Origin of the sequence: Pseudalkalibacillus sp. Hm43, assembly GCF_051842935.1 — a bacterium.
In the GTDB taxonomy this organism is placed as follows: domain Bacteria; phylum Bacillota; class Bacilli; order Bacillales; family Fictibacillaceae; genus Pseudalkalibacillus.
The window spans coordinates 2004200-2061870 of record NZ_JBPXRR010000001.1 but is presented as its reverse complement, the minus strand read 5'-3'; the positions used below and the strand labels follow the sequence as shown (position 1 = coordinate 2061870).

52 protein-coding genes, 2 tRNA genes, 2 pseudogenes and 1 other annotated feature (1 of these 57 cut by a window edge) are annotated in these 57671 nt (G+C 42.1%); of the genes and pseudogenes, 51 read left to right on the top strand and 5 right to left on the bottom strand.

Annotated features, from left to right (window positions below; translation table 11 throughout):
* Positions 1–31 precede the first annotated feature (31 nt).
* Positions 32–316, top strand: coding sequence for a hypothetical protein (locus tag ACSVDE_RS10960; protein ID WP_439300927.1), 285 nt, complete (start codon positions 32–34; stop codon positions 314–316).
* 350 nt (positions 317–666) lie between these two features.
* Here the strand turns inward: ACSVDE_RS10960 and ACSVDE_RS10955 are convergent, their stop codons facing one another.
* Positions 667–1071: a helix-turn-helix domain-containing protein gene (locus tag ACSVDE_RS10955; RefSeq protein ID WP_439300926.1), complete on the bottom strand. Its 405-nt coding sequence runs from the start codon at positions 1069–1071 to the stop codon at positions 667–669.
* Positions 1072–1455: 384 nt separating this feature from the next.
* Here ACSVDE_RS10955 and ACSVDE_RS10950 point away from each other — a divergent pair, with 384 nt between their 5' ends.
* From ACSVDE_RS10950 to ACSVDE_RS10840, 23 genes and pseudogenes are all read left to right on the top strand, one after another.
* Complete coding sequence (locus ACSVDE_RS10950) at positions 1456–3018, top strand: recombinase family protein (protein WP_439300925.1); 1563 nt, start codon at positions 1456–1458, stop codon at positions 3016–3018.
* Between the two features lie 20 nt (positions 3019–3038).
* Positions 3039–3125, top strand: a pseudogene (locus ACSVDE_RS10945) (helix-turn-helix transcriptional regulator); the annotation flags it as partial.
* A gap of 141 nt (positions 3126–3266) precedes the next feature.
* Entirely contained in the window at positions 3267–4106 is an 840-nt protein-coding gene (gene glcT, locus ACSVDE_RS10940) for a glucose PTS transporter transcription antiterminator GlcT (RefSeq protein ID WP_439300924.1), read from the top strand.
* A 209-nt stretch (positions 4107–4315) separates the two neighbouring features.
* Positions 4316–6394, top strand: a complete 2079-nt coding sequence (ptsG, locus tag ACSVDE_RS10935; protein WP_439300923.1) for a glucose-specific PTS transporter subunit IIBC — start codon at positions 4316–4318, stop codon at positions 6392–6394.
* A gap of 15 nt (positions 6395–6409) precedes the next feature.
* A complete protein-coding gene (locus ACSVDE_RS10930) occupies positions 6410–6679 on the top strand; it encodes a phosphocarrier protein HPr (protein ID WP_439300922.1) in 270 nt (89 codons plus the stop codon).
* The gene (gene ptsP, locus ACSVDE_RS10925; RefSeq protein WP_439300921.1) at positions 6679–8397 is read left to right on the top strand and encodes a phosphoenolpyruvate--protein phosphotransferase; all 1719 of its coding nucleotides are present in this window, start codon (positions 6679–6681) and stop codon (positions 8395–8397) included. Before ACSVDE_RS10930 ends, ptsP begins: the two co-directional genes overlap by 1 nt.
* Positions 8398–8771: 374 nt before the next feature.
* Complete coding sequence (locus ACSVDE_RS10920; protein WP_439301980.1) at positions 8772–9188, top strand: MarR family winged helix-turn-helix transcriptional regulator; 417 nt, start codon at positions 8772–8774, stop codon at positions 9186–9188.
* A gap of 26 nt (positions 9189–9214) precedes the next feature.
* The gene (racE, locus tag ACSVDE_RS10915; RefSeq protein ID WP_439300920.1) at positions 9215–10009 is read left to right on the top strand and encodes a glutamate racemase; all 795 of its coding nucleotides are present in this window, start codon (positions 9215–9217) and stop codon (positions 10007–10009) included.
* 125 nt (positions 10010–10134) lie between these two features.
* Positions 10135–11217, top strand: coding sequence for a GerMN domain-containing protein (locus ACSVDE_RS10910; RefSeq protein WP_439300919.1), 1083 nt, complete (start codon positions 10135–10137; stop codon positions 11215–11217).
* Positions 11218–11360: 143 nt separating this feature from the next.
* Positions 11361–12110 (top strand): ribonuclease PH, encoded by a 750-nt coding sequence (gene rph / locus ACSVDE_RS10905; protein WP_439300918.1) that lies wholly within the window; start codon positions 11361–11363, stop codon positions 12108–12110.
* Positions 12107–12700 (top strand): XTP/dITP diphosphatase, encoded by a 594-nt coding sequence (locus ACSVDE_RS10900; protein ID WP_439300917.1) that lies wholly within the window; start codon positions 12107–12109, stop codon positions 12698–12700. The genes rph and ACSVDE_RS10900 overlap by 4 nt, the downstream gene beginning before the upstream one ends.
* 274 nt (positions 12701–12974) lie before the next feature.
* Entirely contained in the window at positions 12975–13490 is a 516-nt protein-coding gene (locus tag ACSVDE_RS10895; RefSeq protein ID WP_439300916.1) for a metallophosphoesterase family protein, read from the top strand.
* A gap of 85 nt (positions 13491–13575) precedes the next feature.
* A tRNA-Gly gene (locus tag ACSVDE_RS10890) sits at positions 13576–13649 on the top strand.
* A gap of 187 nt (positions 13650–13836) precedes the next feature.
* A tRNA-Arg gene (locus ACSVDE_RS10885) sits at positions 13837–13913 on the top strand.
* Positions 13914–14082: 169 nt separating this feature from the next.
* Entirely contained in the window at positions 14083–15153 is a 1071-nt protein-coding gene (locus ACSVDE_RS10880) for a hypothetical protein (RefSeq protein WP_439300915.1), read from the top strand.
* Between the two features lie 94 nt (positions 15154–15247).
* The gene (gene tig / locus ACSVDE_RS10875) at positions 15248–16543 is read left to right on the top strand and encodes a trigger factor (RefSeq protein ID WP_439300914.1); all 1296 of its coding nucleotides are present in this window, start codon (positions 15248–15250) and stop codon (positions 16541–16543) included.
* A 333-nt stretch (positions 16544–16876) separates the two neighbouring features.
* Positions 16877–18154 (top strand): ATP-dependent protease ATP-binding subunit ClpX, encoded by a 1278-nt coding sequence (clpX, locus tag ACSVDE_RS10870; protein ID WP_439300913.1) that lies wholly within the window; start codon positions 16877–16879, stop codon positions 18152–18154.
* 213 nt (positions 18155–18367) lie between these two features.
* Positions 18368–20035 (top strand): ATP-dependent protease LonB, encoded by a 1668-nt coding sequence (lonB, locus tag ACSVDE_RS10865; protein WP_439300912.1) that lies wholly within the window; start codon positions 18368–18370, stop codon positions 20033–20035.
* A 215-nt stretch (positions 20036–20250) separates the two neighbouring features.
* Positions 20251–22569, top strand: coding sequence for an endopeptidase La (gene lon / locus ACSVDE_RS10860; protein ID WP_439300911.1), 2319 nt, complete (start codon positions 20251–20253; stop codon positions 22567–22569).
* Positions 22566–23153 (top strand): ribosome biogenesis GTP-binding protein YihA/YsxC, encoded by a 588-nt coding sequence (yihA, locus tag ACSVDE_RS10855; RefSeq protein WP_439300910.1) that lies wholly within the window; start codon positions 22566–22568, stop codon positions 23151–23153. Before lon ends, yihA begins: the two co-directional genes overlap by 4 nt.
* Positions 23154–23477: 324 nt before the next feature.
* Positions 23478–24287, top strand: a complete 810-nt coding sequence (locus ACSVDE_RS10850) for a transporter substrate-binding domain-containing protein (RefSeq protein ID WP_439300909.1) — start codon at positions 23478–23480, stop codon at positions 24285–24287.
* A 123-nt stretch (positions 24288–24410) separates the two neighbouring features.
* Positions 24411–25070, top strand: a complete 660-nt coding sequence (locus ACSVDE_RS10845; protein WP_439300908.1) for an amino acid ABC transporter permease — start codon at positions 24411–24413, stop codon at positions 25068–25070.
* An 8-nt stretch (positions 25071–25078) separates the two neighbouring features.
* A complete protein-coding gene (locus ACSVDE_RS10840; protein ID WP_439300907.1) occupies positions 25079–25825 on the top strand; it encodes an amino acid ABC transporter ATP-binding protein in 747 nt (248 codons plus the stop codon).
* 245 nt (positions 25826–26070) lie between these two features.
* On the opposite strand, the gene ACSVDE_RS10835 is transcribed toward ACSVDE_RS10840, so the two are convergent.
* Positions 26071–26532, bottom strand: coding sequence for a hypothetical protein (locus ACSVDE_RS10835; RefSeq protein WP_439300906.1), 462 nt, complete (start codon positions 26530–26532; stop codon positions 26071–26073).
* 297 nt (positions 26533–26829) lie between these two features.
* Between ACSVDE_RS10835 and hemA the strand changes: the two genes are divergently transcribed.
* The 9 genes from hemA to ACSVDE_RS10790 all read left to right on the top strand — a co-directional run bounded on the left by hemA (position 26830) and on the right by ACSVDE_RS10790 (position 36323).
* Positions 26830–28200 (top strand): glutamyl-tRNA reductase, encoded by a 1371-nt coding sequence (gene hemA, locus ACSVDE_RS10830; RefSeq protein ID WP_439300905.1) that lies wholly within the window; start codon positions 26830–26832, stop codon positions 28198–28200.
* Between the two features lie 27 nt (positions 28201–28227).
* The gene (locus ACSVDE_RS10825; RefSeq protein ID WP_439300904.1) at positions 28228–29055 is read left to right on the top strand and encodes a cytochrome C assembly family protein; all 828 of its coding nucleotides are present in this window, start codon (positions 28228–28230) and stop codon (positions 29053–29055) included.
* A gap of 42 nt (positions 29056–29097) precedes the next feature.
* The gene (gene hemC, locus ACSVDE_RS10820) at positions 29098–30033 is read left to right on the top strand and encodes a hydroxymethylbilane synthase (protein WP_439300903.1); all 936 of its coding nucleotides are present in this window, start codon (positions 29098–29100) and stop codon (positions 30031–30033) included.
* Positions 30030–30821 carry a uroporphyrinogen-III synthase gene (locus tag ACSVDE_RS10815; protein WP_439300902.1) on the top strand — a complete coding sequence of 264 codons (792 nt, stop codon included), beginning with the start codon at positions 30030–30032 and terminating at the stop codon, positions 30819–30821. Before hemC ends, ACSVDE_RS10815 begins: the two co-directional genes overlap by 4 nt.
* Positions 30818–31795 (top strand): porphobilinogen synthase, encoded by a 978-nt coding sequence (hemB, locus tag ACSVDE_RS10810; protein WP_439300901.1) that lies wholly within the window; start codon positions 30818–30820, stop codon positions 31793–31795. The genes ACSVDE_RS10815 and hemB overlap by 4 nt, the downstream gene beginning before the upstream one ends.
* 22 nt (positions 31796–31817) lie before the next feature.
* The gene (gene hemL, locus ACSVDE_RS10805; protein WP_439300900.1) at positions 31818–33125 is read left to right on the top strand and encodes a glutamate-1-semialdehyde 2,1-aminomutase; all 1308 of its coding nucleotides are present in this window, start codon (positions 31818–31820) and stop codon (positions 33123–33125) included.
* A 109-nt stretch (positions 33126–33234) separates the two neighbouring features.
* Positions 33235–34386: a stage VI sporulation protein D gene (spoVID, locus tag ACSVDE_RS10800; RefSeq protein ID WP_439300899.1), complete on the top strand. Its 1152-nt coding sequence runs from the start codon at positions 33235–33237 to the stop codon at positions 34384–34386.
* 12 nt (positions 34387–34398) lie between these two features.
* The gene (locus tag ACSVDE_RS10795) at positions 34399–35313 is read left to right on the top strand and encodes a hypothetical protein (protein ID WP_439300898.1); all 915 of its coding nucleotides are present in this window, start codon (positions 34399–34401) and stop codon (positions 35311–35313) included.
* A complete protein-coding gene (locus tag ACSVDE_RS10790; RefSeq protein WP_439300897.1) occupies positions 35310–36323 on the top strand; it encodes a spore coat protein YsxE in 1014 nt (337 codons plus the stop codon). Before ACSVDE_RS10795 ends, ACSVDE_RS10790 begins: the two co-directional genes overlap by 4 nt.
* A 150-nt stretch (positions 36324–36473) precedes the next feature.
* Here the strand turns inward: ACSVDE_RS10790 and ACSVDE_RS10785 are convergent, their stop codons facing one another.
* A complete protein-coding gene (locus ACSVDE_RS10785) occupies positions 36474–36671 on the bottom strand; it encodes a hypothetical protein (RefSeq protein WP_439300896.1) in 198 nt (65 codons plus the stop codon).
* 169 nt (positions 36672–36840) lie between these two features.
* Positions 36841–37075 (top strand) — a binding site (T-box leader).
* A 152-nt stretch (positions 37076–37227) separates the two neighbouring features.
* Between ACSVDE_RS10785 and ACSVDE_RS10780 the strand changes: the two genes are divergently transcribed.
* The 4 genes from ACSVDE_RS10780 to ACSVDE_RS10765 all read left to right on the top strand — a co-directional run bounded on the left by ACSVDE_RS10780 (position 37228) and on the right by ACSVDE_RS10765 (position 44412).
* The gene (locus ACSVDE_RS10780; RefSeq protein ID WP_439300895.1) at positions 37228–39873 is read left to right on the top strand and encodes a valine--tRNA ligase; all 2646 of its coding nucleotides are present in this window, start codon (positions 37228–37230) and stop codon (positions 39871–39873) included.
* A gap of 63 nt (positions 39874–39936) precedes the next feature.
* Positions 39937–41235: a bifunctional folylpolyglutamate synthase/dihydrofolate synthase gene (locus ACSVDE_RS10775; RefSeq protein ID WP_439300894.1), complete on the top strand. Its 1299-nt coding sequence runs from the start codon at positions 39937–39939 to the stop codon at positions 41233–41235.
* 106 nt (positions 41236–41341) lie between these two features.
* Complete coding sequence (locus ACSVDE_RS10770) at positions 41342–43039, top strand: sensor domain-containing diguanylate cyclase (protein WP_439300893.1); 1698 nt, start codon at positions 41342–41344, stop codon at positions 43037–43039.
* Between the two features lie 155 nt (positions 43040–43194).
* A complete protein-coding gene (locus ACSVDE_RS10765) occupies positions 43195–44412 on the top strand; it encodes a hypothetical protein (protein WP_439300892.1) in 1218 nt (405 codons plus the stop codon).
* Positions 44413–44416: 4 nt separating this feature from the next.
* On the opposite strand, the gene ACSVDE_RS10760 is transcribed toward ACSVDE_RS10765, so the two are convergent.
* On the bottom strand, positions 44417–44911 hold the full coding sequence (locus ACSVDE_RS10760) for a PulJ/GspJ family protein (protein ID WP_439300891.1): 495 nt from the start codon (positions 44909–44911) through the stop codon (positions 44417–44419).
* A gap of 2 nt (positions 44912–44913) precedes the next feature.
* Positions 44914–45282, bottom strand: a complete 369-nt coding sequence (locus ACSVDE_RS10755; protein ID WP_439300890.1) for a type IV pilus modification PilV family protein — start codon at positions 45280–45282, stop codon at positions 44914–44916.
* A gap of 101 nt (positions 45283–45383) precedes the next feature.
* On the opposite strand from ACSVDE_RS10755, the gene ACSVDE_RS10750 reads away from it, so the two are divergent.
* The 14 genes and pseudogenes from ACSVDE_RS10750 to mreD all read left to right on the top strand — a co-directional run.
* A complete protein-coding gene (locus ACSVDE_RS10750; RefSeq protein WP_439300889.1) occupies positions 45384–47021 on the top strand; it encodes a GspE/PulE family protein in 1638 nt (545 codons plus the stop codon).
* Between the two features lie 24 nt (positions 47022–47045).
* Positions 47046–48086, top strand: coding sequence for a type IV pilus twitching motility protein PilT (locus ACSVDE_RS10745; protein ID WP_439301979.1), 1041 nt, complete (start codon positions 47046–47048; stop codon positions 48084–48086).
* Positions 48087–49298, top strand: coding sequence for a type II secretion system F family protein (locus ACSVDE_RS10740; RefSeq protein ID WP_439300888.1), 1212 nt, complete (start codon positions 48087–48089; stop codon positions 49296–49298).
* Between the two features lie 19 nt (positions 49299–49317).
* Positions 49318–49725, top strand: a complete 408-nt coding sequence (locus tag ACSVDE_RS10735; protein ID WP_439300887.1) for a type II secretion system protein — start codon at positions 49318–49320, stop codon at positions 49723–49725.
* Between the two features lie 70 nt (positions 49726–49795).
* Entirely contained in the window at positions 49796–50533 is a 738-nt protein-coding gene (locus tag ACSVDE_RS10730; protein WP_439300886.1) for a prepilin peptidase, read from the top strand.
* Positions 50534–50548: 15 nt separating this feature from the next.
* Positions 50549–51505, top strand: a complete 957-nt coding sequence (pilM, locus tag ACSVDE_RS10725; protein ID WP_439300885.1) for a type IV pilus biogenesis protein PilM — start codon at positions 50549–50551, stop codon at positions 51503–51505.
* A 2-nt stretch (positions 51506–51507) separates the two neighbouring features.
* Positions 51508–52077, top strand: coding sequence for a PilN domain-containing protein (locus ACSVDE_RS10720; protein WP_439300884.1), 570 nt, complete (start codon positions 51508–51510; stop codon positions 52075–52077).
* Positions 52077–52628 (top strand): hypothetical protein, encoded by a 552-nt coding sequence (locus tag ACSVDE_RS10715; RefSeq protein ID WP_439300883.1) that lies wholly within the window; start codon positions 52077–52079, stop codon positions 52626–52628. The genes ACSVDE_RS10720 and ACSVDE_RS10715 overlap by 1 nt, the downstream gene beginning before the upstream one ends.
* 163 nt (positions 52629–52791) lie before the next feature.
* Positions 52792–53820, top strand: coding sequence for a hypothetical protein (locus ACSVDE_RS10710; RefSeq protein ID WP_439300882.1), 1029 nt, complete (start codon positions 52792–52794; stop codon positions 53818–53820).
* Between the two features lie 207 nt (positions 53821–54027).
* Complete coding sequence (locus tag ACSVDE_RS10705) at positions 54028–54618, top strand: Maf family protein (RefSeq protein ID WP_439300881.1); 591 nt, start codon at positions 54028–54030, stop codon at positions 54616–54618.
* A gap of 80 nt (positions 54619–54698) precedes the next feature.
* Positions 54699–55328, top strand: a pseudogene (gene radC / locus ACSVDE_RS10700) (RadC family protein).
* 74 nt (positions 55329–55402) lie between these two features.
* The gene (locus ACSVDE_RS10695; protein ID WP_226546643.1) at positions 55403–56446 is read left to right on the top strand and encodes a rod shape-determining protein; all 1044 of its coding nucleotides are present in this window, start codon (positions 55403–55405) and stop codon (positions 56444–56446) included.
* Between the two features lie 12 nt (positions 56447–56458).
* Positions 56459–57352 carry a rod shape-determining protein MreC gene (gene mreC, locus ACSVDE_RS10690; protein ID WP_439300880.1) on the top strand — a complete coding sequence of 298 codons (894 nt, stop codon included), beginning with the start codon at positions 56459–56461 and terminating at the stop codon, positions 57350–57352.
* On the top strand, positions 57349–57671 hold the 5' portion of the coding sequence (mreD, locus tag ACSVDE_RS10685) for a rod shape-determining protein MreD (RefSeq protein WP_439300879.1). Its footprint extends 196 nt past the window's final position; 323 of the gene's 519 nt are visible here — the first part of the coding sequence; its start codon is at positions 57349–57351; its stop codon lies off the right edge, out of view. Before mreC ends, mreD begins: the two co-directional genes overlap by 4 nt.

Here is a 57671-nt window from a genome sequence, read left to right as displayed (position 1 = left end):
TATAATTATCACATATTTTTGGAGGTTAGACATGCCTGAATATGAATACGATGATTTAATAAGTGAGCACGGAAACAAATTTTTATACAACTGCATCATAAAGTCAATACAGGGTCCAATATTTAATATTTGTGTGGTTTATAACTGTGATGATGGGAAAATTCTTAATGTTAGTATTGGAAGTCACTGTGGAGCAAAGGAATCTGTTGAGCTTTTTGATAATGATAATTTAGAAGTAGTGCTCATTAAGGAGTACGCACTTAAAAGATTTAGATCTTGGTTTAAAATTAATAAGGTAAAAATGATTATTAAGTAAAAGTGGGGTGTTATAAATAAATAGATGTACGTATTGTGGAAAGTGTTATGGAGAGAGCTTAGAAAAGCCACCTTATTACTGTGGTTATTGTACTCTAATATATAAACGGAATGGCATAAATGTTGGTACACGAGTGAGATTGAAAAACGCAGAGAAAACCTATGCTCCTAAGAAAGTGAATGGGTTATGGGTTACAATTGTTGAAATAGATGGTTACAATAATCCGATTTACTGGTGTCCTAGTCAAAATATAAAAAGGAAATTATTATTAAATCAAGTTGATAAGAAAATAATTCCGTAGTTATTAAAAACGAGCTAGGTAATACTAGCTCGTTTTTTGTTGGAAAAGATTATTTTTCACGTTCCAACAAAAATTTCACAAATCTTCTTACCGTTGTTATCTCATTCTTTTCTAATGAAGCTATGTCAAAAAGTAAGTCTCTATTTTCAAAAATGACTTTATGCATTTTCTTAATATCTTTCCGATCCATATATTTAAATGATTCGGTTAAATCTGTTATTAAGACTGATTGTGTATAAAGGTCTTCTTTATGTGTCTCATCACATAATAGTTTTTCTAAATTTATCTCTAGTATATCTGCGATTTTCTCAAGGTAGCCTTTATTTGGGTACTTTATTAAACCTCTTTCAACCTGAGAAATAAATGAAGGGCTTGCTTTAATCATTGTCGAAAGTTCTCTGGTTGAATATCCCCTTTTTAACCTTTCATTTTTTATTAACTGACCAATTGACAATTTACTCACCTCTAAGAAAGTTTTTTTAAAATTTTTCTGTTTACCTCTTACATTCTTAATGAACTTGTTGTATAACATGACCATATAAAAATAACGCACAACACACAATACATATAACACAAAATCGTGTTTTAAGACAAGTAATTCTCTTCATAGATATAGAATGTACGGGGGAGATGTAAATTGAAAAAGAAAGCGAAGTTTATATTCGTTTACAGAAGACCTGAAAATCAAAACCAATCTCCAGATGAAATCATTAAAGAACTTGTTGACTCCACAGTAAAAAAAGCTATTGCTAAGTAAGATGATACTCATTAGAATATTAGTAACAACAAAGCCCTAGACATAATGACTAGGGCTTTGTCAATGTTAAAGGAGATGCTTATGAAAAACGACATTACCGCAAGTTATGTTCGTGTATCAACATTAAAAGCAACACAAAAAGATTCGCCAGAACATCAAAGAATGGTATGTGAAGAAAAAGCTATTAAAGAGAACCTTAATATTATATACACATATGAAGATCGATCATCTGGTACAAATATTTTAGGACGTTCAGAAATTCAACGAATGATTAAAGATGCAGAAAATAAAAAGTTTAATACATTGATTTTTGCTTCTATTTCTCGTTTTTCCCGTGATCAACTTGATGCATTGAACTTAAAGCGTAAACTCGTCGATGCACTTGGTATCAGACTGATATCAATAGAAGAAAATTATGACTCAAAAATCGACCAAGGGGAAATGAAATTCACTTTATTTTCTATGATGGCCCAACAACAAGCAGAACAAATTTCCTTATCAACTCGAAGAGGCAAACGACAATCAGCAAAACGAGGAAACTTTACTGGTTCTTTTGCTCCATATGGATACACAAAAAAGAAAACGGATTCTAGCAAAACATTAGTTATAAATGAAAAGGCAGAGATTGTACAAAGAATATTTCATTTATATGTTCACCAAAATATGGGTGAAAAGAGTATTGTAAAATGCCTAAACAATGAAGGAATTCCCTCACCTAAAGATGGACTTTGGGGTATCAGCTCTATAAACAGAATACTTACCAATGAAGCGTATACAGGAAGAAACGTTTATAACAAATTTGCAGTTGTTAAGGTTTATGATGATTTAAGTAATATGACCAATAGAAAAAAAGTACAAAAACTTAATTCTAAAGAGTTATGGAATCGTAACGAAGAGAAGAATTGGGATCCAATAATTGATGATCAGTTATTTGAAGCTGCACAAGAAATTCGAAGGAGACGTAGTGGAGGAAAAAGAGGAGGTCCAAGACAAAAAGTCAATGTTTTTGGCGGATTTATTTTTTGTGGTAGTTGTAATTCGAGTATGGTCACAATGAAGAGCAAAAATGGAAAAAATCTGAAAGATGGTAAGGAATACCGTTATTTAATTTGTTCTAAGCGGAGAAGGCTAGGGGAAAAGGGTTGTGATAATAACAATTATATTCCTTACTATGATTTTAGAGATTCTGTAATTGAAGAGGTTGCACAAAAATTAAAATCCAGAATTGACATTGATAAAGAATTGGAGAAGACTAAAATACAACAAGGTGAAGCAAATCACATCCTTAATAATAAGGAAAAAACTCGTATAGAAAGTTCATTGGAAGAGAATAGGATGTTCCTGTTTGAGTTGAGAAAGCAAAGGATGAAAAATGAACTTGATGAAAAACAATATCAGTTTGAAAAAAAACATTATGAAAGAGAAATCTCTAACCTAAATAAAAAGATGGAAAGTATTGAAGATAAACTTTCTAGAAGAGAAGACCATGAGCAGTACAAGCAAAATATTAGAGATGCACTTGTAGAGTTACAAACTTTATCATATGAGAGCTTTGATGATCTTCACTTAACGTTAAAACGGCTGATAGAAAAGTTAGTCATAATGCCTGATCAAAGTGTGGAAATTTACACTTTCTTGGATTAGTTTGTTGTGTTTCAAAATACATCATGAATACGATGCAGAAGTTAGGTGTCAAGGGGCGCTCCCAGGCTGTCGTCGAGCTACTGCGGCTTGGCGAGTTGGAAATTTAGAGGTTTGCGGCTTTCATAAAGGTGAAAGCCGCTCTTTTTTTGTTGTTGTAAGGTTTTAGCATAAAAGTTGACGTTACCGGTTGGATTCGGTATGATGTTGACGTTTCATAAGGTTGTTTTGTTTGAAAGGAATGGCATGACATGGTTGCCCATTATACAATACTTAAAGTACTCAATAATAATGTGGTCATCGCGCAGAGTCCAGATGAACAAGAAGCTGTGTTGATTGGAAAAGGAATCGGTTTTTCCAAAAAAGCGGGCGATCAGCTGGAATCCTCTGATGCGGACAAGCTCTATGTGATGAAGGATGAGGAGAAACAACATCAGTATAAGCAGCTCGTCGCACAAGTTGATGAATCCATCATTCTAGTCATGAACGACATCATCCAATACAGCGAGCAAAAATTGGGTGTCAAGTTCGATGAACACATCCATATCGCATTGACGGATCACATAGCCTTTGCCATAAAAAGAGTTCAGCAAGGGCTGGACATCGTCAATCCGTTCCTGAAAGAGACGCAATTGATGTATCCGAAGGAATATTCGGCTGCGGAAGAGGTTGTCAAAATGATCGAAGCGCACCTGGATGTGCACTTACCTGATGGCGAAATAGGTTTCATCGCCCTTCACCTACACAGTGCAGCAACCAACCGTTCTCTTTCCGAGATCAACAGGTACTCCCAATTGATGAATACGCTGATTCAAATGATCGAGCAACAATTAGAGATTTCGATTGATAAAAGCAGCATCAATTACATGCGGTTGATCCAACATCTCCGTCGGGGCATCAACAGAATCGAATCAGGAGAACAAGTCGGGAATCAAGATCGATTAGCAAAAGTCTTGAAAGAAGAATACCCGGTGTGCTACAATACTGCTTGGAAACTAATGAAAGTATTGCAACGTCAGTTAGGTAAGACGGTTTCAGATGCTGAAGCAGTTTATCTAACAATGCATTTGCAAAGGCTTTCATCTCAATAAAAAAGAATACACGAACTTTACGTGTTACTGATTCGATCAGGCATGAGTGAAGAAGGTTGAAATACAGAAAATGGGGGAACCTATTTTTTAGCTGTGTTTCGTTCTTTACTCATGCCTTTTTTATTTTTCTTAACACCTGCTAGCACAATGATGTAAACGTATTCTTTTTTATTGTGAAACTATAAAAACTGTCAATGGAGGTAAAGAGAATGCAAAAAGCGTTTGGTACGTTACAAAAAGTCGGTAAAGCATTGATGCTTCCGGTTGCGATCTTACCAGCAGCAGGACTGCTCCTTGCGTTTGGTAATGCATTGCAAAACCCAACGTTACTTAAAATGGCGCCATTCTTAGAGAATGACGTGATGGTACTGATTGCTTCAGTCATGGAATCGGCTGGTGGAATCATATTCGGAAACTTGGCTTTACTCTTCGCTGTTGGGGTGGCCATCGGATTAGCCGGTGGTGATGGAGTAGCAGGTCTTGCTGCAACTGTAGGATTCTTGATCATGAATGTCACGATGAGCGTGATTGAAGGTCTGGAAATTGCAGATGTGACGGGGGAAAATGTCGATCCGGCTTTTGCACTTGTCCTAGGGATCCCCACATTACAGACTGGGGTATTCGGCGGTATCATACTCGGTATCGTAGCCGCTTATATGTACAACAAATTTTACAATATTGAATTGCCTTCTTACTTAGGATTTTTCGCTGGGAAACGTTTTGTTCCGATCGCAACTGCAGCAAGTGCAGTCATACTCGGAATCATCATGACATTCATTTGGCCACCAGTGCAGGATGGCTTGAACGCGTTCTCACAAAACATGGTTCATGCGAACTTGACCCTTTCCGCTTTCGTATTCGGTGTGATTGAGCGTGCGTTGATTCCATTCGGACTGCACCACATTTTCTACGCACCGTTCTGGTTTGAATTTGGCTCTTACACGAATGAAGCTGGGGAGCTCGTACGTGGTGACCAACGTATTTTCTTCGAACAAATTAAAGATGGTGTTGAAAACTTGACTGCAGGAACATTCATGACAGGTAAATTCCCATTCATGATGTTCGGATTACCAGCTGCAGCACTTGCGATCTATCATGAAGCACGACCAGAACGTAAGAAAGTCGTAGCAGGGATCATGGCTTCTGCAGCATTGACTTCTTTCTTGACTGGTATTACTGAACCAATTGAATTCTCATTCCTATTCGTAGCACCCGTATTGTTCGGTATCCATACGATCTTTGCTGGTTTGTCATTCATGACGATGCACTTGTTAGATGTCAAAATCGGTATGACATTCTCAGGTGGTTTGATTGACTTCATCCTGTTCGGTGTCATCAACCCGCAAACCAACTGGTGGCTAGTCATTCCGGTAGGATTGGTCTTTGCGGTCATCTACTACTTCGGATTCCGATTTGCGATTCGTAAGTTCAACTTGATGACGCCTGGACGCGAAGATGTTGAAGAAGACGATGAAGATGGCTCACCAGTTGGTGAAGCTGATGATCTTCCATATAACATCCTTGAAGGACTTGGTGGACAAGAGAACATCTCTCACTTGGATGCTTGTATCACGCGTCTACGTGTTTCCGTCAACGATGTGAAGCAAGTCGATAAGAACCGATTGAAAAAATTAGGTGCATCTGGAGTATTGGAAGTAGGGAACAATATTCAAGCAATCTTTGGTCCTCGATCCGACTCCATCAAATCGCAAATGCAAGACATCATGAAGGGTAAACGCCCGCGTAAAGTGGAAACGAACCCTGAAGAAGAAGTTCAAGAGCAGATTGAAGACGTAAGTCCAGAAGCACTTGCAACAGATATCGATGCGAAAAAAGCTTCGATTGTAGCTCCGATCAAAGGGGAGCTCCTTCCGATCACTGAAGTACCAGATGAAGTGTTCTCTGGAAAAATGATGGGTGACGGATTCGCGATCAAGCCATCAGATGGCAAAGTCGTTTCGCCAGCTGATGCGAAGGTCATGAACGTATTCCCAACCAAGCACGCGATTGGATTGGAAACGACCGATGGAAGAGAAATCCTGATCCATTTCGGTATTGATACGGTCAACCTCAAGGGAGAAGGATTCGAAGTAATGGTTGAGCAAGGTGATGAAGTGAAGCAAGGTCAAGAGCTGATGAAAGCAGATATTGACTACATTGCTGAACATGCAAAATCAACAATTACACCGATCGTGTTTACAAATCTTCAAGATGGAGAAAAAGTAACAATAGAGAAGTCTGGATCTGTAGACCACGGTGAAGAAGACATCATCTCAATTGAAAAATAGAAAGGAAGATGCATTATGGCAGCAGAAAAAACATTCACAGTAACAAGTGAGTCAGGAATTCACGCAAGACCAGCAACTACATTGGTCAATAAAGCAGGGCAGTTCAGTTCAGAAATCGAATTGGTCCATAAAGAAAAAGCAGTAAACTTGAAGTCGATCATGGGTGTCATGTCCCTGGGTATTCAGCAAGGTTCTGAAATCACAATCAAGGCAGACGGAAATGATGAAGAAGACGCATTGTCTGCACTCAGCAATCTTTTGAAGGAAGAAGGACTGGCTGAGTAATGAGTCAACGCATTACAGGTATCGGCGCATCAGCTGGGATTGCGATCGCAAAAGCATTCAGACTTGAAAATCCAGCTCTTGACGTCGAGAAAAAAGTGGTTGAAAATCCAGCTCAAGAGGTCGAACGGTTTCAAGAGTCGATTGAAAAATCGAAGAATGAACTTGAAGCGATCAAAGACCATGCTGAAAAAGAACTTGGAGAAGATAAGGCAGCAATCTTTGCTGCCCATCTTCTTGTCTTGCAAGACCCAGAACTGATCGATAATGTGAAAAAGAAAATCAACGAAAAGAACGTCAACGCAGAATTCGCTCTTGATGAAGTCACAGGTATGTTCATCTCCATGTTTGAAAATATGGACAACGAATATATGAAGGAAAGAGCAGCAGACATCCGTGATGTTCGAAAGCGTATTTTAGCTCATCTTATGGGAGTTGAATTCAATACGCCAAGTATGATTACGGACGAAGTGATCATCATTTCCGATGACTTGACGCCTTCTGATACAGCACAATTGAACCGCCAATTCGTCAAAGGATTTGCAACAGATATCGGAGGACGTACTTCCCACTCCGCAATCATGGCGCGCTCCATGGAAATTCCGTCTGTTGTCGGAACCAAAACGATCACCGACTCTGTCGAGAATGGAACGATCGTCATCATTGATGGTATTGATGGTGAGGTCATCATCGATCCTACCGAAGAAGAGCGATCCACTTATGAAGAGAAACGGAACCAATTTCTCGAGCAGAAAAAGGAATGGGCGAAGCTCGTCAACGAGCGTACGGTCACTTCTGATGATGTACACGTGGAGTTGGCAGCCAATATCGGGACACCGAAGGATCTTCCTGGTGTGTTGAATAACGGTGCAGAAGGAATCGGTCTATACCGCACAGAGTTCCTTTACATGAACCGTGACCAATTGCCGACAGAAGAAGAGCAATTCGAAGCTTATAAAGAGGTCCTTTCACAAATGGAAGGGAAGCCAGTTGTCATCCGAACACTGGATGTAGGAGGAGATAAAGAGCTTCCTTACTTGAACCTTCCGAAGGAACTGAACCCATTCCTCGGTTACCGAGCGATTCGGTTGTGCCTTGATCAGCAAGATATTTTCCGTACTCAATTGCGCGCGCTGCTTAGAGCAAGTACGTTAGGAAACTTGAAAGTCATGTTCCCGATGATTGCTACATTGGACGAATTCCGCCAAGCAAAAGCAATTTTGATGGAAGAGAAAGAAAAGCTTCAATCGGAAAATGTGGAAGTTTCTGATGCGATTGAGATTGGTATGATGGTCGAAATTCCTTCTACTGCAGTCATGGCTGACATTTTTGCCAAAGAAGTGGATTTCTTCAGTATCGGAACGAACGATCTCATCCAATACACGATGGCTGCTGACCGGATGAATGAGCAGGTTTCCTACCTTTATCAACCATACAACCCGGCGATTTTACGTCTTGTTAAAAGTGTCATTGAAGCGGCACACAAGGAAGGCAAATGGGCTGGTATGTGTGGTGAAATGGCTGGAGACGAAATCGCGATTCCGATTTTACTCGGACTTGGACTGGATGAATTCAGCATGAGTGCGACATCCATCCTGCCAGCACGTTCACAGCTTCTAAAGTTGAGCAAAGAGACGATCGCTTCTCATATTGAAGCCATCCTTGAAATGGATTCTGATCAAAAAGTAAAAGAATACGTACAAGAGCATTTTTTGAAATAAAGAAAGCCGCCTGACTCTAAAGTAGGAGTCAGGCGTTTTTTTGTACCGTCATATTGTGATTTTGGAGATTAGGCGAATCGTAAAGCCTTGAATCTATCCCCCAAATGGAGGTTTCCCTGAAATGGAGGACAGAAAGTGACTGATTCTATCCCTCAAATAGAGGTTTCCCTGAAATGAAGGATAGAAAGCGGCTGAATCTATCCCTCAAATGGAGATATTACTAAAATGAAGGACTGAAAGCCTTTGATTCTCCACGATAGTTGCAAGGACAAAATAATAAAAGTTGAAAAATACGACTAAACCAATCAAAATAGATGTAACAGTATGTTCAGGAGGTTACGTCTTTGGATTTAAAACAAGAAAAAATCAATGAAATGGAAAAAGCATTAAGAATGATTTCAGCACATATTAAACAAAAAGGGAGAGAAATCCTCAACGATTTCTCAATTACCCCACCACAATTCGTTGCATTACAATGGTTGTTTGAACAAAATGAAATGACAATCGGTGATTTATCCAATAAAATGTACCTCGCCTACAGTACAACGACGGATCTGATCGACCGTATGGAAAAGAACGGTCTCGTACAAAGGATTCGGGACCCGAAAGACCGTCGCGTCGTCCGCATACAGAAACTCGATAAAGGGTACGAAATAATAGAAGAGGTCATCAAGCGAAGACAGAATTATTTAAAAGAGTTGACCGAACAGTTTTCGGATCAAGAGATCGAAAACCTCCATCAAAGTCTGCATCTGCTGTATGACAAGATGGATATGTATCATCCGAACTAGACATACATAGAAATTGAGGGGTTTACTTGAAAAGACCGATTGGAATTATTGATTCTGGCGTAGGTGGTATGACGGTCGCTCGAGAAGTGATGCGGCAGCTGCCCAAAGAGAAAATCTATTATTTAGGTGATACGATCCGCTGTCCATACGGACCGCGTCCATTAGAAGAAGTGCGGACTTTTACATGGAATATGATTGATTATTTATTGGAGAAGGATATCAAGCTGTTGATCATTGCTTGCAATACAGCGACTGCAGCTGTATTGGAAGAAGCCCAACAATCCTTAGAGATTCCCGTGGTCGGTGTCATCCATCCTGGCGCACGAGCTGCTATCAAAGTTACGATGAACCGGGAAATCGGGGTCATTGGCACAGAGGGAACCATCCATAGTAAAGCCTATGTGCAAGCGTTGCATAACATAGATAGTAAGGTGAACGTCCATAGTTTGGCGTGTCCTGAATTCGTACCATTAGTCGAAAGCGGGATGCTTCATGAAGAAAATACGAAACGAGTCGTTTATGAACGGCTTGCACCGCTTATGAAACTGCCGATCGATACCCTCATATTAGGCTGTACACATTATCCGATCTTGATGCCAGTGATTAAAGACGTCATGGGTGTCGACGTAACGATCATATCATCTGGTGCGGAAACCGCTCGGGAGGTAAGTACGATTTTGTATTATAACGATTTGCTGAATACAGATGATCAAATGCCTGAACACCGGTTTTTTACGACTGGATCTAGTGAGATTTTCAATAGACTTTCGAGAGAGTGGTTTGACCAAAGCGTCAAGTACATTGAACATATCGAATTGTAGTAGAGCATTCCCTTTGTGGGATGCTCTTTTTTTTTACATTCCATTTTCTAAAATAATACAAGTTGGTCTAATCGGGCGAATAGCTCGTATATATAGTAGTACAAACCACTGTGGGAGGGAAAGGAATGAGAAAAAAGCAGAGAAGAATCGTATTCATCTCTCTTTTAACAGGCCTATTAATCGGAACTTCAGGATGTGGACTGTTAACGGAAAAAACAAATAATGAAATCGATCCACCTCAAGAAGTGAATTACCTTGAAGATGGGGAGTCACTTGATGAGAATGGGGAAGACAAGGATGCAATGGCTCATGGAAAAGATGCACCAGCAGGAGCGACAGACGCTCAACAATTGCAAGTATACTTAATTGATGAAAATGGGCTGGTTGTCCCTCAGACGATGAACTTGCCATTATCACAAGAACCGGCAAAAGAGGTTGTCGAGCATCTCGTCAAAGATGGTAAAGTATCGAACATGATCCCGAATGGCATGAGAGCCGTTTTACCAGCGGGAACTGAAGTGTTGGATGTGAACATTGATCAAGGCATTGCAGTCGTCGATTTTTCAGAGGAGTTCAAAGAGTATGCTCCAGAAGATGAGCAGAAGATCCTCCAATCCTTAACGTACACGCTTACTCAATTTGATAATGTATCAGCAGTAAAAATTCGTATCAATGGTATCGACCAAAAAGTGATGCCGGTCAACCAAACACCGATCGGGGATAGCGTCAGTCGGTCAGACGGAATCAACATTGAGACAAATGGCGTTGTCGATGTCACAGGTAGTCAGACAGTCACGGTCTATTTCATCGGTCAGAATGGTAAGGAGTATTATTATGTGCCTGTCACAAGAGTCGTTTCTGGAAAAGACAATCTAGTGAAAACAACCGTTGACGAGTTGTTGAACGGGCCAGCGCTTCAATCCGGCCTACTCACAGACTTCCGAAACACGGTTGAACTAGTCAGTGCTCCAGTCGAAGAGGATGGAGTCGTGACGTTGAATTTCAATGAAGCGATCTTGAGTGAACAGAGTAACACAGCGATCTCGGATGCGGTCTTGAATTCTCTCGTCTTGTCACTCACTGAGATTGCAGGTGTCGATAAAGTCTTAGTGAAAGTGGATGGAAAAAGTGAAGTAATGAACGAGGAAGGCAAGAAACTGACAGAACCTGTCTCAAGACCTGTTAATGTGAATAAAGTAGAATTTTAAAATATAAATATGTTACCATAAGTAAGAACTGAGGCGGTTATTATAGCCGCCTTTTTCCTATGTAAAGGATGAAGTTCTCGAAAATTTTAGTTGAAGTTGGTCATACTAACCGATAGTGTTCGAAACATAGAGGAGGAAGCGATATGCGTACGGATGGACGATCAAACGATCAATTGAGAAACATACATATAGAAACCGAATACGTCAAACACCCAGAAGGATCGGTCTTAATTTCAGTAGGGGATACGAAGGTGATTTGTAACGCGAGTATCGAGGAACGCGTACCGCCATTCATGAGAAATCAAGGAAAGGGCTGGATTGCAGCCGAATACTCCATGCTACCAAGAGCGACAGAGCAGCGGAACATCAGAGAATCCAGTAAAGGCAAGGTTTCAGGACGGACAATGGAAATCCAACGATTGATTGGACGTGCACTGCGATCAGTGGTTGACTTGGATGCAGTGGGAGAACGTACTTGTTGGATCGATTGTGACGTCATCCAGGCAGACGGTGGTACACGAACAGCAAGTATTACAGGAGCATTTGTTGCGATGGCGATTGCTTTTAATGGTCTCGTTGAGCAAGGTGTAATCAAGAAAATGCCGATCAAAGAATTCATCGCCGCAACTTCTGTAGGTGTAGCATCTGAATTGGGCGAAATTCTGGACCTTTGTTATGAAGAGGATTCCAAGGCACTTGTGGACATGAACGTCATCATGACGGGAGCGAAGGAATTCGTTGAATTACAGGGTACGGGGGAAGAAGCGACTTTCTCTTATAAGCAGCTTCAAACATTACTTGAACTAGCAGACAAAGGAATTACAGAACTAATTGATATCCAGAAAGAAGCACTTGGTGACATTCAGCATTCGATTGGTGATCCGCAATCATGAAGGAAATCATTATAGCTTCCCATAATGAAGGAAAAGTAAAAGAGTTTCGCTCGATGTTCGAGGAGTTCAACGTGTCCGTCGTTTCATTACGTGACCTTGATTTTCACGATGAGATCGAAGAAACCGGTACAACGTTTGAAGAAAACGCGACGATCAAAGCTGAAGCCATCGCTGAACGTTTCAATCAGCCTGTGATCGCTGATGATTCTGGTCTGGTCATTGATGCTTTAGATGGAAGACCAGGAGTATACTCCGCGCGATATGCGGGAGAAGAGAAAGACGATCAAGCAAATATGGATAAAGTGCTTTATGAATTGAAGTCAGTTCATGAGTCTGAACGTACAGCGCGCTTTGTTTCAGTTTTAGCGATCGCCCAACCAGGGAAAGAGACAAGTATCGTGAAAGGCACTTGTGAAGGTGTCATTACTGAAGAGAAAATAGGGGAGCATGGTTTCGGATATGATCCGATCTTTTATGTCCCTTCTTTAAATAAGACGATGGCTCAGCTCGAACCTGGAGAAAAGAACAAAATCAGTCACCGATCCAATGCTTTGAAAAAGCTACGTAATCAGTGGGATGATATCTTCTAATTTATATTGATTATAATTTAACGTTGGTATTTTTATTAAGGCTCTCTTCTAAAAGATTGTTGCTTTTAATAATCACCTAGTGCAAGTTGATTGGAGAGCAAGGTGCGAGACTCCTGCGGGATCAGCGGGACAGGTGAGACCAATCAATGTCGTAAAGCGACGAGTGGGCTCACCGCACGCCCCGCGGAAAGCGAGCATCCTGGATCGGAAATCAACGACTTTCAAGGTAACAAAGACTGCAAAAACAACGTTTTTTAAAAAGGAGGACCTTAAAATGAATGTCTTAGTCGTAAGTGACAGTCATGGACTATCAAAAGAACTTAAGGAAATCCAGGAGTTACACAAAAATCAGGTAGATGTGATGATTCATTGTGGTGATTCAGAGTTGGAATCAGACCATGAACATCTTCGTCATTTCCATAATGTACAGGGCAACATGGATCTTGGTCATGATGATTTTCCAAACGAGATACTCGTGGAGGAACAGGGATTCCGACTCTTTGTCACACATGGTCATCTGTACAATGTCAAAATGTCGTATATGAATCTGGCTTATAAGGCAGAGGAATATGACGCAGACCTTGCTTTCTTCGGTCATTCCCATGTGGCAGAATCATTTGAGAAGAATGGCACCGTCTTCGTCAATCCCGGCAGCATCCGTTTACCTCGTGGTCGAAGGGAAAAGACGTATGCGATTTGTGAATGCAAAGATCGAAGTCATATCAAAGTTCGTTTCTTTGAATTCAATGGAAATGAGTTGACCGAACTCTCAAAAGAGTATCATTTATAAATGGATTGGGCCCCCCACGACCCTAAAAAAGTCTTTGACATTTTGGTTGATATGCGATATATTAATTATTGTCGCTGATTGATGCGCGGGTGTAGTTTAGTGGTAAAACAAGAGCCTTCCAAGCTCTGGTCGTGGGTTCGATTCCCATCACCCGCTCCATTTATACAACTAGATCAAGTCCTTTTTTATTTGAAACAAGTTTTATATCTTATTATTAAGTCCCAGTAGCTCAGCAACGAGCGAAGCATCGAGTATTCACAACGAGTTGTCCCGACGGATAGACTACAAATGAGATACTTGTAGAGGAAGGGACAGGATTTGAATTTAGTTTTATATCTTTTATTAAGTCCCAGTAGCTCAGCAGGATAGAGCAACAGCCTTCTAAGCTGTCGGTCGGGCGTTCGAATCGCTCCTGGGACGCCATCTCATACATATTGACGCTTTCTTCTTCATAGAAAAGAAGGGAAGCGTTTTTTTGTACGACATTTTATATGTAAAGACACATGGTAATACTAGGGGAAAGGTTACATTTGTTTTTACAAGATTAAACTGCTAAACTTGCTTTAAGCGATTGAAAAGCGGGGAGATTGAATTGGAAAAACACCGTAAAGGGCCGCGTGACAGCAAAATCGTTTACTTCCCAAACCTTACTGCTAAGCTTGTGAATAAAGGAATGTCAGCCCTTAAACAAAAAAAGTTCAAAGAATCGCTGGATTACTTCCAGCAATTGATTGAGATGGAACCTGATCATCCGCAAGGAAACATAGGTGTTGTCTTAAGTTTGGTCGAATTAGGTCATTTGCAAGAGGCCAAGATCAAGTGTGATGAGATATTGAAAAAGGATATCGGGGAATATTACGATGTTCTACAAATATACATATCGATTCTGATCCAACTTGCAGATTATGAAGAAGTGGTCGACATATTGGAAGCAGTCATACAGGAGAATAGCTTGCCACCTCAAATGGCTGAAAACTTCTACCAATTACTCTATTTCAGTAGAAAAATGGCTGAAGAGGATTCCAATAACGATGAGACATATGAGAGCATGCCGAAGTCCATTTCCCAAAACGAGTTGGAGCGACTGGCAGAGCAGCTGAAGTCCGAGGATTCCAAACAACAATGGCAAGCCGTCCAGTCCATTGAGGATCCAAACCACCCGACCATACGAACAGAATTGAAGAAATACCTTACATATCCTGATGCAAATCCTTCATTGAAAACGATCGTCTTACAGATGTTGAAGGATGGCGAAGCAAATGAAACGGTCCACATACATAAATTCGGAAAAACAATGGATGTTAAACCGAGTGAACTTCATGACATACCGGACGGACAATTTTACCGTCTAGTCAAAAAGATCATCGTTCACGAATTAGAACAGAACAATCCTACGTTAATGGAGATGGCTGTACAAATTTGGGACCATTACTTATTTATGATCTACCCATTCCAACCCGAGCCTTTGAACGAACAACTATGGGCAGTTGGTGTGTTGGAAGTTGCACATCGAATGAATGGCATCGAGTTTGATAGTGATGAGCTACAGGTAGCCTTTTCTTTGAAAGAAGCATCTGTTGAACAAGTGGTTGAAAAAATCCTTGAAATAGAGCGTATTTCGATGAAAGACATCGGATTACCCGATGATCAGCCGAATAGTTGAAAACCAGTGTTCATGTGTTATAATGTAGTGGTTGTAAACTCATTTGAACGTTAATGAAGTTTTAAGAAGATAAATGTTGGAGGGAAATTTAGTCATGAGTGCAAAATGGGAAAAACAAGAAGGCAACCAAGGTGTATTAACCATTGATGTTGATGCAGAACGTGTCAACGAAGCTTTAGACCAAGCATTCAAAAAGGTCGTTAAGAAAGTGAACGTACCTGGATTCCGTAAAGGTAAGGTACCTCGTTCTATGTTCGAAAAGCGTTTCGGTGTAGAAGCTCTTTACCAAGATGCATTGGATATCCTACTTCCAAGCGCTTATAGTCAAGCAATTGAAGAAACAGGAATCGAGCCTGTTGATCAACCAGACGTTGACATCGAGCAAATGGAAAAAGGCAAGAACTTGATCTTCAAAGCGACTGTAACGGTAAAACCGGAAGTCAAGCTTGGAGACTACAAAGGTCTTGAAGTAGAAAAGCAAGACACTGAAGTGACTGACGAAGATGTTCAAAACGAATTGACTGAAATGCAAAAGAAACACGCTGAACTTTCAGTTAAAGAAGAAGGTAAAGTAGAAAGTGGTGACACGGTTGTCATCGACTTTGCTGGATATGTTGATGGAGAAGCATTCGAAGGCGGAACTGCTGAGAACTACTCTCTAGAAATCGGTTCTGGTTCATTCATCCCTGGATTCGAAGAGCAGATTGAAGGGGAAGAAGCAGGAGCAGAAAAAGACGTTGTTGTAACGTTCCCTGAAGAGTATCATGCAGAAGAGCTTGCAGGTAAAGAAGCTACTTTCAAAGTGAAAATCCACGAAATCAAGCAACTTGAGCTTCCTGAGCTTGACGATGAGTTTGCAAAGGATGCAAATGAAGAAGTTGAAACGCTTGATGAGTTGAAGACAAAGATCAAAAATCGTCTTCAAGAGGAAAAATCAACTCAAGCTGAGAACGAAATGAAAGATCAACTCGTTCAAAAAGCAACTGAAAACGCAGAAATCGATGTGCCAGAAGCGATGGTAACGAGCGAATTGGATCGTATGATGAAAGAATTCGACCAACGTCTTCAAATGCAAGGTATGAACCTTGACATGTACTATCAATTCTCTGGAACTTCAGAAGATCAATTGAAAGAGCAAATGAAAGAAGACGCTGAAAAGCGTGTTCGTACAAACTTGACTCTTGAAGCGATTGCTGAAACAGAGAACATCGAAGTGAGCGACGAAGAAGTTGAAGAAGAAATCACAAAGATGGCTGAAATGTACCAAATGGAAACTGACAAAATGAAACAGATGCTTGCAATGCAAGGCGGACCTGACCTATTGAAAGGTGACTTGAAGGTACGTAAAGCAATTGATTTTCTTGTAGAGAACAGCAAGACTGTTGCATAAGATATAAGAAAGATTGATTACAGAACAAGGCGCGATTATTCGTGCCTTGTTTTGTAACAAATAACCAAAAAAATAAATATTTTGGTTTAGAGGAATCGCATTAAGGAAATATGACTATACTGATACATATCACCAGCAAACTTTTGACATACTAAAAGCTTTATTGTTTTTGTTTTACGTTTCTTCGTGATAAAATCGTATACATAAAATAGTTTCATCAAAAGAACGTTTTGTTACTCAACACATATTGGAAATGTTTCAATGTGTAAAAAACACATGATGACAAATAACTAAAAGTAACAATTCATCCAAACCATTCTTAGGGGTGATTAGATGTTTAAATTTAACGAAGAAAAAGGACAATTGAAGTGTTCTTTTTGTGGTAAAACACAAGACCAAGTACGTAAACTGGTTGCAGGACCAGGTGTCTATATCTGTGATGAATGTATCGAACTTTGTACAGAAATCGTAGAAGAAGAGCTCGGCACTGAAGAAGATGTGGAGTTCAAGGATGTACCGAAGCCGCAAGAAATCCGACAAATCCTTGACGATTATGTCATCGGTCAGGATCAAGCGAAGAAATCTCTTTCAGTAGCCGTTTATAACCACTATAAGCGTATCAATGCTTCTAAGAAAGCGGATGACGTTGAGCTTGCAAAGAGTAACATCGCCATGATCGGACCTACTGGTAGCGGTAAGACGTTACTCGCACAAACTCTTGCGCGTATCTTGAATGTTCCGTTCGCGATTGCGGATGCTACATCTCTTACTGAAGCGGGTTATGTTGGTGAAGATGTCGAGAACATCCTACTTAAGTTGATCCAATCTGCAGACTACGATGTGGAAAAAGCAGAGCGTGGAATCATCTACATTGATGAAATCGATAAGATTGCCCGTAAATCCGAGAACCCATCTATTACACGCGACGTATCTGGTGAAGGTGTCCAGCAGGCGTTACTGAAGATCTTGGAAGGAACAGTCGCAAGCGTTCCTCCACAAGGTGGACGTAAGCATCCTCATCAAGAATTCATCCAGATCGATACGACGAACATCTTGTTCATCTGTGGTGGTGCTTTCGATGGCATCGAACAGATCGTAAAACGCCGTCTTGGTAAGAAGGTCATCGGATTCGGTACGGAAACTTCTGAAAAAGCAGACTTGAAAACAGGCGAATACCTATCTAAAGTATTGCCTGAAGACTTGCTCCGTTTCGGATTGATTCCAGAATTCATCGGTCGTCTTCCAGTAACAGCAAGCTTGACTCCACTGGATGAGGAAGCACTTGTTGAAATCTTGACGAAGCCGAAGAACGCTCTTGTCAAACAATACAAAAAGCTCTTGCAGCTTGACGATGTAGAACTTGAATTCACAGAAGATGCACTTCGTGAGATCTCGAAGCAAGCGATCGAGCGTAAAACAGGTGCACGTGGATTGCGTTCGATCATTGAAGGCATCATGCTTGATGTCATGTTCGATCTGCCTTCACGTGAAGAAATCAGCAAATGTGTCATCACGGCAGAAACGGTTGCTGATAAAGTCGCACCACAACTTGTTCTTGAAGATGGAACAGTGGTGGAAGGTAAGAAGGAAACACCAAAAGAAAGTGCATGATCATTGTATGCTAAAAGCATCCCCAACATGGGGATGCTTTTTTTTACGTATAAGTAGGTATTCATCCCTATCAATGGAAAAAATCCTGTCGATAGTAATGAATAGCTCCTTCTGTCCCAACTTCATCTGACTCTTTGCCAAATCTGAACGTTTAGTCCGCCCCATGCTCGGAGATACTAGTGGATAATCAACATACATACAGGAGGGGAAAGCATGAGTTGGACAGGAATCGCGTTAATCATCCAACTATTCTTTGGTGTCATCATCGGGCTATACTTTTGGAACTTATTGAGGAACCAGCGAACACAGAAAGTCTCTATAGATAAAGAATCCCGTAAAGAAATGGATCAGTTGAGAAAGCTCAGGAGCATTTCGCTTAGTGAGCCTTTATCGGAAAAAGTACGGCCATCCCGCTTCGATGAAATCATCGGTCAAGCCGAAGGGATCCGTGCACTCCAAGCAGCGTTATGCGGACCTAACCCGCAGCACGTCATCGTGTATGGACCTCCAGGGGTAGGGAAGACTGCTGCTGCTCGTATCGTCCTGGAAGAAGCGAAGAAAAACAAACGCTCACCATTCCGCCCTACTGCTGTATTCGTTGAACTCGACGCAACAACTGCTCGATTCGACGAACGTGGTATCGCAGATCCACTCATTGGCTCGGTCCATGACCCGATCTATCAAGGAGCCGGAGCGATGGGACAAGCGGGAATCCCTCAACCGAAACAAGGTGCAGTAACGAATGCCCATGGCGGCGTCCTTTTCATTGACGAAATCGGGGAACTGCATCCGATTCAAATGAACAAGCTTCTCAAAGTACTTGAGGACCGGAAAGTGTTCTTGGAGAGTGCTTATTATAGTGAGGAAAACAATCAGATCCCTCAACACATCCATGATATATTCCAAAATGGACTGCCGGCGGATTTCCGTCTGATTGGTGCGACGACTCGGACACCAGATGAGATTCCTCCTGCAATCCGTTCTCGCTGTCTGGAGATCTTTTTCAAAGAACTCTCGTCTAATGATATCGTTCGAATTGCCAAGCGTGCAGTAGAAAAAATCAGTTTTACAATAGAAGAGGATGCATTAGAACTCTTATCCCGATATGCTCGAAATGGTCGTGAAGCGGTTAATAGCGTGCAGATTGCGGCTGGATTAGCCATTACAGAAGATCGGAACAACCTGACGAAAGAGGACATCGAATGGGTGCTCCATTCCAGCCAGCTTTCACCGAAAATGGAATCGAAAATCCATACCGTTCCACGTGTCGGATATATCAATGGTCTAGCTGTTTACGGACCAAATACTGGGGCGCTTCTTGAGCTTGAAGCGACCGTCATCCCGTCTAAAGAAAAAGGATCGATCATGATTACGGGAATCGTAGAGGAAGAGAGCATCGGCAGCCAATCGAAATCGATCCGCAGGAAAAGTCTTGCGAAGAGCTCAGTAGAAAACGTGCTCACTGTGCTAAGAAGAATGGGCGTGCCAGCGAACAACTACGATATCCACATCAATTTCCCAGGTGGTGCGCCAGTTGACGGACCATCTGCAGGTATCGCGATTGCGACTGCGATCTACTCAGCTATCAAAGGGATAGCAGTGGATAATACAATTGCAATGACTGGAGAAATCAGCATCCACGGAAAAGTGAAGCCGGTCGGCGGTGTCTTCGCGAAGGTATCTGCTGCAAGCCAAGCTGGCGTCAAAACGGTTTTCGTACCGAAAGAAAATCAGCAATCGATTCTGAAAGAAATCCAGGGGATAGAAATCAAGTACGTCGAACACCTCGAAGAAGTCCTGGAACAAGTGTTCAAAGGTCAGTATCACAAAGAAAGAGTGGAAGAAATTTCAGCACAGGAGTCCTCACCGAAGGTTGTCTGAGGTGAGGGCTTTTTTTGTCGATAGGTCCAGAAGGTATTGTACATAATAAATGTGTGTGAGTTTATGTGTACGATTCTAGTGGTAAAGAAGGTTGTGTCTCATTAGACAAACCAATGAATTACGGGTAAAATTGATAAGATGAAATACCTATAATCACATACATAATCGAAGCCGGTTTATAGGGTGATTGAAATAGAATTTGGAGGTGTGTTTCTATGGCTCAAACTAGAGAAATCCCATTGTTGCCACTCAGAGGCCTGCTTGTCTATCCAAGCATGGTCCTCCATCTGGATGTAGGTCGGAAGAAATCTGTCCAGGCATTGGAAAAGGTGATGATGGAAGATCAACAGATTTTTTTATCCACTCAAAAAGAAGTGGCCATAGAAGAACCAACGGAAGATGAAATTTATCATATGGGGACGCTTGTAAAGGTCAATCAGATGCTGAAGCTTCCAAACGGAACCATCCGAGTGCTTGTTGAAGGTCTTCAACGTGGAAAAATCCATCAGTTCAATGAGCAGGAAGAATATATGGCAGTTAATGTAGAACTGATTGAAGAACGACAGGAAGCGGATTCCGAAGAAATGGCATTGATGCGAATGCTGCTTCAATATTTCGAACAGTACATAAACCTTTCGAAAAAAGTGACGGCCGAAACGCTCGCATCCGTACAAGATATTGAAGAGCCGGGCAGACTTGCTGATGTCGTATCCTCTCATCTGCCGCTTAAAATCAAGCAGAAGCAAGAAATTCTAGAAACGTTAGAAATCAAAGAACGATTGAATAAAATCATCAAGATCTTGAATAACGAAAAAGAAGTACTCGGACTGGAGAAAAAAATCGGTCAACGTGTCAAGAAATCAATGGAAAAGACACAGAAAGAGTACTATCTACGTGAGCAGATGAAAGCGATCCAAAAAGAGCTCGGCGACAAAGAAGGGAAAGCCGGAGAGGTAACCTCTCTGAAAGAAAAGATCGAAGACTCCCAAATGCCTGAAAACGTGAAGGAAACGGCGTTGAAGGAACTGGACCGCTATGAAAAGATGCCTCAAACCTCTGCGGAAAGTTCTGTGATCCGAAACTATATCGATTGGTTGCTGACGATTCCTTGGGTGGAACAAACAGAAGATAATCTGGACATCCATCATGCAGAAACCATTTTAAATGAAGATCACTACGGGTTGGAAAAAGTCAAAGAGCGTGTTCTTGAATATTTGGCTGTGCAACAGCTGACGGATTCATTGAAGGGACCGATTCTTTGTCTAGTAGGTCCTCCTGGAGTCGGAAAGACGTCCCTTGCACGATCGATTGCTCGTACGTTAGGACGTAAGTTTGTCCGTATTTCACTAGGTGGAGTGCGGGACGAAGCAGAAATCAGAGGTCACCGCAGAACGTATGTCGGTGCAATGCCTGGGCGCCTCATCCAGGGGATGAAAAAAGCAGGTTACGTCAATCCAGTATTCCTTCTGGATGAAATCGATAAAATGTCCAATGACTTCCGTGGCGATCCATCCTCTGCATTACTGGAAGTGCTTGACCCTGAACAAAATAATACGTTCAGTGATCATTTCATTGAAGAGCCTTATGACCTATCGAAAGTACTTTTCGTCACGACTGCGAACAACATCTCAACAATTCCAGGTCCATTGCTCGATCGTATGGAATTGATCCAGATTGCAGGATATACCGAAGTCGAAAAGCTTCATATCGCCAAACAGTACCTCGTTCCGAAACAAACAGAAGCACACGGTTTGACGAAAGGGAAGGTACAAATTCGCGATGAAGCGATTCTGGAAGTCGTTCGCCGTTATACACGTGAAGCAGGTGTCCGTAACTTGGAGCGGCAAGTTGCTTCCCTTTGCAGGAAAGCAGCGAAGCAGATCGTGTCGGGTGATAAGAAACGCGTCATCATTACCGAAAAAAATATTGAAGACTATCTTGGAAAAGCGAAATTCCGGTACGGTCAAGCAGAAGTAGAAGACCAGATCGGGGCAGCAACCGGTCTCGCTTATACGACAGCAGGTGGAGACACACTGTCGATTGAGGTTTCCGTCTCATCTGGAAAAGGTAAACTCACCCTGACTGGTAAGCTGGGAGATGTGATGAAGGAATCTGCTCAAGCAGCCTTCAGTTATATCCGTTCAAGAGCGGAGGAACTGAACATCGATCCAGAATTCTCTGAGAAGAATGATATCCACATACACGTACCAGAGGGTGCTACACCGAAAGACGGACCATCTGCAGGTATAACGATGGCGACTGCGCTTATTTCGGCTCTAACGAACCGTCCTGTACGAAAAGAAGTCGGAATGACCGGTGAAATCACACTCCGAGGTCGAGTGTTGCCGATCGGTGGCCTGAAGGAAAAGACATTGAGTGCCCACAGGGCAGGTCTAGAAAAAATCATTTATCCTGAAGAGAATAAGAAAGACTTGGACGATATTCCGGATAGTGTGAAGAAGGATCTAACCTTCGTACCTGTCTCACATTTGGATCAAGTATTAAAAGAAGCATTGATAGGGGAAAAAGAATGAAAATCAATACAGCTGAGCTCATCATCAGCGCAGTAAAAAAAGAACAATATCCAAACGACCAGAAGCCAGAGATTGCACTGGCAGGACGATCGAATGTAGGGAAATCATCCTTCATCAACAAGATGATCAACCGCAAAAGCCTTGCGAGAACGTCTCAGAAACCAGGTAAGACCCAGACCCTCAACTTTTACTTGTTGAATGACATCATGTACTTTGTGGATGTTCCGGGTTATGGTTTTGCAAAAGTATCGAAAAAAGAACGTGATGCTTGGGGACGTATGATTGAACAGTATCTGATGGAGAGTGAAGATTTGAAGGCAGTCGTACTGTTGGTCGATATCCGTCATGCACCATCAAAGGACGATCAGCTGATGAACGACTGGCTGAGACATTTCGATATCCCGGTCATCGTCGTTGCCACAAAAGCGGATAAGGTTCCAAAAGGGAAACATCAACAGCATGTCAAAAAAATCAAAGAAACGCTACAGTTGGATAAAGACGATCCGATTCTAGTTTTCTCATCTGAAACTTCTTATGGGAAAGAAAAAGTATGGTCTACCATTGAAAGCTATTTGAGGTCTTAATAGGAAGGCCATTCTTATACATCATTCGACCTATTTGAAGGGTCTGAACCTCCTTGTTTTTAAAAAACAGGGAGGTTTTTTTGTTTTTATGTAGAAGGTAGTGTTATGGATACTTCCAGTAAAATGGGATTTACCGTAGTTAAGAAATATGGGAAATGTACAGAGGTAAAGAGAATAAAGGTGTATGTAGCCTTAGAATAGGGTATACATACATGGTGGTAATTGTCGGAAGATTCACCATTTTAAGGGGCGTTCCTTAGTATCACTGTATGTTTCTCGCGGTGGATGTATCCAAAAAATCAGTAGAAAGAGGGTCAAAACAGAATGAAAAAATTAAGTCTATGGGCAACATTGTTATTAGCATTCTCATTGCTTCTGGCTGCATGTGGCGGATCGGAAGGAGATAATGCAGGGGGAAGCGAGGGAGGCAGTGACTACGAACTCGCTGAAGATGGTAAATTCACTTTCGCATCATCCGGGGAATTTGCTCCGTTCAGTACAACCAATGCAGAAGGTGAAATGTCCGGTTTTGATATCGATGTCGCGCAAGCTGTTGCGGAAGAACTCGGATTAGAGCCGAATCAACAGAAATTCAAATTCGCAAGTATCGTCGAAGGTGTCAAGACGGGACGATTCGATGCTGCGGTAGCGAGTCATACGATAACGGATGAACGTAAGCAAGCCGTTGACTTTTCTACACCTTACTACTATTCTGGACCGCAAATTTTCACAAGACCAGATAGTGATATTGAAGGGAAAGCGGACTTAGAAGGTAAAGAGATTGCTGTTTCCAAAGGTTCGACATATGCAAAAACAGCTGAAGAATTGACAGACAATATCAAGATTTATGACAGTGACGTTACTGCTCTAGAAGCACTAAGTAATGGGAAGCATGATGCTGTCATTACCGATTTCGTAACCGGTAAGGAAGCGATGGGTAATGGATTTGATATTGTTGCAAAAGAATTACTTGGTAGAAGTGAGCAAGCGATCGCAGTTGCGAAAGAAAATGACAAACTATTAGAAGACATCAACGCAGCACTAGAAAAACTACGTGAAAATGGAACACTGGAGGAATTGAGTAAGAAGTACTTCGGTGAAGACATCACAACAGATCCAGAAGAAAGTAAGTAATCTATCTGTTTCCATTCAAGAATGTGCGCAAAAGAGTTTGCGCACATTCGTTTCTTAATAAGATCTTTAGCTTACTAACTTTGAATTCGCAACTTAACCAGATGCTGAAGGAGAGGATACACTTTGCCAAGTTTTTCACACTTTTTCCAAACATTCATTGAGAGCTATCCTGTATTCTTCAAAGGGATGCTCTTAACGTTACAAGTTACGGCCGTTTCGATCTTAATCGCAATTTTTATCGGATTATTTTTTGCACTATTGAAGATTTCAAAGGTAAAAGTACTTGAAGTCATTGCAAACATCTACATTTATATTGTTCGTGGTACGCCATTGATCGTTCAAATCTTCATCTTCTATTTCGGATTATCCGAGATGAACATTTCAGGCTTTTGGTCTGCAACACTCGCATTAGCTTTCCATAACGGGGCATACATTGCGGAAATCTTTCGTGGGACGATCCAATCAATTGATAAGGGTCAAATGGAGGCTGGTCGTTCACTCGGGATGACCTCAGCTTTGACGATGAGAAGAATCATTCTGCCTCAAGCATTCCGTCGAGCATTGCCACCACTAGGCAACCAATTCATCATCGGTCTGAAAGACTCCTCATTGGCTGCTTTCATTGGAATGTACGAGCTTTTCAATGTGGCGACAACAGCAGGTTCCAACAACTTTGACTCCATGACATATCTCTTGATCGTTGCAGTTTACTATCTCATTCTCGTATTCTTACTGACAGCAGTCGTAAGTGTCATGGAAAACAAGCTATCAGCAAGCGATTAAAGGAGTGAATGGATTTGAGCGAAAAACGAGAAATGATCAAAATCGAGAAGCTAAATAAAAAATTCGGCGATTTACATGTATTGAAGGACGTTGATATGGTTGTCAAAGAGAATGATGTGGTCGTCCTGATCGGAGCCAGTGGTTCCGGTAAAAGTACGTTATTAAGGTGCCTCAACTTCTTGGAAATCAAAAATGATGGAAAAATTATCATCGAAGAAAAGGAAATCGATCCGAAGAGCGATAATCTGAACAAAGTTCGAGAAAGGGTCGGAATGGTATTCCAGCACTTCAATCTGTTCCCCCATAAAACGGTATTGGAGAATGTCATCGAAGCACCTACTATGGTCAAAGGGATGAATAAAGCCAAAGCCATTCAAGAAGGAAAAGAATTGTTGGATAAGGTCGGTCTTGCAGATAAAGCGAATGTATATCCGTCCAAGCTGTCGGGTGGTCAAAAGCAGCGTGTTGCGATTGCAAGAGCTTTAGCGATGAAACCGGATATCATGCTCTTTGATGAACCGACCTCTGCATTGGACCCCGAGCTGGTCGGTGAGGTTCTCTCTACGATGAAGCAACTGGCCAAGGAAGGTATGACCATGGTCGTTGTAACCCACGAGATGGGCTTTGCGAAGGAAGTCGCAGATTGGGTGTTTTATATGCATGACGGCAGAATCGTAGAAGTCGGTCATCCACAAGAATTGTTCAACGATCCGAAAGAAAAGAGAACACAAGATTTCCTTAGTTCTATACTATAAGTAAAAAACGAGCTCATCCTATCGGGATTGAGCTCGTTTTTTTATCAAATTGCCAGGAGGATTCTCTTTAGTGGGGTGACTTGCTCGATTTCGCGTTTTCACCCAACCAAAATGCCTCTTTAGTGGGGTGACTTGCTCGATTTCACGTTTTCACCCAACCAAAACGCCTCTCTGGTGTGGTGACTTGAGCAATTTCGAGTTTTCACCCAACCAGAAGCACTGCTTAAGCAAGAATCAACCTTCCCTTATTTCTTCTTCATCAGGTACCCGCCTACTAGGATCAAGATGACTGGCCAGAACCTCTCTGTATAGGCGACGATTTCTCCTAGGATACCTGTGGCGTTTGCAGCGAATAAGCTGAGGAGCGCAAGAATTGTCAAGGCAGCTCCTAGCCATATGCCGCTCTGTTTCGTCTTATTATATTGCAGGATGAAGCCGATTCCGATACTTAACAAATAGATGACCCAAATCGCTGGCCAGTTATTTACTGTACCACTTGCGTAGTAATGGACCGCAATCCCACAAATGACAACCCCTGAAAAAAGAGCATACGGTTCTTTTCTTTGTAGCAGAAAGCCGATCCCGATGATCAGCAGGAATGCCGGCAGTGGGTCCATCTCTCCTATGAAAGGAACTGCCCATTGTTTAGATAAGAAATACAGACCGATACCCGCAATCAGGGTACCTGGAAAAACACCTTGTTTCATGATTTCCTCCTCTAGTCATTGGTTTCTCTTATGCTGGATTTTTGCGAAAAAGAACGAAATTTGGTACATTATAGTTGGATAGAGGCTTGATAGAGTCAGGTATCATATTTATTTTCAGCATTTTCGGGAATACTGAAATCATGTGCTAGAATTATCTTATCATAAGACTTTCAAACACTGTTCACATTTCTTACGTTCATGGATTCATTGTCCATGTTATAATGGCTTGTGGAACAGGAAGACATTGTTCATGATTGAGCAATGCTGATACATAATACTAACAGGGGGTGAAGAACGATGCACATTTTAAAAGTAGGATTGAACCATAAGACTGCCCCGGTCGAAATCCGTGAAAAAGTTTCCTTTCAACCTGATGAATTGGAAAGTGCATTGATTCAATTACGACAAACCAAAAGTATACTTGAGTGTGTGATCGTGTCGACGTGTAACCGTACAGAGGTTTATGCAGTCGCAGATCAGCTGCACACGGGTCGCTATTATATAAAAGCATTCTTAGCAGAGTGGTTCGCATTAGATAAGGATCTTTTGACCCCGTATCTGATGATCCATGAGCGAGAAGATGCAATTGAACACCTTTTCAAGGTGGTATGTGGTCTAGACTCCATGGTACTTGGAGAAACTCAAATCTTGGGACAAGTACGTTCCAGTTTCTTTACTGCACAACAAAATGGTACGACAGGTACTGTTTTCAATGAGTTGTTCAAAAAAGCGATTACCCTAGCAAAACGTGCTCATTCTGAAACGGATATCGGTGAAAATGCTGTTTCTGTGAGCTATGCAGCTGTTGAACTTGCGAAAAAGATCTTCGGCGGACTAGAACGCAAAAACGTACTCATCATCGGTGCTGGTAAAATGGGCGAGTTGACAGCGAAGCATCTATCGAGCAATGGAGCAGAAGAAATCAGGGTATTGAACAGAACCTATTCAAAGGCTCAAGAACTGGCAACACGATTCAATGGACAAGCTTCTACGATGGATCAATTGGAAGAGTCCTTGTTGAAAGCCGATATCGTAATCAGTTCCACTGGGTCGACTGAATATGTCTTGAATAAAGCGAAAGTGGCTCCGATTCTGAAAAAGCGGAAAGGGAAGCCGCTCTTCATGGTTGATATCGCTGTACCACGTGATTTATCACCAGACTTACAAGACCTTGAGAACCTATTCTTATATGACATTGATGATCTGGAAGGCATTGTTGAAGCCAACTTAGCTGAGCGTCAGCAAGAAGCGGCAAAGATCAAAGTGATTATTGAAGAAGAGCTATTAGCATTCTTGAACTGGATCAATACACTCGGTGTTGTGCCACTTATTACGGCCCTACGTCAAAAAGCCCTCATGATCCAGGGGGAAACGATGAAAAGCATCGAGCGTAAAATGCCTGACTTGACCGACCGTGAACGGAAGGTCCTTAGCAAGCATACGAAGAGCATTGTCAATCAGCTCCTTCGCGATCCGATCACCCGTGTGAAAGAGCTTGCTGCTGAACCGAATGCACAAGAGAATTTGGATCTCTTCACACAATTATTCGGGATTGAAGAGGAGTTAGAGAACGTATTGAAAGAGGAGCGCCTTGCTCGCGAACAAAGTGTGTCGGAGAAACAGACAGAAAAGAGTCTATCAACCACAACAAATCCGGCAACGAACTAGTCTTGCTCCCCGGAGAGGAGTTGCAGCGTGAGTAGTATTAGGTGGATCTATGATCTTACAATCATTTTATATGCTTTGAGCGTATTAGGATATTTCGTAGATTTCTTACAAAACAACCGGAAGGCGAACCGTATTGCCTTCTGGTTGCTTTCTATTGTCTGGGTTTTACAACTCGTTGTTATGATTTTCAGAGTCATTGAAACGAATCGCTTTCCGATCTTGACCCCGAATGAAGGCTTGTTCTTCTACGCCTGGGTCATCGTGACACTTTCACTATTGATCAACTGGTTTTTCCGAGTTGACTTTTTTGTGTTTTTCACGAACATCATCGGGTTCATATTGATGGCAGTCAGTTGGTTTGCGCCGAACAATTACGTTTCACCCGCATTTTCAGACCAATTGATCAACGAACTGGCCATCATCCATATTACGATGGCATTCATCGCATATGGTGCTTTTACGGTATCGAGCATCCTCTCGGTTATGTACCTGACCCAGTATAATATGCTTAAAGAAAAGAAAGTCGGAAAACGATTGTGGCGCTTTGAGAGTCTCGGTCGTTTGGAAAGTCTTTCTTATCTGCTGAATGTTGTAGGGGTGCCCATCCTATTCCTAAGTTTGATACTTGGTCTGATTTACGGATATAAAATGAATTTGGCACCTACCATCTTTTACGATGCCAAAGTGATCAGTTCATTCATCGTTTTGATTGTTTACGGTTTTTATCTATACTTGAAAGTAGTGCAAGGTACTTATGGAAGACAGTTGGCTTATTGGAACGTAGCAGGGCTGCTTGTCATCTTGATCAATTATTTCCTGGCGGCTACATTGACTGAATTCCATCTCTGGTACTAAGGAAATTTTAACTATAAATTATGAAATGTTTGGAGGCCAATTATGCGTAAGATCGTCGTCGGTTCTCGAAGAAGTAAGCTTGCTATGACCCAAACCCGTTGGGTGATCGATCAGTTGAAAAAAGCAGGTGCACCCTTCGAGTTCGAAATCAAAGAGATCGTGACGAAAGGGGACCAGATTTTGAACGTGACCCTTTCTAAAGTTGGAGGGAAAGGACTGTTTGTAAAAGAAATCGAACAAGCTATGATGGATAAAGAAATCGATTTTGCCGTTCATAGCATGAAAGACATGCCTTCTGTCCTGCCCGAAGGTTTAGAGCTTGCGTGTACGCCACCTCGTGAAGACTACCGGGACGCACTCATCTCTAATGATCACCTGACATTTGAGGAGCTTCCTGAAGGTGCCATCGTAGGAACGAGCAGTCTAAGACGTGGAGCTCAAATGCTGGCGAAACGTCCGGACCTCGAAATCAAGTGGATCCGCGGAAATATCGACACGAGAATCAAGAAGCTGGAAACAGAAGATTACGATGCGATTGTCCTGGCAGCCGCTGGTCTGAAACGCATGGGTTGGTCTGATGATATCGTCACTCAATATCTTGAGAAAGATGTGTGCATCCCTGCAGTCGGACAAGGTTCACTCGCAATCGAATGCCGTGAAGGGGACCAAGATCTGAAGACATGGCTAGAAAAGATCAACTGTCCAGAAACATTTGACACTGTAAAAGCAGAACGTGCTTTCCTCAGAACACTTGAAGGCGGATGCCAGGTGCCGATCGGTGGTCTTGCTGAACTGGATTCAAAATCAGAAAGAATCACACTGACTGGATTCGTTTCCACACCAGATGGGAAAACGATCATTAAAGATACGATTGAGGGGACGAACCCTGAAGAAATCGGAATTGAATTAGCAGAGAGACTCGGAGATCGAGGAGCGAAAACGATATTGGATCGGGTAAAAGAGGAGCTTGATCAATGATGAAACGGGAGAAGCCGCTGTCAGGTCAAAAAATCTTAATAACTAGATCTGAAGAACAGGCGCTTCCTTTTGTCCGATCAATCGAGAAGAAAGGAGGGGAAGCATTAGTCATTCCCCTCCTTTCTTTTCAATCTCCAAATGATCCGAAAATGATCAAACAAGCCGTACAAAAGCTTCACAGCTATCAGTGGGTCATCTTTACCAGTCAAAATGCAGTCCGGTTTTTCATGGAAAGCCTCGAGGAAGCGGGACAACCGATTGAGCGTTTACATACATGCAAAGTGGCTGCGATCGGAAAGAAGACACTGGAACGATTAGAGGCTTACGGGGTAAACGTCGACTTTTATCCTTCAGAATTCGTTGCTGAGCAATTTGCGAAGGAGTTCATCGAGTGGATCCAACCTGGTGAAAAAATCTTGCTTCCCCATGGCAACTTAGCGCGGACCACGATTCGAGATGAGTTATTAGAGAATGGCTATGAAGTGGATGCAGTCATCACCTATGAAACAGTGGCTGATACTTATCGTAAGGCTGAGCTGAGGGAAGCAATAACGAACGCTTCTGTTGATATCGTTACATTTACAAGTTCGTCGACGGTCCACTTTTTCTTCGAACTATTAGGTGACGGTACGGCACTTGAAGGTTGCTTGACTGCTTGCATCGGTCCAATAACCGCAGAAACATTAGAGCAATATGCAATAACCCCAGATATCATTGCTGAAGAATATACCATAGACGGCCTAGTCCAATCGATTGAGTCATTTTTATTAAAGGAGGAAACACTGTGAACAACGGATTTCAACGTCATCGTAGACTTAGAAGATCAGAAAGCATGCGTGCACTCGTGAGGGAAACCGTCCTTCGAAAAGAGGATCTGATTTATCCTTTATTTATCGTAGAAGGTGAAAATGTGAAACAAGAAGTAGGTTCCATGCCAGGTGTTCATCACTATTCATTGGACCGACTTCATGAAGAGTTGGATGAGATTGTCGGACTTGGCATCCAGTCCATTATCGTATTCGGAGTACCCCAACATAAAGATGAAAAGGGTTCTTCCGCCTATGCCGACGATGGAATAGTTCAGAAGTCGATTACTTATGTGAAAGAAAACTACCCTCAGTTGACGGTCATCGCAGACACATGTTTGTGCCAGTACACGGACCACGGTCATTGCGGTGTCATTCATAATGGAGATGTATTGAATGATGAATCACTAGCTCTACTTGCCGAGACGGCTGTTTCCCAGGCGAAAGCAGGCGCTGATATCATCGCTCCATCCAACATGATGGATGGATTCGTTGCGGCGATCCGTGCGGGTCTTGATGAAGCGGGTTACCACGACGTACCGATCATGTCTTATGCGGTCAAGTATGCTTCATCCTTTTATGGACCGTTCCGCGACGCAGCTCATAGTACGCCTCAATTCGGAGACCGCAGAACGTATCAGATGGATCCGTCCAACCGAATGGAAGCCATTCGTGAGGCGCAATCCGATTATGAAGAGGGAGCAGACTTCCTCATGGTGAAACCGGCTTTAGCGTATTTGGATATCATGCGCGAATTGAAGGACCGTTTTCCACTACCGCTTGTCGCTTATAATGTAAGTGGAGAATACGCCATGATCAAAGCTGTTGCCATGAATGGATGGGTGGACGAACAAGCCATCGTCATGGAAAAGTTGACGAGTATGAAGCGAGCAGGAGCCGACCTGATCATTACTTACTTTGCAAAAGATGCAGCACGATATATAGACAAAAACTAATCCGTATTGAAAGGGTGTTATGATGAATAACCGATCGTTTGAAAAATCGAAGGAAGCATTCTCGAAAGCTACGCCATTGATGCCAGGAGGTGTGAACAGCCCCGTTCGTGCATTCAAATCGGTTGAAATGGATCCGATATACATGAAACGAGGAAAAGGCTCGAAGATTTATGACCTGGATGATAACGAGTATATCGATTATGTATTGAGCTGGGGTCCATTGATTCTTGGTCATGCGGATGATCAAGTGGTTGAAGAACTGAAGAAAATGACAGAGCTTGGTACAAGTTTCGGAGCACCTCATGAAATGGAAACCAAACTAGCTGAGCTCGTCATCGAACGTGTACCTTCCATTGATATCGTCCGAATGGTCAACTCGGGTACAGAAGCGACGATGAGCACATTACGTTTAGCTCGTGGTTATACCGGACGAAATAAGATCCTTAAATTCGAAGGTTGTTATCACGGCCACGGTGATTCGTTATTGATCAAAGCTGGTTCAGGAGTGGCTACTCTTGGTCTACCTGACAGCCCTGGTGTACCTGAATCGATCGCACGAAACACCATCACGGTCCCATATAACGACGAAGAAAGCGTCCGTTATGCTTTCGAACAATATGGGGATGATATTGCGGGCGTCATCGTTGAGCCTGTTGCAGGTAACATGGGCGTCGTACCGCCACATGATGGGTTCCTAGAATTCTTACGTGAGATCACAACAGATCACGGCTCTCTCCTGATCTTTGATGAGGTCATGACCGGTTTCCGTGTCGGTTACCGTTGTGCGCAAGGGCATTACGATGTCACTCCTGACTTGACATGCCTTGGTAAGGTCATCGGTGGTGGACTTCCTGTCGGTGCTTATGGCGGTAAAAAAGAAATCATGGACCAGGTGGCACCAAGTGGACCGATTTATCAAGCCGGTACATTATCAGGGAATCCATTGGCGATGACCGCTGGTTATGAAACATTAAATCAATTGACCGAAGAGTCCTATGAGGAGTTCAATCGAAAAGCGGAACGATTGGCAAATGGGCTTTCTGAAGCTGCGACGAAATATGGAATCCCACATCACATCAATCGTGCAGGATCGATGGTAGGATTCTTCTTCACAGATCAGGAAGTGACCAACTACGAGACTGCAAGCTCTTCTAACTTAGTAGCCTTTACGACGTATTTCAAAGCGATGATCGACCAGGGTATTTCCATTCCACCATCCCAATATGAAGGACTGTTCCTGTCGACGAAACATACGGATGAAGATATTGAAAAGACCATCGAAGCAAGTCACCATGCCTTCAAAGCAGTGGCAGACATGCTTCAGAAATAATGTTGGAAGGAGTTTGGCATAAGCCAAGCTCCTTTTTTGGTATAAAATCCTCGCTCATACATACACCTGTATTGTACAGGAATAATTGTGTTGAGAGGGGGAGTTTGCTTTGACAGAGCGCAATCAGTCCAAGTTGCAATTTTCAATAGAGGAATCGGTTTGGCTGAATAAGGGACAGGAGGTAGAGGAACTTTACAATATTGCTCTCGACCCTGATGTGACGATTGAAGAAATGGATGATCAAATTTGCATCAGAGGATATTTATGTTTGACCGGAGAGTATCGTTGTAAAGATGAAGAGTCGCAAGAAGACCAACAATCTGTTAATCCATTGAGCTATCGATCTTTTTCTCAGCTTGAGGATACGACGGAAGAAACCGTCAATCTGGAACATCGTTTCCCAGTCGACATTACGCTACCGAAAAGTCGGGTGCGGAATGCAAATGACTTGTATGTTGGGGTCGATCACTTCGATTATGATATCCCTACGCCGTCTTGTATTGAAGTATCAGCATCCATCTGTATTACAGGCGTTTATGAGAAACAAGCAGAGGAAGCGCAATATGAACCTGAACAAACGTTTGATCAACATGCGTATCAGACTCAGCAACAGGAAGAGGTATACGAACAGGAAGACGAAACACAGTACGATTTTTCAGAGGAAGAAGCTTCTAATCCTTTCCCTATACTAGAATTCGAATCTCGTCGATCACCACAAAAATATGACCATGATGAGATGGACGCGGCTGAATATCAAGCACCTAGAACGCAGCCACAGGTCGGTTTTTCAAGTAGAGTGGATCAGGATGACAATCAACAAGAGTATTCTTTGAATTACATGAGGGGGGCTTCTTATCGCCCGGGTAGTCAACCGGAAGAAGTAGAAGCAGAAGAATACGCTTCTAATGAGGAATACGATTATCGTGAAGAGTATGAAGAAGAGTATGAGGAGGAGTATTCCTACGAGGAAGAGGCGGAATACGATTACGAATACGAAGAGGAGTATGAAGCGGAAGAAGCTCCTGCAGCCAACAAGCCTCCTAGAGAAGAGAATGCATTGTATCTGACTAAAATGGTGACGAGAGATGAAGAAGTCCTTACAAAAATGAAGATGTGCATCACACAGGCAGGGGATTCTTTGGATTCCATCGCAGGAAGGTATGACGTTCCGACCAGTCATCTCATGAGAGTCAACCAGCTAGAAAGTGAAGAAATTGAAGAAGGACAAATTTTGTATATACCCGTCTCGGCTCACCGTTAGGATGGTGTTGTCATGAGCATGGATATTTTAGAGCTCATTGAACAGAATTATTCCCTTAAACCGTTAAGGTGGAAACTGAAGAATGAAGTGCTCGAATCTGATTCGGGCACGAAGCGAATTCGGATCTGGTCAGATGAACAGTCGATGAATTGGCATTTTTCATGGAGGGAAAGACTTGAGAGCAATGAACTGTTGACCGATCGGATGCTTCGGACGAGAGATGGACATTGGTTTCTTCCGTATGAGCATCAATTTTTGACGCTTCATGATGAAAGATACGAGCCATACCCGAAGCATAACCATGAACAAGTATGGGGCATGCTTGCCGGAAAACTGTTGTCTTATGGCATCGAACAAGCGAAACAAGTACAGGAAGATTTCGAACATGAGACACGGGAGGAGCGGTTCCAATCCTTTGGTCTTCATAGGAGAGACCTCAATTTACCTATATTGAATAGAAGTCTTCCAGAGGCAAGGAGAAGGTTGGTCACATTTGAAACCATTCGGGATCGGTATAGACATTTGAAACTTCCTTTCCTTGATCCTTCCATCATGCCTCATCAAGCGAAACGAGTTCATGGCCGGTTATTCTGGCAAGGTGGTGATGGACCGCCTGATCAAAGTATGAAAGGAATCTGCACGTTATTATCGGAATGGAGAGTTGCAACCGATACACAGTCCCTGTATAAGCTATTAGATGCCATACACGATCACTTCCCTATCGAAGGCGGGTATGATCAATTGCTCGCTGCAGAACTCATCGCTCCGTATGAAGTCCAAAGGTGTGTCCGACGACTTGAATCAGGGGAAGCGAACTCAGCGAGCGCTACACTCGATTTGTTTGAGCGTGAGTGGGAATCCAATCGCGTATTGGTGGAAGAAGTTTGTTATTGGATTGATCATCGTTCAAAGAAGGTGGTCAGATGAAGGCAGCATCGATATCCATTGACGGGATGATCTTATATTATTACGATCTCTTTCCTGAGCGGGTTGAATCGTATGGGAAAGTCCAGAGGATTACATCGAAAAAAGGGACGTTTGCCCTGAAAGAGACCCACATGGGTCCTGAAGAAATGAACTGGTTCCTTCATTGCATGGAGCGGCTTCATGAATTGAAATACGATCACGTTGTACCGATCACCCCGACGAAGTATGGCGATCCATATGTCGTCGTCAACAACCGGTACTATTATGTGACAAAGTGGCATGAACACGACTCCCGTAATCAATTTGCATATGAGGACTTCATCATTGATGAGCTTGGAAAGCTACATGCCAATACGGTAAAAGCTCAGTCCTTTTCAGAAGAGGTCGTGAACGACTCTTATGCTGGTCTGTTGAGGCGCTTTGAGCATAGACAGCTCGAGATGGAGCGTTTTACAGAAGTAGCTGAAAGGCAGACATACATTTCGCCATTCGAATTACGATACCTGTCACAATTCCACAAGATGATGAGGATAGCTGAAGAAGCCAAACACAGGGTGACGGAATGGTACAACGGATGTGCGGAGCATCAACGCTACAGAAGTGTATTATGTCACGGTCGTCCTTTCAGAGGTCATGTCGTGCAAGATCAATTGGGTGAAGGAAACTTCATCAATTTTGAACGTGCCATACTCGATACACCTGTTCGTGATTTGGCCTACTTCTTCCGGACTGCAGCTCAATATCCAGAATGGAGTGAGCATAACGCCATGCAATGGCTCAACCGCTACGAAAGCCATTTGCCATTGCTCATGGAAGAGAAAGCGTTATTAGCAAGTTACTTGAAGTTCCCTGAACCGGTATTCTCTACAATACAACTGTATCAAGGGTCTCCTGATACGTCACAACTGGATCTTGTCCGCAAATTGGATCGTAAGCTCAATGTAATGAGAGCATTGGATCGGTTCACAGATCACTTTTTACAAGAAGCGATTCCGGAACAACAAGACTGACCGATAAGTGTCTGGCACTCTCCTTTAAACCCCAAGGTCTAATACGTTCATTCAAACACCTTGAGTGCCTGGCTCTTATTTGAGTCAGTTTTTTTGTTTTTGAAAAGGGAAATTAAGTAAATGGAATAAACGCTGAAGAAGTTACGTTGATCACCAGAACTCATAATAGATCGCCAAATGGAGACCGAGCAGAATCACCACAAGTGCAATGTCAAATGGAGATGGAAATAGGAGTGTGCGAATCGCTTGGAAAATCAACAAAGGAAAGACGAATTGTTCGCAAATGCTCCGGAATTGGCGTAAATGGTGTTGGAAACGGTATTTATCAAATCCCCGCCTTTTCCTCATACTCATTTTCCTCTCTATTAGTGTGATAGTATACGTTATGATAAACATGGGCGAGAGGTGCCCATTTTTGTTTAAAATGCAAAATATGTGGAAAGCCTATTGACTAGAAGAGATTTCAAAAGTAAACTATAAAATACAAAATGGATGCGTAAATGTCATCCAATCACATACGAAGGCTTTGATAGGGAAGAGTAGATTGTGAGCCCTTTAGAGAGAGGAACCACCCGCTGAAAGGTTCCTTAGGATGTAGCAATTGAATGTCGCCCAGGAGCAATTTCTCTGAACTGACCAGTAGGAGAAATCGGATCTGAATCCGTTATCGTTTTGAGGTGTGTAGTTGCATTGTTGTGTTTTAACATGAACTGCAAACAAAGGTGGTACCGCGAACTTCTTTCGTCCTTTGAGGATGGAAAGAGGTTTTTTTAGTTTATAGGGAAACAACGCTCGCGTCACCTCAAGATCATTGACTGTGAGGGTGCGAACTTCTAAAAAAATCAACAAATGAAGATTTTTTATCTGAAATCACTAACATTCCATATTAAAAGGAGGAATTTCCATGCAAGAACAAGACATTTCGATGCCAACGAAGTACGATCCGCAAAAGACGGAAGCAAAATGGTATCAATATTGGCTAGATGGGAAGTTTTTTGAAGCAAAAGGTGGAGAGGATAAAGAGCCATATACAATCGTGATTCCTCCACCGAACGTAACTGGAAAACTGCACTTAGGTCATGCCTGGGACACGACGTTACAAGATATATTGATTCGTACGAAGCGTATGCAAGGATACGATGCCCTATGGTTACCAGGAATGGACCATGCAGGGATCGCCACTCAGGCGAAGGTTGAAGGAAAGCTGAAAGAAGAGGGCACAAACCGCTATGAACTGGGGCGCGAAAAGTTTCTAGAAACTTCTTGGGAATGGAAGCATGAATATGCGGAGTTCATCCGTAAACAATGGTCGAAGCTCGGTTTATCCGTTGACTATTCCAGAGAGCGTTTTACGCTAGATGAAGGCTTGTCGAATGCGGTTAAAGAAGTATTCGTCACATTGTATGAAAAAGGACTCATCTATCGCGGCGAGTATATCATCAACTGGGACCCGCAAACGAAAACAGCGTTGTCTGATATCGAGGTTATCTACAAAGATGTTCAAGGAGCGCTTTATCACATGAAATACCCGCTCGTTGATGGCAGCGGTCATATCGAGATTGCAACAACACGTCCTGAAACGATGTTGGGTGATACGGCAGTAGCGGTTCATCCAGAGGATGAGCGATACAAGGATCTCATCGGCAAGAAAGTCAAACTACCGATCACTGGACGGGAAATTGAAATCGTAGCCGATGATTATGTGGACATGGAATTCGGTTCTGGAGCGGTAAAAATTACACCGGCGCACGATCCGAATGATTTTGAAATCGGAAACCGCCACAACCTGAAACGCATTCTTGTCATGAACGAAGATGGAACGATGAATGATGAAGCAGGCCCATACAAAGGAATGGACCGATTCGAGTGCCGTAAGCAAATCATCAAGGACCTTCAGGATCAAGGTGTTCTGTTCGAGATTGAAGAACATATGCACTCTGTCGGACACTCCGAAAGAAGCGGAGCAGTTGTTGAACCGTACCTTTCCACTCAATGGTTCGTTAAAATGCAGCCACTAGCGGATCAAGCGATTGAGCTTCAAAAACAAGAACAAGGCAAAGTAAACTTTGTACCGGAACGTTTCGAGAAGACGTACTTGAACTGGATCGAAAATATCCGTGATTGGTGCATCAGTCGTCAGTTATGGTGGGGACACAGAATTCCGGCATGGTACCACAAAGAAACAGGAGAGATTTATGTAGGTCGCACCGAGCCGAAAGACCTTGAAAATTGGACTCAGGATGAAGATGTTCTGGATACGTGGTTCAGTTCTGCTTTATGGCCATTCTCCACTATGGGCTGGCCGGATGAGACATCAGAAGATTTGAAGCGATACTATCCGACTCAAGCTCTCGTAACGGGATATGACATCATCTTCTTCTGGGTAGCACGTATGATTTTCCAAGGACTTGAGTTCACTGATGAAAGACCATTTAACGACGTTCTGATCCACGGTCTAGTTCGAGATGCAGAAGGCCGTAAAATGAGTAAGTCCCTTGGGAACGGCGTAGACCCGATGGATGTAATCGATAAGTACGGTGCGGATTCACTGCGTTACTTCCTATCCACTGGAAGTTCACCTGGAAACGATTTACGTTTCTACTGGGAAAAAGTCGAGTCCACTTGGAACTTCGGCAACAAGATCTGGAATGCGTCCCGTTTCGCACTCATGAACATGGATGGCTTAAAGTATGATGAAATCGATCTAACTGGCGAGAAGTCGTTAGCGGATAAATGGATTCTGACCCGACTCAACGAAACAATTGAATCGGTAACGAAGCTTATCGATGCTTATGAGTTTGGTGAGGTTGGAAGAGCACTCTACAACTTCATCTGGGATGACTTCTGTGATTGGTATATCGAAATGGCGAAGCTCCCTCTATATGGGGAAGATGAGGCACGAAAGAAGACGACAAGATCTGTACTAGCATACACACTTGATCAGACGCTTCGATTGCTCCATCCATTCATGCCATTCATCACAGAGGAAATTTGGCAGCATATTCCTCATGAAGGAGAATCGATTACGGTTGCTTCTTGGCCGGTGAAACGGGAAGACCTTCATTTCGAAGAATCTGCGAAAGAAATGAAGCTCCTCACGGAGATCATCCGTTCCGTTCGTAATACCCGTTCGGAAATGAATGTACCGCCGAGTAAGCCGATTGAAATCCAATTGAAACCTAGAGATGAGGATACCCTGAAACAACTGGAAACGAACCGTTCTTATCTCGATCGTTTCTGTAACCCGGAACCACTAACGATGGCGTTGGATCTAGTAGCCCCTGACAAGGCGATGACCTCTGTCGTCAGTGGTGTTGAAATCTTCCTTCCTTTAGAAGGGTTGATCGACATCGAGGAAGAGATCAAACGTCTCGAAAATGAATATAAAAAGTGGGATGCGGAAGTTGAACGTGTCCAGAAGAAGTTAAGTAATGAAGGATTCGTCAAGAAAGCGCCTGAGAAAGTTGTTGAGGAAGAACGTGCGAAAGAAAAAACGTACGTCGATAACCGTCAAAAGGTAGAAGAGCGAATCAAAGAACTGAAAAACTAACTTGTGGAAGGAGGCGAATCGAACAAGATTCGTCTTCTTCATAGTTACATAGGAGTTTTTAATATGAAAACATATGAAGAAACGTTGCACTGGATTCACGAACTGCTTGCGTTCGGCATGAAACCAGGTCTTACACGTATGGAAAAAATGCTGGAAGAACTCGGGAACCCTGAACGGGACCTTACCTCCGTCCATATTGCTGGTACGAACGGAAAAGGGTCTACAGTCACATACATGCGATGTGTTTTGGAAGAAGCGGGATATACAGTAGGCACGTTTACATCACCTTATATCGAGCAATTCAACGAACGGATTTCAATCAACGGTACACCTATTCCGGATGAGGATCTTGTAAAAGTGGCCAATGAAGTCCGGCCTGTTGTAGAAAAAGTGGCTGAATCCGAGTTAGGTACGCCAACTGAATTTGAGGTCGTAACAACGTTAGCAATCGTTTATTTCGCCCGACACAAACAACCAGATATCATCCTGTTCGAAACGGGACTGGGAGGGCGTTTCGATTCAACGAATGTCATCACTCCGATACTGACCGGGATTACGAATATCGGGTACGATCATACCGCTATCTTAGGTGAGACCTTAGCGGAAATCGCCTTCGAGAAAAGCGGCATCATGAAAACGAACATACCCATGGTGACAGGTGTGGAACAACAGGAAGCAGTAGAGATTATTGTAGAACATGCGGAAAAGAAACAGGTGGATCTGACACGTTTGGATGTCGATTATTCCATTTCGGCGCATAAGGTTCTCGTTGATGGAGAGCAATTTTCGGTAAAAACACCGTCAAATATGTACAACGACCTAGAAATCCACATGAGTGGATACCATCAAGTGAAAAATGCTTCCATGGCGGTCGTCTTATTGGAGAAGCTTCAACAAGAATCGGGATTCGCCATTTCTCATCAACACATCCAAGTTGGTTTGAAAAGAGCGTCATGGCCTGGAAGATTTGAGACAGTAAGTCAACATCCGCTCGTCATTATAGATGGAGCCCACAATAAAGAGGGAATCGAGAGCCTGAAACAGACGATTCAGACTCATTATCCGGATCATAAGAAAAGGTTGATATTCAGTGCTTTGAAGGATAAGCCTGTAGAGGAAATGTTATCTATCCTTTACGATACCATCGATCATATTACCTTCACATCGTTCGACTTCCATCGGGCTAGTTCGGCGGAATCACTTTATGACAAATGTTCATTTAAGGACAAAGACCTAGCTGAGAATTACGAGGTTGCCATTCAGAACGAGCTGGAAAAAGTGGATGAACACTCGGTATTGATCATAACGGGTTCTCTTTACTTCATTTCAACCATACGAGAATTTTTTAAAAATAAAAAATAAAGTAAATTTTTGGTGACAATATTTCGAATAGTTTGTTAAAATATGATAAAGAAAAGTAGTACGTAAGTCTCAATTCGATTTTCACAATATAAAAGGGGGGATACGAGTGAGTAAAAATGCGAAACGTTTGCTGGCATTGATATTTGGCGCTGCTTGGGCTGTGGTTTTGTATGCTTTCATTTCTTTCTCTATCCCTTCTTTACAAGGTTACTGGTTCGATATTATTGGTATGTTGATCCTAATGGTCGTTGTAGCATTGTTCCCGATCCAGGTAAAAGGGACCAATATCTCATTTATTCAGGGGATCTCATTGGCGGTCTTTTTACAATTCGGTCTTTTGGTGGAGCTCGTACTCGTTCAAGTGACAATTGCCGTTTCCATTTTGAAATTGAGGTATCCTCTGTATCGTTTAGGTACAAGCTCCCTCATGTTCATGATTGTCTCGAGTGCGGCAGCTATCGTCTATTATCTATTAGGCGGGGAAATCGGTGGACTCGGTATGAACGAGTATCCTGCAATCTTACCAGTCATCGGCTATTCAATCACCGCCATTCTAACGAACCATCTTGTCCTCTATTTCTTAAGGAAAGAATTGTACAAAGAAAAGAGCTCTTTTCTGGATAAAGGTTTCCTGTGGGAAATGCTCATGGAAATGTTCATTTTACCGGTCGGAATTACATTCTACATCCTTTATTCTCAGCTCGGTTCAAGTGCGATCCTCTTTGTAGGTGTGCCGTTTGTCGTCCTTTCACTCATCATGCGCATGTATCATTCTAGTGAGAAAATCAATCATCTATTGAAATCGACGAGTAAAATCGGGCAAGAATTGACGGAAAGCTTGAAGGTCGATGAGATATTGGATATATACCTTTCACGGATCACGAAAATGCTGAAGGTCGATTATGCATACATATTGGATATTGAAGACGATCAGCAGCTGAAAATCATCCGAAAATATGAATCCCAACGTGCCCAAAGCGTGGACTTACCTTATCTGTTCAAAGGAGAAGGAATCAGTGGCAAGGTTTGGGAGAGCGGTCATAGTATGAGGTTCGAGGGAAGACATCAATGGCGGAAATACACAAAAGGATTCCTTCCGATCACGACGCAATCGGTCGTATCTGTGCCGATGATACGAAACTATGAGGTTGTCGGTGTGATTACAGTGGCTTCCACCCAGAAGAGAGCGTTTGAAAAAGCGCATGTCATGATCCTTGAAATCCTGTCCAACTACCTGGCAGTTGCTGTTGATAAAGCCAGGAATTATGAAGCAACTAAAAATAAGAGTGAACGCTGTCATCTTACAAATCTGTATAACTATCGTTACTTCGAGGACAAGCTTTCGAATATGTATGAACAATATGAAAATAATCCGAAACCTTTCTCACTCATTCTATTGGATATCGACCATTTCAAAAAAGTAAATGATACGTTCGGTCACCAGGCTGGAAACATCGTATTATGTCAGGTTGCTGATCGACTTGTGCAAATGATTGGTCAACACGGAACGGTAGCAAGGTATGGCGGGGAAGAATTCGTCATCCTCTTACCTGACCTGGAGCATCATGCATGCATTGAGTTGGCAGAAGCGATACGGGAAGATATTTCAACCAATGCCTTCCGAATTAAAAATGACTTGGGTGACTTTAGAAGTAAGACCATTAACATTACGGTAAGCATCGGGGTATCAACTGCTCCAGAACAAGGAGAAGATCCGCTGACATTGATCCGGAATGCCGACCGCGCGATGTATACAGGCGCCAAACAACAAGGCAGAAACAAAGTCGCGAGTTATATCGGGTAAGACGCATTCAAATCATGGGTGCGTCTATTTTCATTGAAGGAATAAGTAATATTTTCCTTTTCATGTAGTCTAATTTACTAGATAATGAGGAAGTAGTGATATAAAGATAGGGTGGTTCTATGCTCCGGATTCTGAAATCCAATAAGGGTGGCACCATGATAATCGTATTGATGGTAATCATGGTATTAGGCATATTGGTTCCAACTGGTTATGTGATGTTCAATAAATTGTTGATGAATGATACGAGAATTGTACATCAGAAACAAGCTGTAAACATTGCTGTCAGTGCAATGGAGACGTTCCAGTCACAGGAAGATCTAATGAAAATTGATTATTTGACCTCGAATTTACATACACCAGACAACCCATTAAGCGTACTGAAATCCAACACGAATGATTTGGACTTATACCAATATGCAGAGGATGGAAACGGAAATCGTTTAACCCCCCAACAACTAGAATCATTAATAGGAGAGTATACAGTCGTCGTACGTGGAATTTCAGGTGATTTGAATCATAACCAAAAAAAGGATGACAACGAACCATTCTACTATGAACATAAGATGGAAGCAGTTGAAACGGTATACAAGGGAATGGTACGGATCGAACAAAAGGATTGGTTCGGAAACATTTACAATACAGAATGGATGTCGTTCTGTGAATTTCTCAATACATATAATCTAGCAGATGAAGGTTGCTCCGACGGTAATGGTGCTCCTGAAGAAGGTGAGGAACGGGATGAAGAAGATGATAAAAAAAATAATTGTAACGGAAAGAAAAATGATAAGTGTGAAGGAAATGATAAGTGTGAAAGTACCCAGAATGATAAATGTGGTGAATTCGATAAACAAGAAACCAGTCAGGCAAGTCTGAACCATTTCTATTACAACAAGTACACCATTTGTAAAGAGCCTTTCAGATATCTTTGTGAGGATGAAGAGTGGTATCGTAAACTTGTTTTAGGAGATGTAACGATATTCGGGGTAGGAAGTTCAGAAGTCTTTGACAAAGTTAATAACATTAATATTATTTCTGTTGGATCCATTACCTTTAAAGGTCAATACACGATTGAGGCACCACATAGCGGTCATACTTTACTTGGTTTCACTTCAGTTTTAGGAGATATTGTAGTTGAAAAAACGACAATGAAAGGAACCGGTCATAGTAACACAAGCAGTGTTATTCTTCAGTCCATTCTAGGAGATGTTAAAATCAATCAATCAAATATTACTTCTAATAGGAACATATATGTGTTGGCTGGATATTTTTATAATCCCATCCTTGATCGTTTATCTTACATAGCTCCTGGTAGAGATGTATCAATTGTTGAATCATCTACATTTGCTAAAAAGCAAGAAATTATTAGGCCATAAAACTCTAATCAGGTTGATAAAGGCTTATCGGAAACTTAATTTGATTGTTAACAGTTTTTAAACCTTCTCTATTGTAATAAATGGTAAGATAACCCATACCCTCTGATAGCGTCGAAATGGCGCTATCATTTTTATTTTGAAGTGTCATTCTTTGGACAGGTAATGAGAAAGTATGTAATAAAGACGTGTTGGAGAAATCATCTTCCCCCTTTGATAAACTGAGTTGTTGACCGTTTAGTGACAGAATATAGAAAGATCCATTTTGTCCTTCGAACCTTAATTCGTTTCCTTGGAAGGTGAGACTGACTGGAGAAGCCAGTTCTCTTGTCAAAACGATTTGCAGTTCCTGAACGGAGGATTCGGATTGAGTCACTCCTTTTGTATGTGTCCAATTTGCCTGGGAAAAGGAAAACAAACTGTACACAACACCAATTATTAATGAAAAGATTGTCAATGTGGCTAACAATTCGACTAAGGTGATACCTCTTTCATTGTTCAATCTTATTCCCCCCAAGATACGGTAACGGTCAGTATTTTTGGAGTCTGTTCATCGCTGAAGACGCCGGACAAGGAAACATGGCGTTGGGGTGTGCGAGGATTAGAGGGTTCTGCCAGTTTTGTAACCGAAATATCAATGGAATAGCCTTCTATGTTTTCTGGGATTCTTTGAGGAATTCCTTCTTTTTGTTGTTCTAATGCTTCTTTCAACACTTGTTCCGCAATTTGCGCAGCTTCTTTTTTATGATCATGAAGAGAGGTAGCCGTTGATAGGAAATCAGTAGATTGAAAGAGTAATGTAAACACAATGCCGATAATGACGAGTGTAGCGAGAACTTCGATTAAAGAGAGCCCTTCTTGATTCAAATTCATCAAATTTCAACTACTTTCTTCATAATAATCTATATTTTAACATTATTTTGAAGTGTTTTATAGTAAGATAGTATAAGAAGATTTCAAAACGTATCCAAAGGGTGATTACGATGAAACTCCGATTAGGAGATCTCCTCGTCAGTGAACGAATGGTGACACAAGAACAATTAGACGAAGTATTAAAGGATAAACCAAGAAACCAGAAACTTGGTGACGCTCTACTGGATCGTGGTTATATCACGGAACGGAAGTTGATTGAGGTGCTTGAATTCCAATTAGGAATTCCTCATATCCGTATTGCAAATACTCCGATTGATTCAAGTTTGACTTCACTCGTTCCTAAGGATATTGCCCGTAGAAATTTATACATACCAATAAAAAAACAAAATGATAAATTGACCGTAGCTATGGCGGATCCGATGGATTATTACTCCATAGAAGATCTGAGGTTATCTACCGGCTTTCAAATTATGCCTGTCATTGCGACGAAATCTGAAATTATCCAAGCCATCAATAAATATTATGGAACACCAGAAATGATGGAGAGTCAAACTTTACCTGGTGGAAAATCTGATGAGATGGATGCATCTGCTGTACGAGTGGTTGACCAGATTTTATCCGATGCTGTTGAAAGTCATGCAAGTGATATACATATCGATCCTCAAGAAAAACAAGTACTTGTCAGATTCAGGGTGGATGGGGTACTACGAAACGAACAATCTCTTTCTAAGTCGATGCAAAGCGCGATCACTTCAAGGATAAAGGTAATGGCAGAATTGGATATTACGGAGTTTCGTATTCCGCAGGACGGTAGAATTAAATTGAAAATGAATGAGAGCAAAATCGATTTGCGGATTTCAATTCTTCCGACCATGTTTGGTGAAAAGGTCGTAATTCGGATTCTTGACCTTTCAAAAATGCATCTTAAGATGTCAACGCTCCATTTTACGGAAGAAAACGAACGGACTTTCAAATCTCTGTTGGATAAGCCGAATGGGCTTATATTACTGACCGGTCCTACGGGTTCAGGAAAAACATCAACATTATATACAGGCTTGAACCGCTTGAACAAGGAAGAAGTTAACATTATCACTATTGAAGATCCGGTGGAATATCAACTGGAAGGAATCAATCAAATTCAAGTGAACAAATCAGTAGGATTGACGTTTGCAAGTGGGTTGCGTTCAATTCTCAGACAAGATCCCAATATTATCATGGTGGGTGAAATTCGAGATGCGGAAACAGCGGAAATTGCCATCCAATCCTCTCTGACGGGTCATCTTGTACTCTCTACTTTACATACAAATGATGCGGTCAGTGCAATTACACGTTTGATTGACATGGGTATTGAACCTTATTTGATTTCTGCCTCTGTCACAGGTGTTGTCGGTCAACGACTCGTACGGAAAATCTGTAAAGATTGTATTCAGGATTATGTGCCAACAGAAGAAGAACGAGAATTGTTCCGATCAAGAAAACTGTCCATAGACAAGCTGTATAGAGGCTCAGGTTGTGAAAGTTGCCGAAATACAGGGTTTAAAAGAAGACTGCCCATTCATGAAGTTGTTCAAATGGATGACATCATTCGTGAATGGATCATGACAAAAGGGTCCAATGATTCCATTAAACAGCACTTACACCAGCAAGGGACGAAATGGCTCATTGATGATGGCCTGACGAAAGCGAAACAAGGACTGACAACCGTTGATGAAGTCATACGGGTATCTTTGGTGGAATAAAGGGGGAATTACGGGATGAGTTATATCCTTGAACAAATTCAAGAGTTATTAATTGAAGCCCATGGTATACAAGCATCAGATGTCCATCTTTCAACTGGACTAGCACCGATTTTCCGAATCCACGGTGAACTCGTACCACGTCAAATGGACTTGTTGACTCCTGACGATACTGAACAAATCGCTCAAGGATTAATGGATGAAGCACAATGGAAGGAATTTAAAGAGGTTGGAGAGTTGGACTTTTCATATGGAATCGCTGGTATATCGCGTTTCAGAATAAACGCTTTTCATCAACGCTCCAGTGTGAGCTTAGCGATCCGTGTCATTCCCACCATTATCCCGACGATTGATGAACTCGGCCTGCCAATTACATTAAAACAGATTATGCATAAGTCACAGGGGCTCGTGCTCATTACAGGACCAACTGGGAGTGGAAAATCAACCACACTCGCTGCCATGATCGATCATGTGAATCAACATATGAATCGAAACATCATCACTTTGGAGGATCCAATAGAGTATCTTCACCGTCATCGGAATTCAATCATTTTACAAAGGGAAGTTGGATTGGATACGAAAGGATTTGCGGCTGGACTCCGATCAGCTCTTAGACAGGACCCAGATATCATTTTAGTAGGGGAGATGCGGGATTTGGATACCATATCAACCGCAATAACTGCTGCAGAGACAGGACACCTAGTACTAGGTACACTCCATACAACTGATGCCCCTTCTACAATTGACCGAATCATTGATGTCTTCCCTGCAGAACAGCAAGCACAAATTCGTATCCAGCTTGCGTCCGTCCTTGTTTCAGTCATGTCACAACGACTGCTTCCAAACATCAAAAAGGATGGTCGGAGTTTAATTACGGAATTGATGATGAACAATCCTGGAATCTCAAATCTGATCCGAAACGAAAAGATTTATCAAATCAAAAGTATGATGCAGACAAGTCGAGCTCAGGGTATGTATACACTCGAAATGTCGATTCAAGAGAAAATACGGGAAGGAAAGATTTCGAGTGAATCGGCAAAACCATTTTTAAAAGAGATGATGATATAGATGGCGTTATATGAATATGAAGGTCGTGACCAATTCGGTCAAAAAGCAAAAGGCCAAGTTGAAGCCGATACAAGAGTGACTGCCGTAACCTTATTACGGGAACGTGGGATTGCAGCGACAGAGGTCAATGAATTTCAGCAGTCGTTCCTGACAAAAGAAATTTCTTTGAATCCAGGGATTAAACCGAGGGAGCTCGTCGTTTTCCTAAGGCAATTCGCTGCTTTATTAGAAGCTGGGGTTTCAGTCGTGCGGTCGGTACAGATTCTTCAAGAACAGTCTGATCATAAGTATTTGAAACGAGCTTTGACGTCTGTAAAAGACCTGGTACAAGAAGGTGAATCCTTGTCAAATGCATTGAAGAAGCATCCGAAGATATTTCCGTCAATGGTCATTCATCTGACCCGTGTCGGAGAAGTAAGTGGTAATCTGGATCTTGCAATGCTTAGACTGGCGGATTACTTTGAATCAAGATATGAAATGCGGCAAAAAGTGATTTCCGCTCTAACCTATCCCATGTTGTTAGGTGTTGTAGCAATTGCTGTCTTAAATGTTTTGTTGTATATGGTGGTTCCGCAATTCACAGCGATGTATGCAAATTCGGATCAACCCCTGCCGACCCTTACACAATGGGTTCTTGCTGTCAGTAATTTCAGCATGACCTATTGGTGGTTCATGGTTACTATGGTTTTTGTAGTAATAACAGCATTCTATTTTTTGAGAAAAAATGAATCTAGTAAATATTACCTTGATTATGCTATACTGAAAGTGCCAATATTTGGCTCTATTTTACAAAAAACGCTAATTATTGAATTTTCTCGCACGCTTAGCTCCTTATTTAATAGTTCTGTCCCCATCTTACAATCCATGACGATCACTCAAAATATATTAAATAATGCAGTCTTCAAGAAAATAGTGAATAAATCGATGCAATCAGTCGAAGAAGGAAATTCAATGACAGTACCAATGAGAGGTGATTGGCCATTCCCGCCGCTTGTCCTACATATGATTTTGATTGGCGAACAAACCGGTAACCTGGATACCATGCTGGATAAAGTCGCAAAGTTTTACGAAGCGGAAGTGGAACATATTACAGATCGATTACGGACATTGCTTGAGCCTATCTTGATTCTTATTCTATCTGTGGTTGTTGGTGTCATTGTTTTAGCGATTGTATTACCTATGTTTAACCTTTATGAAAATATCAATCTATAAGAACAAAGGAGAGGTTTTTATGAAAAATTTGTTGTCAGTACGAATGAAGACTGTCAAAACAGAAAAGGGTTTCACACTTGTTGAACTGCTTGCTACGATTGTCATACTTGGAATCATTGCTGCGATTGCAGTACCAGCTATTGGAAATTTAATTGAAAACACTAAACAAGATGCACATGAAGCAAACGCTAAACAAATGGTTGAAGCAGCAAGGTTGTATGTATTAACGGAAGGAGCTCCTAAAAACAATAAATTAAGCAAAAAGCAGTTAGATGGTTATCTTGAGTCGATTCCTCAAAACCCAACAACAGAGAAACCTTATAAAAGTATTACTGTTTCACTAGATAGTAATCAGAAAATCTCTGGAGTAACCTTGGATGGTATGAGTTTCGATTCTGATGGTAAAGTAATAGAATCAAGCAACTAAAAAATGTTTTATTATACTTTCAAACCCTCTCTTCTCGAGAGGGTTCATTCCTATTCAGGGGTAGATTTTAATGTTTATCGTTTTGATTTTTATATTGGGCTTGGTTTTAGGGTCCTTTTATAATGTGGTTGGATTACGTGTACCGGAGAATAGATCGATCGTTCATCCGGGTTCCCATTGCACGAACTGCCGGAAACCACTCCGACCGATTGACCTAGTCCCAGTCCTCTCTTACATATTTTCTAAAGGGAAATGCCGTTATTGCGCTCACAAGGTTACCTTGCTATATCCTGCCGTTGAATTATCAACAGGATTATTATTTGTATTCAGCTATATTCAATTCGGATTCTCCCCGATGTTAATTGGAAGTGTATTGATTGTATCACTGCTTATGATTATATTCGTCAGTGATCTTAATTTCATGCTCATACCGGATAAAATCCTGTTATTCTTTGCTCCGATGCTGATCTTATATCGTTTATGGAACCCAACTGATCCTTGGTGGGATGCTTGGATCGGGAGTGTTATCGGGTTTGGTTTATTATTTATCATAGCGATCATCAGTAAGGGTGGAATGGGTGGCGGAGATATCAAATTGTTTGCATTACTGGGTCTTTTCTTTGGTTGGAAAGGTATTTTTCTCATTTTATTCTTCGCTTCATTATTCGGATCAGTTGTTGGAATTCTGCTGCTTATTCTGAAAAAAGTCAAAAGGAAACAGCATATTCCATTCGGACCATTCATTGTATTGGCAGCGTTGGTCGTTCTATTTTGGGGAGAACCCATTCTCAACTGGTATCTTAAATAAAGGGGTTTGTTCATCATGGCATGGATCACAAGATCGTTACCCATACACCTGGTTTTCCAAGATGATTGTATCCGTTACGTAAAATTGAAAAGTAGATCTCCACTAGTCATTCAGAAAGTGGGAGAGAAAAGAATTCCACCCGGTATGATACAAGAGGGAAAAATTACAAACATGGATGAACTGACCCGTTTGTTGAACACATGTGTGAATGAATGGAAGATCAAACGGAAAAAGGTCCGGTTTTCAATACCGGATGCGATTACAGTTATACGGAAAATCCCTGTACCATCGACAATCCCTCCCGCAGAATTGAGTGGATATGTCAATGTCGAGCTGGGTGCCTCCATCCATATTCCCTTCGAAGAGCCGGTATTTGACCTGCATAAACTTGGTCAGTCTGAAGGTCAAACGGACTACCTTCTCTTTGCTGCACCTGAAGTAGTGATGAGAGAGTACGTCGATGTTCTTGAAGCGGCTAAATTGAAACCTGTTGATGCTGAGCTGTCTTCATTAGCCAGTTATCGATTATTTTACAAGTTAGATTTGGTAGACTCTAAGATGCATTACCTGGCTTTGAACCTTGATCGTAACGGGATAAATGCTACCGCGTTCAATGAGCATTCACCAGTATTCACAAGATTCATTTCATTAACCAGTACAGGTACAAAAAACGTTTCAGAACTCCAGATGGATCGTGTTTTTTTTGATATTGAGGATCATGGGAATGAAATGACAACAGAAATCGAGCGGGTCATGAATTTCTACCAATTCACTTTATCGGATGGCGCTGCAGTCGACGCACTTTTGATTACTGGAGATCATCCGCAAATGGACTTGTTCGAAAAGTGGTCATCCTCTACGTTCAACTTACCGTTAATACAAGTACCGCCTGATAAAGTGAAACTGAACCGCGGTATGGAAGTGCCTGTGCAATTTTACACTGCTATTGGACTAGGGTTAAAGGGGGAGTAGCAATGCAAGTAGAAATCAATTTACTTCCTCAGAAAAAAAAGATAGTCAAAAGTACGAGAAAAGTAACGATCCTGATGACGGTAGTATTCATGCTCGGAATGATTGTCATTGGGGGTGCAACATACCTAGCCAATCAAAAGGTGAAGGCTCTTGAGGTGGAGTTGCAGGGGATACAGGAACAACGTAAGGTTATTGAAGAACAGATTGTGCAAATGAAAGATCCTTCTAATACGCTTCAAAAGGAAATCAAAGCTCTAACCGAAGAACGGATAGATACGACTGATGTAGTTGCGGATGTCCTCCAACCTCTAAACAAAGATGCGATGCTGAATCTTACGTATGCCAACGATGGGAATGTCCTTTTGCTTGGCAAATTCAAGGGTCTGGAAGACATAGCTACTTATGAACAGAATCTAATTAAAACGGAAGGAATTTCAGAAGTTAAGGTTATCAAAATAACCAAGAACAGTGAACTTGAAGGAGAAATCGTCTCTGGTGATGTGCCGTATTTTACAGAGTTTGAAGTGAAGTATGCAAAAGAAGCGTATCGTCCGCAAGGGGGGGCAAACTGATGTCTTCCATTCTCTCACAAAAGAAAATCAGAGTCTTCTTATGGATTATTATTTTCTTGCTGTTCATTGCTGGATATCTACTAATTGTTCAACCACAGCTTGAAAAAATCAATACATTAAAATCTCAAATCAGCGTTGATAAAGCTTTCCTGAAAACCGCTAATCACCAGGTTGATATCGGTCAATCGAGCGCACTAGATTCCGGATATACAGTTCCTGAAACGGTTGCCACGGATCAGGTAGTCCTCGATCTACGCAAGGCTGAAACAGAGTCTTCAAGTGAAGTGCAGGAATTTTCTATGAATGGGGAAGACGAGGAAAAGTCATCTGTTGCATCAGAGGAAGAGGATAACATTCTAACAGAACTTCAATCGCTTGAATTGATCGTTCAAGTACAATCACCGAATGTGGATGCCATGAAGAAATTCGTCGATTCCATCGAACAAGGTAAGCGGTTGTACACTGTACAGCAAATTAGCATGCCTGCTAATTTAGAAACAGAGAATGCACCATTGATTTTTACGCTTAAGATTCAGACCTACCATCAATGAGTAGCATGTCATAAATAATCGAAACCTTTCTAGAACAAGACGACAGAGGTCTTGTTCTTTTTTATTTGGACTGTGGTATAGTCACTCTACTACTCTATCAGACAAGTTCTAAATACAAGTGAAAATACATAGAATAGACTGAACGGAAAAGGAGTTGATACGGGTGGATCGGAACGAAGAAAAGGATATTTCAATCAGAGTCAACGGGAAGGACAGGCCTGTGTCTGAGAAGAAAGAAGCCAAGAATGAAAAGACTGAAATCGCAGCTTCTATAGCTGATGATGCAGAGGAAACGCCTTTTGAATGGGTTCTTCCAAAAGAAAATACCGCTTCAAATGTCTACCTTTTCCATGCAAACCGTGATGACACGAAATCAGACGAGTATGGCGACCATTCCTATGAGTCTGAACGGAAGCCAGGGCTACCCATTCACCGGAAGAAACAGCGGACTCCGTTGAATAAGAAATTCCCCTCATCGGAAACGACTTTTAAATTACCTAAACAATTGCTTGTCCCGATTGGTAGTGCGATCGTGATCGGTTGTATCATTGGATTGATCGTGTTGATGATTTTTACGGGTGATGGATTCCAATCAAAAACCGCACCAGTGGCGAATGATACGCCTAAGACACCTGTTCAGAATCCAATCTCGAGTCCTGTTGCCGGTTCGGTCGATTTATCGATTTCACCACACATCGTGCAAGGTGGTGTCTTTTCGTCACTAGAGAATGCGGAAGAATTTGCGGATAAGGTAAAAGCGAGTGGTTTCGCTGCTGCGGTGGATCCTGAAGATAATCGAGTCATTATCGGGATTGGGGATTCGATGGAAGATGTACGTGGATTAGCTGGTGACTATCAGGAGGTCGTGGCGGATGCATACCCGAGACAATGGGAGATAGGTGGGAGTGACATTGCCATTTCAGAGAAAAATGATTACGCATGGCTGGTAGAAGGGAAGGATCTTCTTGCTGGCTTGTTCACTACACAAGAGGTTCAAGAGGAAACCATTTTAGCATGGAAAAAGGAAGCTCTTACTTCGCTATCAAATCTGGAAGGAGAGCAGCAGAAGAGTGCTGTAGCGTTCATCAATGCGTTGTCCTCGCTTACGGAATCGGGGGAAGACAAATGGGTGGTCCAGCAGGCGAAACTAGAAGCGCTCATTCATTACAAGACATTGGTTGAATCACTTTGATGGTGAGGAAGCTATTGACTCACCAAATTCCTCAATCATTCGACAAAAGATAGTCATAAATCGCCCTTCCTTTACGAACGATAGTAGAGGAGGGTGATACTATATTTGGTTGTCTTACTGGAAGGGATTTGCTATTCTGTAAATAATCCCTTCATTTGTAGTGAAATGACAATCATAACCTCTACTCTAAACGTAAAGGGTGATTGTATGAAACACCTCATATTAGCCTCAGGCTCACCTCGACGTAAGGAATTACTCGAAACAGCCCACCTTCCATTTACAATCCAAAAAAGCTCTGTACATGAAAATATAAGTGAAGAATATTCTCCGGCAGAGGTCGTTGAGCAGCTTTCGTTGAGAAAAGCGAAAGATGTCGCCAAGTCCAATCCTGATGATGCAGTCGTGCTTGGTTCGGATACGGTCGTCGTTTACGATGGCAAAATTCTGGGGAAACCAACAGACGATCAAGATGCATTTGAAACGTTACAGATGTTATCGGGAAATACACATCATGTGTATACCGGCGTTGCAATTGTATCAGGAGATGAGGAGATTTGTTTTCATGAAGCTACAGAAGTTACGTTTTGGAATTTGACTTCTGAGGAAATAAAAGATTACGTAAGTACGGGTGAAAGTATGGACAAGGCAGGGTCCTATGGGATCCAAGGACTTGGTTCCACTCTGGTCAAAAAGATTCACGGGGATTACTTCAGTGTTGTCGGTTTACCGCTCTCACGAACGGTCCGTGAATTGAAAAAATTCGGAATAACGAAAGAGGCAAAGTCAGTCACGGAATAAATCCTAAGGAGGATGATGAATTGGGTATAAAACCCCTGACAATCCGTGATTTTCCATTGAATGAGAGACCGAGAGAGCGTATGCTGAAAGAGGGAGCGAACGTGCTTTCCAACTAGGAGCTTTTGGCGATCTTATTGCGTTCGGGTACACGTCAAGAATCCGTTCTGCAACTGGCGCAAAAAGTCATTCAGCAATTTGAAGGTCTCAATCTCTTAAAAGATGCAACCATTGATGAATTGACGAAAGTAAAAGGAATTGGAAATGCGAAAGCGGTGGAAATCCTTGCTTCCATTGAACTTGGTAAACGTGTAAGCCGTCTTCAGATTGATGATCGATACATCATCCGATCTCCAGATGACGGAGCCAAATATGTCATGGATGAAATGCGTTTTTTGTCACAGGAGCATTTCGTATGCATTTATTTGAACACGAAAAATCAGGTGCTGCATAAACAGACCGTTTTCATCGGTAGTCTGAATGCCTCCATCGTCCATCCGCGTGAGGTGTTTAAAGAAGCGATGAAAAGATCTGCGGCATCTATCATTTGTTTCCACAACCATCCGAGTGGTGATCCCAACCCAAGTCGTGAAGATATCGAAGTGACACAACGTCTATCAGAGTGTGGAAAGATCATTGGAATTGATTTGTTGGATCACATCATCATCGGAGATCAAAAATTCGTGAGTCTTAAAGAAAAAGGCTACGTTTAGACTTCTCAAGCCTTAGGGTTTGGAGTATAATCAAAGTTATGAGTTTTGCTAGTAATGAAGGGAGATTTACATAAATGTTTGGTGGATTTTCAAGAGATATGGGAATTGATTTAGGAACTGCAAATACATTGGTTTATGTCAAAGGTAAAGGTGTCGTTGTTCGCGAACCTTCCGTAGTGGCAATCAATACAAAGAGCGGAGATATCGAAGCGGTCGGTAATGCGGCAAAGAACATGATCGGTCGTACGCCAGGAAATATCGTAGCTCGTCGTCCGATGAAGGACGGCGTTATTGCAGACTATGATACGACTGCTACAATGATGAAATATTATATTCAACAAGCGCAAAAGAACCGTTCTGTCTTCTCGCGTAAGCCATTTGTTATGGTTTGTGTTCCTTCTGGAATTACACATGTAGAAGAACGCGCGGTAAAAGAAGCGACAAAACAAGCAGGCGCACGTGATGTTGAAACGATCGAAGAACCGTTGGCTGCTGCAATCGGTGCAGATCTTCCGGTATGGGAGCCGACTGGTAGCATGGTTGTCGATATCGGTGGAGGAACAACGGAAGTTGCGATCATTTCACTTGGTGGCATTGTTGAGAAGCAATCCATCCGTGTCGCAGGTGACGAAATGGATGACGCAATCATCCAATACATCAAAAAGACATACAACGTCATCATCGGTGAACGTACAGCCGAGGCGATCAAGCTCGACATCGGATCTGCAGATGCTTCTGATGGAATGGAAGAAATGGATATCCGTGGTCGTGACCTCTTGACTGGTCTTCCAAAGACAATCACGATTACAGGCGAAGAAATCGCTGGAGCGTTGAAAGATACAGTTGATACGATCATGGATGCTGTGAAGCTTGCTCTGGAAAAAACACCACCTGAACTGGCTGCTGACATCATGGATCGTGGAATCGTGTTGACAGGTGGCGGAGCATTGTTACGTAACCTTGACCGAATCATCAGTGAAGAAACGAAAATGCCAGTGATTGTAGCTGAAAATGCATTGGACTGCGTTGCGATTGGAACGGGTCGTGCAATTGAAAACTATCAACAGGTCAGAAACAAACCTGGATTTGGTGGCGGCCGCTCTAAATCAAAGTCGTAAGAGGTGTGAATCGTGCCGCAGTTTTTCTCTAACAAACGTCTTATTATTCTGTTAGTCAGTATGATTGTTCTTGTGGCCATGATTGGTTTTTCCATGAAAGAAAGAGAAAACATTTCATGGCCTGAACAACTTTTACACGATACTGTAGGCTGGACCCAGTCCATCTTCTATAAACCCGCACATTTTGTAGCGGGTTTCTTTGGGAACGTCGTGGAAATGAAAGAAATCTATGAGCAAAACAAGGTGCTCAAGCGTCAATTGAATGAATATGACAAGCTCGCAAGCCGTGTGAAGGATCTGAAGAGGGATAACGAGTCCTTGCGACAAACGTTGGACAAGGAGGATACCCTGTCAGACTTTAACGTTTGGCATGCGACGATTGTCGGAAGAGCGCCGGAACCACAATGGTATCAATCCATTAAGATCGATTTAGGGAAGCAGGCTGGTGTGGAACCGAATATGGCTGTCATATCAGCAAAAGGATTGATCGGGAAAATCGACAAAGTTTCAGCCTTCCACTCAACGGTTGAATTGATCAGCAATACGGATCCGAACAGCCGTATTTCTGCTGTCGTTCAAGGCGAGAAAGAACCGGTTTACGGCTTGATCCAAGGATTCGATTCGAAAAAGAAACTATTGACGATGAAAATGATCGGTATTGATAAAGAATTGAAAAAGGGACAACTCGTGACGACATCCGGTTTGGGAGGTATATTCCCGAAAGGACTTGAAATTGGAAAAATCGTTGAAGTAGAGCCAGACAAAGTGGAACCGACGCAAACGGCTTACATAGAACCGTCAACGGACCTGTATGACATCCACCATGTCATGGTCGTCCAACGTACGATGCAGGAAGTCGATATGGAGTCTGATTCCGAAAAGGCTGAGGAGGAAGAAACGTCATGATCCGATTTCTTCTTCCTCTTCTTACATATTTGCTGTTTATAAGTGAAAGTACGTTGATGCAGGTTTTCACCCCACAGCATGTGGAAAGTGACACATTGCTCATTCCTCGATTCGTCGTGGTGATGGTTTGCTTCATCGGCATGTTTGTTTCTCCAGTCAGGGGTGTTGTTTACGGAATCGCTTTCGGGTTACTGTACGATCTCATTTATACGGACCTGATCGGTGTTCACATGTTCTCGATGGGATTGACGGCGTATTTGACAACTTTTATCGCACGTTATTTCCATGGAAACATATTTGTAACATTATTCGTGTTAAT

Coding starts and splice junctions, on each gene's coding strand:
- ACSVDE_RS10735 (WP_439300887.1), top strand. CDS start 49,318: ATGAAAAATTTGTTGTCAGTACGAATGAAGACTGTCAAAACAGAAAAG.
- ACSVDE_RS10695 (WP_226546643.1), top strand. CDS start 55,403: ATGTTTGGTGGATTTTCAAGAGATATGGGAATTGATTTAGGAACTGCA.
- ACSVDE_RS10790 (WP_439300897.1), top strand. CDS start 35,310: ATGAAGGCAGCATCGATATCCATTGACGGGATGATCTTATATTATTAC.
- ACSVDE_RS10795 (WP_439300898.1), top strand. CDS start 34,399: ATGAGCATGGATATTTTAGAGCTCATTGAACAGAATTATTCCCTTAAA.
- ACSVDE_RS10960 (WP_439300927.1), top strand. CDS start 32: ATGCCTGAATATGAATACGATGATTTAATAAGTGAGCACGGAAACAAA.
- hemA (WP_439300905.1), top strand. CDS start 26,830: ATGCACATTTTAAAAGTAGGATTGAACCATAAGACTGCCCCGGTCGAA.
- ACSVDE_RS10785 (WP_439300896.1), bottom strand. CDS start 36,671: ATGAGGAAAAGGCGGGGATTTGATAAATACCGTTTCCAACACCATTTA.
- clpX (WP_439300913.1), top strand. CDS start 16,877: ATGTTTAAATTTAACGAAGAAAAAGGACAATTGAAGTGTTCTTTTTGT.
- ACSVDE_RS10930 (WP_439300922.1), top strand. CDS start 6,410: ATGGCAGCAGAAAAAACATTCACAGTAACAAGTGAGTCAGGAATTCAC.
- ACSVDE_RS10950 (WP_439300925.1), top strand. CDS start 1,456: ATGAAAAACGACATTACCGCAAGTTATGTTCGTGTATCAACATTAAAA.
- ACSVDE_RS10720 (WP_439300884.1), top strand. CDS start 51,508: ATGCAAGTAGAAATCAATTTACTTCCTCAGAAAAAAAAGATAGTCAAA.
- ACSVDE_RS10895 (WP_439300916.1), top strand. CDS start 12,975: ATGAATGTCTTAGTCGTAAGTGACAGTCATGGACTATCAAAAGAACTT.
- ACSVDE_RS10715 (WP_439300883.1), top strand. CDS start 52,077: ATGTCTTCCATTCTCTCACAAAAGAAAATCAGAGTCTTCTTATGGATT.
- ACSVDE_RS10900 (WP_439300917.1), top strand. CDS start 12,107: ATGAAGGAAATCATTATAGCTTCCCATAATGAAGGAAAAGTAAAAGAG.
- ACSVDE_RS10840 (WP_439300907.1), top strand. CDS start 25,079: ATGGATTTGAGCGAAAAACGAGAAATGATCAAAATCGAGAAGCTAAAT.
- ACSVDE_RS10730 (WP_439300886.1), top strand. CDS start 49,796: ATGTTTATCGTTTTGATTTTTATATTGGGCTTGGTTTTAGGGTCCTTT.
- hemL (WP_439300900.1), top strand. CDS start 31,818: ATGAATAACCGATCGTTTGAAAAATCGAAGGAAGCATTCTCGAAAGCT.
- rph (WP_439300918.1), top strand. CDS start 11,361: ATGCGTACGGATGGACGATCAAACGATCAATTGAGAAACATACATATA.
- ACSVDE_RS10775 (WP_439300894.1), top strand. CDS start 39,937: ATGAAAACATATGAAGAAACGTTGCACTGGATTCACGAACTGCTTGCG.
- ACSVDE_RS10850 (WP_439300909.1), top strand. CDS start 23,478: ATGAAAAAATTAAGTCTATGGGCAACATTGTTATTAGCATTCTCATTG.
- glcT (WP_439300924.1), top strand. CDS start 3,267: ATGGTTGCCCATTATACAATACTTAAAGTACTCAATAATAATGTGGTC.
- hemC (WP_439300903.1), top strand. CDS start 29,098: ATGCGTAAGATCGTCGTCGGTTCTCGAAGAAGTAAGCTTGCTATGACC.
- ptsG (WP_439300923.1), top strand. CDS start 4,316: ATGCAAAAAGCGTTTGGTACGTTACAAAAAGTCGGTAAAGCATTGATG.
- ACSVDE_RS10740 (WP_439300888.1), top strand. CDS start 48,087: ATGGCGTTATATGAATATGAAGGTCGTGACCAATTCGGTCAAAAAGCA.
- tig (WP_439300914.1), top strand. CDS start 15,248: ATGAGTGCAAAATGGGAAAAACAAGAAGGCAACCAAGGTGTATTAACC.
- ACSVDE_RS10755 (WP_439300890.1), bottom strand. CDS start 45,282: ATGAATTTGAATCAAGAAGGGCTCTCTTTAATCGAAGTTCTCGCTACA.
- ptsP (WP_439300921.1), top strand. CDS start 6,679: ATGAGTCAACGCATTACAGGTATCGGCGCATCAGCTGGGATTGCGATC.
- lonB (WP_439300912.1), top strand. CDS start 18,368: ATGAGTTGGACAGGAATCGCGTTAATCATCCAACTATTCTTTGGTGTC.
- ACSVDE_RS10780 (WP_439300895.1), top strand. CDS start 37,228: ATGCAAGAACAAGACATTTCGATGCCAACGAAGTACGATCCGCAAAAG.
- pilM (WP_439300885.1), top strand. CDS start 50,549: ATGGCATGGATCACAAGATCGTTACCCATACACCTGGTTTTCCAAGAT.
- ACSVDE_RS10815 (WP_439300902.1), top strand. CDS start 30,030: ATGATGAAACGGGAGAAGCCGCTGTCAGGTCAAAAAATCTTAATAACT.
- ACSVDE_RS10835 (WP_439300906.1), bottom strand. CDS start 26,532: ATGAAACAAGGTGTTTTTCCAGGTACCCTGATTGCGGGTATCGGTCTG.
- yihA (WP_439300910.1), top strand. CDS start 22,566: ATGAAAATCAATACAGCTGAGCTCATCATCAGCGCAGTAAAAAAAGAA.
- ACSVDE_RS10920 (WP_439301980.1), top strand. CDS start 8,772: ATGGAAAAAGCATTAAGAATGATTTCAGCACATATTAAACAAAAAGGG.
- ACSVDE_RS10765 (WP_439300892.1), top strand. CDS start 43,195: ATGATAATCGTATTGATGGTAATCATGGTATTAGGCATATTGGTTCCA.
- ACSVDE_RS10910 (WP_439300919.1), top strand. CDS start 10,135: ATGAGAAAAAAGCAGAGAAGAATCGTATTCATCTCTCTTTTAACAGGC.
- lon (WP_439300911.1), top strand. CDS start 20,251: ATGGCTCAAACTAGAGAAATCCCATTGTTGCCACTCAGAGGCCTGCTT.
- ACSVDE_RS10705 (WP_439300881.1), top strand. CDS start 54,028: ATGAAACACCTCATATTAGCCTCAGGCTCACCTCGACGTAAGGAATTA.